The following is a 43,585-nucleotide window of genomic DNA, read 5'->3' on the forward strand; positions in this document are numbered from 1 at the left end:
ATGCGATCAAATGTGGGAGCCGGCGGTGCGACGATTCGACTTGCCCGCGATAGGGGCGCCCCAGTTTTTCAGATTAAACTCAGTAGCCATACCGCTTACTGGCCTCGATCGCCAACCCGCTGCCGATACTGCCAAAGATATTGCCTTCCACATGCCGCGCCTGCGGCAGCATCGCCGCCACGCTCTGGCGCAACGCCGGGATCCCGCTGGAACCGCCGGTAAAGAACACCGTGTCCACCTGCTCCACACCGACCGAAGCGTCGGTGAGCAACTGCGCCACGCTGCCGCGCACACGCTCCAGCAAGCTGTCGATGGATGACTCGAACAGTGCCCGGCTCAGGTCCACGCTCAGGCCGGCTTCGATACGATCCAGCGCCACATGGCGGCTGTCTGCGTGGGTCAACTGGATCTTGGTTTCTTCCACTTCCATGGCCAGCCAGTGGCCGGCACGCTGCTCGATGAGCTTGAACAGCCGGTCGATACCGCCGGTGTCCTCGATGTCGTAGCGCATGCTGCCCAGGGCCAGCTGGGATTTCTGCGAGTACACCGAGTTGATGGTGTGCCAGGTGGCCAGGTTCATGTGGTGGCTGGTGGGCATGTAGGCGCCGCTTTTCATGCGGCTGCCGTAACCGAACAGCGGCATCAGGCCCGACAGCGACAGCTGTTTGTCGAAGTCGGTCCCGCCGATGTGCACGCCGCCGGTGGCGAGGATGTCTTCGTGGCGGTTGTCGTGCTGGCGACGCTCCGGAGACAGGCGCACCAGGGAGAAGTCGGAGGTGCCCCCGCCGATGTCGACGATCAGTACCAGTTCTTCCTTGTCGATGGTGGACTCGTAGTCGAACGCCGCAGCAATCGGCTCGTACTGGAACGACACTTCCTTGAAACCCAGCTTGCGTGCGACCTGGGCCAGGGTGTCTTCGGCTTCCTGGTCGGCCAAAGGGTCGTCGTCGACGAAAAATACCGGGCGGCCCAGCACCACCTCTTCGAACTCACGGCTGGCGGCGGCCTCGGCGCGGCTCTTGAGCTGGCCGATGAACAAGCCCAGCAAGTCTTTGAACGGCATCGCGGTGCCCAGCACGCTGGTGTCGTGCTTGATCAACTTGGAACCCAGCAGGCTCTTGAGCGAGCGCATCAGCCGGCCTTCGTAGCCTTCGAGGTATTCGTGCAGCGCCAGGCGACCGTACACCGGACGGCGCTCCTCGATATTGAAGAACACCACCGACGGCAGGGTGATCTTGTCGTCCTCCAACGCGATCAGCGTTTCCATGCCGGGGCGGATCCAGCCGACAGTGGAGTTGGACGTGCCAAAGTCGATACCGCAGGCACGGGCCGGGGATGGGTTGTTCATGTCTATCGGGTTCCGGTCGAAAAACGGCCGCGCAGTGTATGTCAGTCGAAGGCGGATGCGTAGGCCGACCATCCGTTAAATCACGCTTGAAAGTACAGAGTTCGCCCCCACATCAGGTGCATACGGCCAGTGCCGATAACAGGTTGACGTACCCCCCAGGCCACAAGACTCAACAGGTGCAATCCAGCGCACGTTGTGCCTCGGGCTGTGCGATCTCGATTGAGGAAGGTGAACCACCGATGGATTTCAAAGACTACTACAAGATTCTGGGTGTCGAGCCGACGGCTGACGACAAGGCAATCAAGGCCGCGTACCGCAAGCTCGCGCGCAAATACCACCCGGACGTGAGCAAGGAAAAAGACGCGGAAGCCAAGTTCAAGGACGCGTCCGAAGCCTACGAGGCGCTCAAGAGCGCCGACAAGCGTGCCGAGTACGACGAACTGCGCAAGTACGGCCAGCATGGCCAACCGTTCCAGGGACCACCGGGCTGGCAGAGCCGTGGCGGTTTTGGCGGCGGCGGTGGCGAGGACTTTTCGGACTTCTTCAGCTCGATCTTCGGCTCCCGTGGCGACGGCTTCGGTGGCGGCCAGCGCCGTAGCGCCGCGCGCAAGGGCCAGGACGTGGAAATGCAACTGCTGGTGTCGCTCGAAGAGACGCTGTCCACCGAGTCCAAGCAGATCAGTTTCCAGGTGCCGCAATATGACGCCTCGGGCCGGCACGTCACCAACACCACCAAGAGCCTGAACGTGAAGATCCCCGCCGGCGTGGCCGATGGCGAGCGCATCCGCCTCAAGGCCCAGGGCGCGCCCGGCGTGGGCGGTGGCGCCAATGGCGATCTTTACCTGATCATCAAGTTCGCCGCCCATTCGAAGTTCGAAGTGGAAGGCGAAAACCTGGTGATCACCCTGCCGCTGGCCCCCTGGGAATTGGCGCTGGGCGCGGAAGTGGCGGTGCCGACCCTGACCGGCAAGATCAACCTCAAGGTGCCCGCCGGCAGCCAGAACGGCCAGCGCATGCGCGCCAAGGGCCATGGTTTGATGAACAAGGCCGGGGAGCGCGGTTTCCTCTACGTGCAACTCAAGGCCGTCATGCCCAAGCACGCCGATGACGCGACGATTGCGCTGTGGCAGGAACTGGCGAAAAAAGCCGCGTTCAATCCCCGGGAAAATTTCTGATCCCGCGGCCGAGTAACTAACTACCGCTGAACGCAATCACGGGCATGGTGTGCTGACTCTCCATTTCACAGGAGAGGCACCATGCCCGTTAACCCTGAACTTCCCCCCGCGTCCCTCGGCCAGCATGCTCCGCTGATCGAACAATCCCTGCCCGGCTGGGTCACCCAGGCCACGCCGCAACGACGTGAGGCGCTCAAGCAAAGTCCAGCATCCGTTCCCGACTGGTATCGCCAAGCCTCCCCGGCGCAACGTCAGGCCCTCAATGATGCCGCCGTCGCCAGTTTCACTGCCCAGACCCAACTGGATCAGGCCGTGGCGACCCTGCAAGACATCGACAGCTTCGCCGAGCCCCTGCTGGTCAAGGCATTGCAAGACCAGTTCAACGTGCAGCTGGATGTGCACAAGACGCTGCTGCGGCTGGTCAAACCGGTGGCGCTCGGCGTATTGAACATCGAGATTTCCAGCTTTGAGGCACTGCGCCTTCCTTTGCTGCAAGCGGCACTGCATAACTTCGAAGCCGCCGAAGCCGAATCGGGGGCCTTCCATCATACCTCCGGGTTTATCGGCCAGGACTCACAAGGACAGCAGGCCGCTATCAGTACGTCGTTGAGCGTGGCGCAGTTCATCGAGCTGTGTCGCTCGTTGGATATTGGCGCGAAGTACCAGGCATACCTGAAAGCGTTTTTCTATTCGGACGACGCCGAGGCGCTGGCAACACTGCGCTCGACCTTCACGAGCGCACAAAAGGGAGCCCTGGGTGCCGCCGCTCAGTTGGCGCTGCTGAACAAAGATATTGAGCAGGCCGACTACCGCATGATCCGATCAGTCATCGACGGTGAGACCGCCCCCCGGATTGGCGGCAAGCCGGTCTGGTTTCGCGACCTCGCGTTGATGAACCACCGCATGACCGGCTGCATTGCGTTTGTTATCTGCGAGGCATACGGTTACAGCGACGAGGTGATTCTCTACATTCCCAACGATCCCTTTGCGCCTCTCAAACGCCATACCTGGGCCAGCCTGCGAAGACTGTTCAAACAGCGTTTTACCGCGCGCGACGCGTCATCACCCGGTGATGGCCGCCCCAGCACTTACCAGCGTTTTTTCAGTCAATTCGTTGCCTATGCCGACCGACCGGATTACTTCAGCCAGTTCACGCAAGATGTCTCCGGTACGGTAGTCGACGATCTGCTGATGCCCTTTGCCACTTTGCTTAAACAGATCAGCGAAGGCGGTAACCCGTTCAGGCTGTTCACCGAGATCAAGGGGGCTCCTCCCGCCAGGCAACCCCCCCAGGAGCCTAACGACGATCCCTACCTTGATCCCAAAGCGCTGTCGCGCCCCGGCAACCGACTGTGGGCGGAAAATACCGACCTATGGGACTACCTGTTCGATCGCCATCGTGAGCAACTGATCGCCGACGCACGCAGCCACGCGGTTCCTACCGCCGATGTGGATGCCAGGGTGCGTTCGGAAAAGTTCTCACGCCTTCTCAATATCGGCATGCTGGTGCTCAATGCAGTGGCGATGCTGGTGCCCGTGTTGGGCGAAGTCATGATGGTGGTGATGGTCGGCCAACTGCTGTACGAAACGGTTGAGGGCGCCATTGAGTGGAGTGAAGGCAACCGCAAGGCCGCCAAGGCGCATTTGCTCGATGTGGCAGAAAATATCGCACTGCTCGCGGTCATGACGGGGGCGGGAAAAGGCCTGGCCAAACTGACGGCGGTCAAGCCCGAGCCGGTGATCGAAGCGCTGGAGCCCGTGGTGTCGGCAGACGGCAAAACCCGGTTGTGGAAACCCGACCTCAGCACCTATGAAAGCCCCGTTACTTTGCCTGAAGGTGCACGGCCCAATGCCTCGGGGCAATTTCAGGTCAATGGTAAAACCTACATACGCCAAGCCGGCAAAGTCTATGAAAAAACCTTTGATGAAGCAGCGCAGCGTTGGCGTATCCAGCATCCTACCGATGGCCGCGCGTACGCACCGCCTCTCAGTCACAACGGTGCCGGTGCCTGGCGACACACACTTGAGCGTCCGCAAACCTGGGACCGTCTCACCTTGTTGCGGCGCATGGGGCATGTCACTGAGGCTTTTAACGACGAGCAATTGCTAAGCATCGCCGACATCAGCGGTGTCGGTGATGCGCAATTGCGCAAGATGCACCTGGACAACGCGCCGCCACCAGCGGTCCTCGCAGACACCCTGCGCCTGTTCGAAGCGGATCAGAGGGTGGCGCGGGTGATCGAACAGGTCGAGACCGGCCAGGCCGTGGACGAGCATTACCTCTACGTATTGCCCTTGGTGACCGAGATGCCGCGCTGGCCCCGGGGCCGCGTGCTGCAAGTGTTTGACGGGCCGCAGCTGACAGGGGCATCGATCAAGTATGGTGCTGAGCGGCTTTATCCGGGAGCCCCGTACAAACCGCCTATCCGCATAACCCGTGCAGACGTACTGGGCAGTCAATTGCCGGATCGGATCCTGGCGGCGCTGGATGAATCTGAAGTCACCCAACTGCTGGGCGGCGAGCCGGCCCGGGTGAGGGAAAATCGTGTCCAGGAATTCAGAAAGCAGATCGCCGACCATGCGCGCACGCGTCAGCCGGCGTTGTTTGAAAGTCTTTACCGTGGCAATGCCAGCAAAGACCCGCAGGTGACAAAGCTGCAGCGGTTGTATCCAGGGCTTGGCGAGTCGGGCGCCGAGGCGGTGCTGGCCGACGCTGACGCGCAGCAACTGGCTGACCTGCGTGCCACCGGTCGCGTACCGCTGCGCCTGCAGGAGCAGGCACGCTGGCATGTGCAACAGAATCAGCTGGGTCATGCCATTGCCGGGTTACATATGGAAAATCTGGCCTCAGCCGCCAGCAAGCGCCTGGCCCTGCACACCCTGGCCAGGCTGCCGGGTTGGTCCGACGCTGTGCGTCTGGAGCTGCGCGAGGGGCACATCGGTGGGCGGTTGCTGGAGGCCATCGGCAGCGACTCCGCCACCCAGCGCAAATATGTGGTCAAGAGTGGCCCGATGTTCCAGGCATTCAACGAGCGTGGCGAGGCGCTCAACAGCCTGCCGCGCCAGGGTGACAACTTCTACGCGTCGATCATGCACGCGTTGCCCGATGGTTCACGCCAGGCCCTCGGTGTTCCGCAGGTGGCGCAGAGCGCGCAATTGCGCCGGGCAATCATTGACCAGGCGGTACGCCAGCGGCCCGAATCCCGAGCCATTGTCGACGGTGGTACGAGGAAAAAGCGCTGGTTCAAGCCCCCGCAACGCATTTCTGCACAGTTGATCGGTTACCCCGCCAGTGGCGGCGGCCAATTTCACGCACCTCTGCTGGAAAGCCGGGTGCGTGACGTTTACCCGCAACTCACCGACGGTCAGGTCAATGGTTTTATCTTGCAGCGGATGGTGGCCGGTGACAGCGAGCAGCAGATTTTCAACTTGCTCAACAACCGTCTGCGCGAGTGGCAAAGCCTTGAGGCAACCCTCGGTCAATGGGTGCTTGAGCAGCCCCCGCAGCCACGCCGTGATGCGTTATCAGAAATCAACGGACGACGGCAAGCGGCGCAGGCCATCAAAGATTGCTGGAGGGCATCGCCCCTGGCGGAATTGCCACGTTTGGGGGACCTGAATCTTTTCCTGGACGAGCCACTGCCGCCCCTGGACGCGGACTTTTCCCATGTGCGCAGCCTGAGTATCGGCGGGCGCGGCATCAGCGACACCAATATCGAGCAGGTGCTCGGGTATTTCGCCGAGGTGCAGGAGCTGACAGTCATCGTCACCCACCCGCAGTTGCGCACCGTGCCTGCGGCGCTTGCCAAGGTGCCGAAGGTGTCACGGCTGCATATCGCTTCGAACTTCGCCTTCGACGCCGAGCAAACTGCACGACTGTCAACGCTCACCGGGCTGACTGAGCTGCACTTGGATGGCGCCGTGCCCCCTGGGCATGTATTGGATGTCAGCCAGATGCAGCAACTGCGCGATTTGAAGATAAGCCGAAGCTATCAGGCAGGACTGCCCACCGGGGTTCTGGACCTGCCGCTGCTGGAGCGTTTGGACCTTAAAGGTACCGCCATCAGCAGTTTGCCAGCGCGTCTATACGAACCGGGGCACGAGCGCCTGTGGTCAGGCTTGTCCCTGGACTGGTCATGGTTTGCACGGGAAGACTTCCGCCAAGCCTATGACTATGTCCGCAGTCAGCCTGTGCATCTGCTGGACCAGGAAGAAATGGTCAGTGGCTATTGCAAGGGCCAGTTGCAGCGCCTGGCCCGGCTGGACAGCGGTGGTACTTATTTCCCGCCGCTGCTCGGCCAGGCCGGAGAGTTGCAGCCGCTGTTCCTCCAGCTTTGGCCCGATGCCGCGGCGCGCTGGTCGGCTATTGAGGCGTTGACGGCGCAGCACGATCTTTTTGTGCAACCCCTGGAAGCCTGGGTTACCAACGGCGTATCCATGGAAGTCATACAGCGCAATAACATGGCAGGCGATCTCAAACGCAGTTGGTACCAGGGTTTGCTCAAGCGCTATGGCGCGCGGCAGTATTCGGCAGACCTGGAGTTGCCCCGCGTGCGAATCAGCGAGTTCCCCCCGATGCCCCAACAGGGTTTCGAGCATGTGCAATCGCTGAACTTCAAAGGTGCCCGTTTGCCCGCGCAGACTTTGCCGGGTTTTGTGAGTGGCTTCAGCGGCCTGCGCGCTCTGAACCTGGGGGATTGCAGCCTCGCCGACCTGCCTTTGGATGCAGGTGATTGGGCGGGGCTGGAACATCTGGACCTGAGCCACAATCCGCTTGAAGGTCTGGATGTCGGCGCGATGGTCCACCTGCGTACGCTGGGGTTGAGCCACACCAGCCTGTCGGCTTGGCCCTTGGGTTGGGAGAATTTGCCTGCACTGGAATGGCTTGATTTGCGCGGCAGCCACATCACCCAAGTGCCGCAGGGGGTGCTGGCCGATGACGCGGCCGTCCTGAGCACCAACCTGCTTGGCACACCGTTGACCGAGGCGGCCAGCTCGCACTGGGCTGCGGCCATGCAGCGGGTGGAACTGAACCAGGGGCTGCCGGCAGGCACCCTGGAGCGTTTTGGCCTGGAGCCCGTTCCCGAGCGGTTTCCACCTCAGGAAACCGGCGGTTCATTGACCCATCACTTATTGCCCTTGCCCGCTCCGCAAGCGGCGAGCAGCTCGCCGCAGCAACGCGTGTTGCGCCTATGGCCTGAACTTCAGGCTGACGAGCTGCAGCGCTGGGCCACACGGATGGCCGACGAAGGGGTGAGCGAGCAACAGTTGCATACCCGGCTCGATGGGTGGAGTGGCCAGTTCGAGGCACTGGTGCGCCAGCTCAATGGCTGGCTGTTCACCCGTGAAGCCCGTGGCTCAACGTGGGTGGTGAACGCCCAGATCCGCCGGCAGGCGGCTCTGCGGATCGTTGGCGCCTGGCGCGAGGGGTTGTGCGTGCGCGCTGTCGAACCGCTACGAAGCCTCGAACTGGAAGGCTTGCAATTGGGCGATCTGCCCCGGCTTCCCGACGCATTCGGGCACATTGAAACCTTGAACGCCGCGGGTGTGCTGCTTTCCGAGACTGGCTCCGAAGGTTTCTTCGAAGCGTTTCCCCGTGTTCGGACGCTGGTACTCAATAACAATGCGTTGAGCGAATTGCCCCGAGGGGTTGCAGGCATGGCGCACCTGGAACGCCTGGAGCTGGCGGGGAACCTGCTCGCCGAGGGTGACGGGTTGTGTGCCACCCTGGCGCGATACCCCAACCTGCAGTGGCTGGACGTGAGCCAGAATCAGCTGGATGTTTTCAGCGTCGACGGTCTATCGCGCCTGCAAACCCTGGATATCAGCAGCAACCGCTTGGAGGAGTGGCCCGACGCAGTGTTGCAGTCGAGCGCCCTGCGTACCCTGGACCTGCGCAACAACAACATCGAGTCCATACCCTCCGAGGCTCTCGACGGAACTCATGATCAATTGATGGAGGGCGTCGACCTGTCCGACAACATTGAATTGTCACGCGACAGCCTGGAGCGCTTACAGGCGTACGCTGCTGATACAGAGCGTCCCGCGACTCTAGGACTGAGCCGTCGTGAGATCGAGGAGTTGCTGGACGACAGCCCGCAAAGCGACGCAGAGGCCGTGGAGTCCGATGAGGAACTGCCCGAACCGCCGCCGGTGGATGAACAGGTGGGTGGTTGGTTGGGTAGCGTGCCGGTCGACGAGCAGAATCTTCGTCGTGAACGGTGGGCGCAATTGCTGAGAGAACCGGGCAATGCGGCATTCTTCCACCTGCTCGAACGCCTGCAAGACACCGAGGAATACCGACTGGCGCGTGCCGATCTGACTCACCGGGTCTGGAGGGTGATGGACGCCGTCAACGATGATGCCGAGTTGCGCGGCACCGTGTTTGCCATGTCCAGCACCCACGGCACCTGCGTTGACGGGCGCATGCTCACCTTCAGCAACCTGGAGATCAAGGTTTTCGAACATGATGCCTTACAACGCATCGACCCCACGCGCTTGGATCAGAAAGGCCCGGCCCTGTTGAAGCTGGCGCGTCAGCTGTTCCGCCTCGACAAGGTTGAAGCCTTGGCCAGCCAGGAAGCCAGTCCGGGCATGGACGCGGCCGAAGTGCGCCTGGAATACCGTATCGGCCTGCGTGATGCGTTGGACTTGCCGGGGCAGCCGGCGTACATGAAGTTCGGCAGGCCCCTGCGCGGCGCAGAGCAGAGCCAGGCGCTGGAGGCCGTGCGTGCGGCGGAAAGCTCCGAGGCGTTTTATGAGTACTTGATTAACGTCGATTACTGGGCTGCTTATCTTGAGGAAAAGTACCCCGCCGAGTTCGCCGAGCTGGAACGCGTCAAATCGCAAAAGCGCGAGGCGTTGGAAATCGCCCATCCGCAGATCGACCAGCAATACGCCGAAGCTGCGACCATGCTGGATATCGAGTTGTCCACGGCGCGCAATGAAAAACTGATCGCCCTGTCACGTCGGGAAGTCGCCGAGCAGCCCCCCAACGCCAGATGATCTTGTGCCCGTTTAATCGCCCCGCAGGGCTCAGAACAGGAAATACCGCTGGGCCATCGGCAACACCTCCGCCGGCTCGCACCACAGCAACACCCCGTCGGCCTTGACCTGATAGGTCTGCGGGTCGACCTCGATATCCGGCAGGTAATCGTTGTGGATCAGGTCGGTTTTCTGCACTGCGCGGCAACCCTTGACCACGGCGATCTGTTTTTTCAACCCCAGGGCTTCGGGCACTCCGGCGTCCTGGGCGGCCTGGCTGATAAAGGTCAGGCTGGTGGCGTGCAATGAACTGCCGAAGCTGGCGAACATGGGACGGTAGTGCACCGGTTGCGGCGTGGGGATCGAGCCGTTGATGTCGCCCATCAGGCTGGAGGCAATCGCGCCGCCCTTGAGGATCAGTGTCGGCTTGATACCAAAGAAGGCCGGGCGCCACAGCACCAGGTCGGCCCATTTGCCGACTTCGATGGAGCCGACGATATGGCTCACGCCGTGGGTGATCGCCGGGTTGATGGTGTACTTGGCGATGTAGCGCTTGACGCGGAAGTTGTCGTTGCCTGCGCCGTCACCGGGCAGGGCGCCGCGCTGTTTTTTCATTTTGTCGGCGGTTTGCCAGGTGCGGGTGATCACTTCGCCTACGCGGCCCATGGCCTGGCTGTCGGAACTGATCATGGAGAACGCGCCGAGGTCGTGCAGGATATCTTCGGCGGCAATGGTCTCGCGGCGGATGCGGCTTTCGGCGAAGGCCACGTCTTCGGCGATGCTCGGATCGAGGTGGTGGCAGACCATCAGCATGTCGAGGTGTTCGTCGATGGTGTTGCGGGTAAACGGGCGCGTCGGGTTGGTCGAACTCGGCAAGACGTTGGGGAAACCGCAGGCCTTGATGATGTCCGGCGCGTGACCGCCACCGGCCCCTTCGGTGTGGTAGGTGTGGATGGTACGGCCCTTGAGCGCGGCCAGGGTGGCTTCGACAAAACCGGACTCGTTGAGGGTGTCGCTGTGGATCGCCACCTGCACGTCGTACTCGTCGGCCACGCCCAGGCAGTTGTCGATGCTGGCCGGCGTGGTGCCCCAGTCTTCGTGCAGCTTCAAACCGATGGCGCCGGCCTTGACCTGTTCGATCAGCGGCTCCGGCAAGCTGGCGTTGCCCTTGCCGGTGAAACCGATGTTCATCGGGAACGAATCGCTGGCCTGGAGCATGCGCGCCAGGTGCCAGGGCCCTGAGGTGCAGGTGGTGGCATTGGTACCGGTGGCCGGCCCGGTGCCGCCGCCGATCATGGTGGTGACGCCGCTGGTCAGCGCTTCTTCGATCTGTTGTGGGCAGATGAAATGCACATGGGTGTCGATACCGCCTGCGGTGAGGATCATGCCCTCGCCGGCAATTACCTCGGTGCTGGCGCCGATGGCCATGGTCACGCCGGGCTGCACATCCGGGTTGCCGGCCTTGCCGATGGCGTGGATGCGACCGTTCTTCAGGCCGACGTCGGCCTTGACGATGCCCCAGTGGTCGATGATCAGCGCGTTGGTGATCAGGGTGTCGACCACTTCATGGGCGAGTAACTGGCTTTGGCCCTGGCCATCGCGGATGACCTTGCCGCCGCCGAATTTCACTTCTTCGCCGTAGATCGTGAAGTCTTTTTCCACTTCGACGAACAGCTCGGTGTCGGCCAGGCGGACCTTGTCACCGACGGTGGGGCCGTACATGTCGGCGTAGGCTTGGCGGCTGATTTTCATGTGGTTGCCCTGAAGATGTTTGTTGAATGTGAGATCGCTATCGCGGGCAAGTCGAATCGTCGCACCGCCGCTCCCACAGGTTGAATTGTGAATACATTCCCAATGTGGGAGCTGGCTTGCCTGCGAAGAGGCCCTAAAGGTCGCCCATGATCCGCCCGGCAAAGCCGAACACCCGGCGCCCGCCGCTCAAATCCACCAACTCCACCTCGCGACTCTGCCCCGGCTCGAAGCGCACCGCCGTCCCCGCCGGGATATTCAGGCGCATGCCCCGGCTGGCTGTACGGTCAAAGGTCAGCGCGTCGTTGGTCTCGAAAAAATGATAATGCGAGCCCACCTGGATCGGTCGGTCGCCGCTGTTGGCCACGCTCAGGGTGACGGTGCGGCGGCCCGCGTTGAGTTCGATCTCGCCAGGCTGGATCTGATATTCGCCAGGAATCATGCAGGTTGCCCCAGGGTCTTGAAGTAGATGGCGGTCGGGCTGTAGCGCCCGTCCGGGCTTTGGCAGTAGTCGGGCAGTTCACCGACCTTGATATAGCGCAACGACTGGTAGAAGGCTTCGGCCGGTGAGCCGGCCTCGGTGTCCAGGTACAGCAGGCCGCGCTGGTGCTGGCGCGCGGCGAGTTCCAGGGTGTTCATCAATTGCTGGCCCAGCCCATGGCGACGTGCGCTGCTGTGCACCAGCAGCTTTTGCACCTCGGCGCGGTTAAGGCCATTGGCTTTCTGGCACAGCGCCAATTGCACGCTGGCGATCACCTGTTCATCGCGCACCACCACCCATAGCAACAGGCTGGCGTCTTTGATGCTTGCCTGTACGCCGTGCAAATACTCGCGGGCCTGGGCGTCGTCGAAGTCGGCCATGAAACCGACGGAGGCGCCGTGCCTGACTGCGTCCAGCAGCAGCTCGATCAAGCCCGACCGATAGTGGGCAAAGCTTTCAGCATTGACCCGACGCAGTTGCGCAGCACTCATCGACGTCACTCCTTGGGCGGTTCGGCGCCCGGGTTCAAGGCCAATTGCATAAAGGTCAGGTCCAGCCAGCGGCCGAACTTGATACCCACTTGGGGCATTTGCCCGGTGGTGATGAACCCCAGGCGCTCGTGCAGGCGGATCGAGGCCAGGTTGCCGCTTTCGATGGCGGCGACCATCACATGTTTACCGCCGCTGCGCGCGCGTTCGATCAACGCCTCCATCAGGCGCGGGCCCAGGCCCTTGCCGCGCTGGTTGCTGCGCACGTACACCGAGTGTTCGACGCTGTAGCGAAAACCTTCGAAAGGCCGCCAGTCACCAAAAGAGGCGTAGCCGGTGACTTCATCGTTTTCCACCGAGACCAGGATCGGATAGCCCTGGGCATGGCGCGCACTGAACCAGGCTTGGCGGTTGCCCAGGTCGACGGGTTGTTCGTTCCAGATCGCCGTGGTGTTGAGCACCGCGTCGTTGTAGATGTCGCGGATCGCCGGCAGATCGCTTTGGGTTGCGTCACGAATCATGCTCGGGCCTCACGCGATCGGTTGGTGGACGGTGACCAGCTTGGTGCCATCGGGAAACGTGGCTTCCACCTGGATGTCCGGGATCATTTCCGGAATGCCTTCCATCACCTGCTCGCGACTGAGCAGGGTGGTGCCGTAGTGCATCAGGTCGGCCACGGTGCGGCCATCGCGTGCGCCTTCCATCAAGGCCGCGGAGATGTAGGCGATGGTTTCCGGGTAGTTGAGCTTCACACCGCGTGCCAGGCGGCGTTCGGCGACGAGGCCGGCGGTGAAGATCAGCAGTTTGTCTTTTTCCCGTGGGGTCAGGTCCATGGTTCAAGGTCCTTCATAAATACATTCTCAAATACACCAGAGATTCAATGTGAAAGCCGCTTTGTGTGGGGGGCAGATTCCACATTTAGATCTTCATGTGCTCCAGATTCGGGGTGGAACAGCTTCTCGGCCCAGTACGGCAGGGCGTAGCAACTTCCATAAATCAATCAACCAGGCCCGTGCATGCAGCGCTTCACTGGCCAGGCAACGGGCAACCAGCAGGCCGGGCAGTTGGGTCAGGTCACCGCGCACTCCATGGGGCAGGGCGCGGCAGTCTTCCAGTAATTCAGGGGCAATCTCGGCGGTCAGCAGCAGCGTGGCAAACACCGGGTGCCCGTCCAGGCCGATGGGCGAGTCGAGCAAACCGTCGGCGCCTGCAATGCGCTGGCGCTCATGCCAGAGCAACTGGCCGTCACGGCGAATATCCAGATGCGATTGAAAGTGGCCGAGGTCGAAGCGCTCGTCACTGGCGGGCCGACCCAGGGCGACGACATCCCAGTAGAACAGGCGCGCATCCCCCTTGAGCTCGATGCGCGTGGTGAGCTCGGCCTGTGCGGCACTGAACACGATGGTTTCCTGGGGCAGCCATTCCAGGGTGGCACCGGCTTCAACGGTGAGCTCCACCTGTTGGAACGCAGGGCTCTTGGCGCGGTACCACTTGGCCGCGCCGGGGCTGGTCAATTGCGCCCAGGCACCTTCGGCGACATGGGCGCTGATGTCCAGGCGGTCCCCGCCGGCAATCCCGCCAGGCGGGTGCACGATGATGTGCTGACACACCTCGGGGCCTTCGGCGTACAGGTGTTTTTGCACCCGCAGGGGGCCGAGGTGGCGACGCATGACCGGGCGTGTGGTGTCGCCGAAGCGCGCATAACCCAGTTCCAGCTCGGCATGCCAGCTGGGGGTGAACAGGGCAGGGGTAACGGGCAGGTTCATGGCAAGGTGCTTATCGTCAGGACGCTACAGATTAGATGGTAACGAGGCCTCTGACACCCTCGCTTTCCATATTTTCACCTTTGCCCTGCTGCACGATTTCACCCCGTGACATCACCAGGTACTGGTCCGCCAGTTCGGCGGCGAAATCATAGAATTGCTCCACCAGCAAAATGGCCATATCGCCCCGGGCAGCGAGCTTCTTGATCACCGCGCCGATCTCCTTGATCACAGACGGTTGGATCCCTTCGGTGGGCTCATCGAGAATCAACAGCCGCGGGCGGCTGGCCAGGGCGCGGCCAATTGCCAACTGCTGTTGCTGGCCGCCGGACAGGTCGCCGCCACGGCGATGTTTCATTTGCAGCAACACCGGGAACAGCTCGTAGATAAACGCCGGCACTTCTTTGGCCTCGGAACCGGGGAAGCGTGAAAGGCCCATCAGCAGGTTTTCTTCCACCGTCAGCCGCCCGAAAATCTCCCGGCCCTGGGGCACGTAGGCGATGCCGGCGTGCACGCGCTGGTGCGGCTTGAGCGCGGTGATGGTCTTGCCTTCCCAGTTCACCGCGCCTTCTTTGGCCGGCAGCAAACCCATCAAGCACTTGAGCAGGGTAGTCTTGCCCACGCCATTACGGCCAAGCAAACAGGTGACTTCGCCGACCTTCACGTCAAAGCTCAGCCCGCGCAGGATGTGGCTCCCGCCGTAGTACTGGTGCAGTTTGTCGACTTGCAGCATGTTCAAATTCTCCTCAATTCCCTGACTGGAACCGGATCAACTGTGGGAGCTGGCTGTGGCTGGGTTAGCGACCGAGGTACACCTCGATCACCCGCTCGTTTTCCTGCACCTGTTCCAGCGAACCCTCCGCCAGCACGCTGCCCTGGTGCAACACGGTCACGTGGTCGGCAATCGAGCCGACAAAGCCCATGTCGTGTTCCACCACCATCAGCGAATGCTTGCCCGCCAGGCGCTTGAACAGTTCAGCCGTAAACTCGGTTTCGGCGTCCGTCATGCCCGCCACCGGTTCGTCCAGCAGCAACAGTTGCGGGTCCTGCATCAGCAGCATGCCGATCTCCAGGAACTGCTTCTGGCCGTGGGACAGCAAACCCGCCTGGCGCTGTACCGACGTGGTCAGGCGGATGGTGTCGAGCACTTCGTCGATGCGGTCTTTCTGTTCGCCACTCAAGCGCGCACGCAGGCTGGCCCACACGGATTTGTCGGTTTTCTGCGCCAGCTCCAGGTTTTCGAACACGCTCAGCGCTTCGAACACCGTGGGCTTCTGGAACTTGCGGCCGATGCCGGCCTGGGCGATCTGCACTTCGCTCATGCTCGTCAAGTCGAGGGTTTCGCCAAACCAGGCCTTGCCGTGGCTGGGGCGGGTCTTGCCGGTGATCACGTCCATCAGCGTGGTCTTGCCTGCGCCGTTGGGGCCGATGATGCAACGCAGCTCGCCGACGCCGATATACAGGTTCAAGTCGTTGAGCGCCTTGAAACCGTCGAAGCTGACGCTGATGTCTTCCAGGGTCAAAATCGTGCCGTGACGGGTATTGAGGCCCTTGCCGGCGGCCTGGCCGATGCCGATGGCATCGCGGCCGCTGCCGGCGTCGAAAAGGGGTTCAAGCATGACGTTCCTCACTTCTTCAGCAGCCCGATGATGCCCTTGGGCAGGTACAGGGTGACGATGATGAACAGCGCTCCCAGGAAGAACAGCCAGTATTCCGGGAAGGCCACGGTGAACCAGCTCTTCATGCCGTTCACCACCCCCGCGCCGAGCAACGGGCCGATCAGCGTGCCGCGCCCGCCCAGGGCCACCCATACGGCGGCTTCGATGGAGTTGGTCGGGGACATTTCGCTGGGGTTGATGATGCCCACCTGCGGCACATACAACGCCCCGGCCAAGCCGCACAGCACCGCGCTCAATACCCACACGAACAACTTGAAACCGCGCGGATCGTAGCCGCAGAACATCAGGCGGTTCTCGGCATCGCGCAATGCGGTCAGCACGCGACCGAACTTGCTCTTCGCCAGGCGCCAGCCGATGTACAGGCTGGCCACCAGCAACAGCACCGTGGCCACGAACAACACCGCCCGCGTGCCGGGCTCGGTGATGCCGAAGCCGAGGATGCTGCGAAAGTTGGTGAAGCCGTTGTTACCGCCAAACCCCGTCTCGTTGCGAAAGAACAGCAACATTCCGGCGAAGGTCAGCGCCTGGGTCATGATCGAGAAATACACGCCCTTGATCCGTGAGCGAAACGCGAAGAAGCCGAACACCAGCGCCAGCACACCCGGGGCCAATACCACCAGGCACAGGGCCCAGAGGAAATGCTCGGTGCCCGCCCAATACCACGGCAATTCAGTCCATGAGAGGAAGGTCATGAACGCCGGCAGTTCATCGCCGGAAGCCTGGCGCATCAGGTACATGCCCATCGCATAACCACCCAGCGCGAAGAACAGGCCGTGGCCGAGGGACAACATGCCCGCATAACCCCACACCAGGTCCAGGGCCAGGGCGACGATGGCGTAGCAGAGGATCTTGCCCACCAGTGTCAGGGTGTAGGCCGAAACATGCAGGGCGCTGTCCGCCGGCAGCAGCGAAAGCAACGGCAACGTGAGCAGCACGACGAGGACCGCCACGCCCACGGCCATCGTTACCTTGGGGCCGGCCTTTTGCGTGGCCGTCAGCATCAATGGTTGGTTCATCAGTCGATCACCCGTCCTTTCAGTGCGAAGAGTCCTTGCGGGCGTTTCTGGATAAACAGAATGATCAGCGCGAGGATCAGGATCTTGCCGAGCACGGCACCGATCTGCGGTTCGAGAATCTTGTTGGCGATGCCCAGGCCGAACGCCGCCATGACGCTACCGGCCAACTGGCCGACACCGCCGAGCACCACCACCAGGAACGAGTCGATGATGTAGCTCTGGCCGAGGTCCGGGCCGACGTTGCCGATCTGGCTCAGCGCTACGCCGCCCAGTCCTGCGATGCCGGAGCCGAGGCCGAAGGCGAGCATGTCCACGCGCCCGGTGGGCACGCCGCAGCAGGCGGCCATGTTGCGGTTCTGGGTGACGGCGCGCACGTTGAGGCCCAGGCGGGTCTTGTTCAGCAGCAGCCAGGTCAGCACCACCACGCACAGCGCAAACGCGATGATCACGATGCGGTTGTACGGCAGCACCAGGTTGGGCAGCACCTGGATGCCGCCGGAAAGCCACGCGGGGTTCGACACTTCAACGTTCTGCGCACCGAACACCAGGCGCACCAACTGGATCAGCATCAGGCTGATGCCCCAGGTGGCCAACAGGGTTTCCAGGGGGCGGCCATACAGATGGCGAATCACCGTGCGCTCCAGTGCCATGCCGATGGCGGCGGTCACGAAGAACGCGACCGGCAGTGCGATCAACGGGTAGAACTCGATGGCCGCGGGCATGTAGCGCTGCATCAGCAACTGCACCGCATAGGTGGAATAGGCGCCGAGCATCAGCATCTCGCCGTGGGCCATGTTGATCACCCCGAGCAAGCCGAAGGTGATCGCCAGGCCCAGGGCCGCCAGCAACAGGATCGAGCCCAGGGACATGCCGCTGAAGGCCTGGCCGAGGATCTCGCCGAATATCAGTTTGCGCTTGACCTGGGCCAGGCTGGTTTCGGCGGCGGTGTGCACGGCGGTATCGGTCTCAACGCCAGGGGCCAGCAGCGCTTCAAGGCGCGTGCGGGCCAGCGGGTCGCCGGTATTGCCGAGCAGGCGCACGGCGGCGAGGCGCACCACGGGGTCGGGGTCGACCAGTTGCAGATTGGCCAGGGCCAGGCTGAGGGCGGTGTGCACGTCCTCGTTGGTTTCGCTGGCGACCTGCTGGTCGAGGAATTTGAGCTGCGCAGGTTGTGCGCTTTTTTGCAGAACTTGTGCAGCGGCCAGGCGAACTTTCGGGTCGGCGGCGAGCAGTTGCTGGCTGGCCCGTACGTTGTCGATCAGGCCGCGCAGGCGGTTGTTCAGGCGCACGGTTTTGGTTTCACCGTTGACCGTGAGTTGGCCTTGTTGCAGGGCGTCCACCAACTCGATGCGCGCAGGATCCGGCTGGGCGGCCCAGTCCTGGAGCAGCTTGGCTTGTTGGGCGGGGTTGGCGGACAGGAAGTCGTCGGCGTCGCTGGCGTGTGCGGCGAAGGGCAGCACAAGCAGGGCCGTGAGGATGAAGCGGTACAGGGCAGTGGGCATATTCTTGGGCCTTGCTCGAACTAATGTGGGAGCTGGCTTGCCTGCGATAGCGGTGTATCAGATACACCGAGTCGTCTGCATCGCAGGCAAGCCAGCTCCCACAGGGATTGTGTCGGCCTCAAGTGCCGGCACCCCTCGGATCAGTTGCTCTTGACGGCGTAATCCGGCTTCTTGTCGTTACCCGGGATGTACGGGCTCCACGGCTGGGCACGGATCGGCTCCTGGGTCTGCCACACCACCGAGAACTGCCCGTCGGCCTGGATCTCGCCGATCATCACCGGCTTGTGCAGGTGGTGGTTGGTCTTGTCCATGGTCAGGGTGAAGCCCGACGGCGCGGCGAAGGTCTGGCCGGCCAGGGCTTCACGTACTTTGTCGACGTCGGTGGACTTGGCTTTCTCCGCCGCCTGCGCCCACATGTGGATGCCCACGTAGGTGGCTTCCATCGGGTCGTTGGTCACGGCCTTGTCCGCGCCCGGCAGGTTGTGGGCCTTGGCATAGGCCTTCCAGTCGGCGACGAATTTCTTGTTCACCGGGTTCTCCACCGACTGGAAGTAGTTCCAGGCGGCGAGGTTGCCCACCAGCGGTTTGGTGTCGATACCGCGCAGTTCTTCTTCACCCACCGAGAACGCCACCACGGGTACTTCGGTCGCCTTCAGGCCCTGGTTGGCCAGCTCTTTGTAGAACGGCACGTTGGAGTCGCCGTTCACGGTGGAAATCACCGCGGTTTTGCCGCCGGCGGAGAACTTCTTGATGTTGGCGACGATGGTCTGGTAGTCGGAATGGCCGAACGGGGTGTAGACCTCTTCGATGTCTTTATCGGCGACGCCTTTGGAGTGCAGGAACGAACGCAGGATCTTGTTGGTGGTGCGCGGGTACACATAGTCGGTCCCCAGCAGGAAGAAGCGCTTGGCGCTGCCGCCTTCTTCGCTCATCAGGTATTCCACCGCCGGGATCGCTTGCTGGTTGGGCGCCGCGCCGGTGTAGAACACGTTCGGCGACATCTCTTCACCTTCGTACTGCACCGGGTAGAACAGCAGGCCGTTGAGCTCTTCGAACACCGGCAACACCGATTTGCGCGACACCGAGGTCCAGCAGCCGAACACCACAGCCACCTTGTCCTGGGTCAGCAGCTGGCGGCCCTTTTCAGCGAACAACGGCCAGTTGGACGCCGGGTCCACCACCACAGGTTCCAGCATCTTGCCGTTCACACCGCCCTTGGCGTTGATCTCGTCGATGGTCATCAGCGCCATGTCTTTGAGCGACGTTTCGGAGATGGCCATGGTGCCGGACAGCGAGTGCAGGATGCCGACCTTGATGGTCTCGGCGGCCTGTACGGTCCAGGTCATGCCCATGGCGGCAATGGATGCCGAAAGAGTGAAAGCCTTGATCAAGCTGCGACGCTTCATGGTGCGATCTCCGAGAACCCAAGTGTTGTTGTTGGACAGATGGGAGGGCGATTGCAAGGGCTGTGCCTGCTTTGCCGAGGGCCGTATTCAAGGCGCGCACAGGCCGTGGATGCCGTCGGCGCGCACTGAATCGGCGCCGGATCGGTGGGCTGAAAAGGGTGGGGCACTGTCTTGGTGCGAGGAGCGGTTAACTATGTAGCGCCCTCTGAATCAGAGGGTGTTCAGGATGATGGAACATTCAAATATGTTCCAAGGAGTCATCATGGACGATCAACCCCTGCGCGAAAAACGCGCAACCCTGGCGCGCGGTCACGCCAAACTCGGCACGCTGAGTCCCGCCTTCAAAAGCGCGGATGAAGTGGCGCGCTACCTCCATGGTCGGGTAGGCCAGAATCTGCAGGTGGAGTACGGCAGCGTGATTCTGCGGCGTTCAGTCGACGGGCTTTTCGTCGGCACTGAGCCGATTTCGGACCGGCCGACCGTGTTCAACTTCAATCTTTTGCTCGACAACAATGCGGGCAATACGGCTTACCTTGAGCCGGAGGGGTATCAGATCGTTGCCAGCTGGCATACGCACCCCAATAGCGCTGCGCAGACTGCCCGCCGTAATCCCAAATGGACCGCGCACCAGGTCACGGCCTTCCTGGATTTTTATTCTTCAGAAGACGTGCTGTTCAGTTATCAGAACCGCCGTCAGTTCAACACCGCTTATCTGTCAGGCCCTGCCGGTACGCTGCTCGCGTTTCAGTTCGATGAGTCGCCTGCGGCCGCTAACTATTACCGATGGCTGGCGACCGATGGTAGCTTCGACTCCCCGGATGCCCACGATGGAACGCTGGAGGGTTTTTACAAGAAGCTGGCGTCGGTAGGGCGTCTGGTCTTTTTGCTCGGCAGCCCTTATTGGGGCGGATCCGTGGGCAAGGTTCCGGCTGATTGGGAACCCTACAAACCATGGCCGGTGTTCCCGGACGTACCGCGTGCACTGGCGCAGGCTGCGTCGCAGGTCCAGCGAACACCCAATGTGCGCCAGCAGGTATTGATTTTGGAGGCCGATACAGAGGTGGCCTATTTCGCGCGTGACCCCGACCCGCTCGATGACGCGGTGAAAGACTTGCCCAGGTTTCCCGTTGGCTACCACCTGTACGGTATTTACGTTCACTCTCGGCCACTGCCTGTTCAATACCCCACGCTGGAAAGCTGGCTGTATAAAAACTTCATCAGCCCGCTGGAGCTTGCTCAGCACATCGTGCGGTTTCGTCAGTACGGTCAGGGACCGCAATCCATTCTGGGCGCATCGTTGTATATCCGCCTGCGGGACGAGGCGGTATTGCGCTATCGCTTCTCCGGCTCGGCGCTAGAGTCCCAGCTCTTCACCCAGGCGCAAGATGGCCAGGTGTCCGACAACGGTCAACAAGCCGCGTTGCTCGATGGCTCGATGCTGACGCGCGACTTCGTGCGACAGGTAGCAGCTGCCGGCGAGCTGACGGTCGAAAAAACCAGTGCACTGTGGGATCGCATGGGCGTGGTCGATGAACATTGGTTGCCCTATTCCCGGTTTACCCTGCCGTCCTTGAGCAATGCGTTCTTGTCAGCCGACGACGCGGCGCGTTTTGTTCATGGAAATATCGGTAAGCGGCGCGAGCAGGTACTCGGCGGGATGATCCTCAAGCGTGCCGACGGACGCTTTGTCGTGACCGAGCCGGTCCTCGCCGGGCCTCGGCCCTTTGCTTTCAACGGGCTCTACCCGGTCGACCGCCAGGGCAATCCGATTATCCTGCACGCCGGACATAGCCTGCATGCGCGTTATGCATCGCGGGTGGCACTGTCGCTGACCGACCCGGCCTATATTGCTCGGTTCAAATGGACCCGACAGGAGGCAGAGCTGGGGGCGCAGATGTTTCATCCGCAGGATGTGGAGGACCTCTTGCGCACGGAGCTGGTGGGTTATCTGTCCGGTGCCGAGGATAGCCTGATTGCGTGCGCCCCGTCGTTCACCTCCTCGGATTGGCGCAAGCAATGGATGGTTGAGTCTGTTGATGGCGTGAGTGCACAGGCAAAAAGCTTGCGTGACGGTACGACCAAACCCGCCGATGTCGTCAGGACGCTGGCCGAATCGGGCAAGTTAAAGGTGGTCATCGGCAACGCGCTGTGGGGGCCAGCCGACTTTGTCGAGGTGGACTGGGGGCCCTGGGTGCGCGCACTTGAGTTCCAGCGCCCAATGACGGTCAGCCATGGACCCATTTTCAGGCGTGCGGACGACGCCGCCAACGACCTGCATCGACGCGACCCGTTGGATCACGCGCAGCATTTTGTCAGCCGTTACTTTGCTTTCATCCTCAAGCACGAAAGCCGGGAGGAATACGTTGCCAGTGAGCTGATCCCGGTGACGGCCAAATCACCCCTGCTGTCCCTCAAGAGTCTGTATGGCGCCCAATTGCCCGAAGGCTTCGAGTGCCACAGCCTGTATTACGCCAACCAGTTTGTCGGAAATGGCTCGGCCACTTGGTTGAAGCAGGTGTTCATCGAGCCTGAGGACTTGAGTGAGGCGATTACCCAGGCGCGGGCCGAGACCCTGCAGCCGCCGCGCGGTGCGCCGGTGTACATTGCCCCACCGGAGGGGGCCCTGTTGTGTTACCAGTCGCCGTCCACGCAAGGGATCTTTGAGCGAAGTACAGAGGCCGATGCACTGGACAGCATTCGGGCCAAGCTGGATATCGGCACATTGCAGCCCCTTCAGTTCGTGCGCAGGGTGGCTTCCGGCGGGCATTTGCGAGTGGTTCAGGCCAGCCGTTGCTGGGGCCTCACAGGCAACGTTGGGGGATTGTGGGTACCCTATGAAAACTTGCAGCGAGGTCGACTCAGCCCGGTGTTCCTGTCTGTGGATGATGCGGCGCAGTACATCCGTCGCCGTGTCACGCCTGACCTTGAGCAATCCTATGGTGGCGTGATTTTGCGCAGGGACGACGGGGGTTTTATCGCCAGCGAACCTGTGCGTGTGCCGGATGAAGTGTTCGATATCAAACGCATCTTTCCGGATGAAATGGTGACGCGTGGGCTTTATCCGACGCGCACAACGGTGGCAGGCACCTATCACTCCAGGCCTGCGATGCAATGGCCATTTCTGCTCTCACCGGTTCAATCGGCGGTGTACGGCAATATGTTTTCCACTCGCCTGTTGGCCCAGGCGCTCTCCGTTGATCATTCACGTTACGCCCACTACCTGTTGGCGCCCGACGGTGCATTGGTGCGGCTGAAGGCTCGCCCGGATTTGAAGCGCCCGCAGATTTCAACCGCTGAGCTCATCATGCGGCCTAGCAATCGTCGTGATTGGCTCAACGGGACGCTTGAGCGCCAGATACGCAAGGGGGAGCTGGCACCCGACGAGTATGTCAGGCGGGCAAGCAACACCTTTGAATTGCAAGTGGTAGCCGGCAGTAAGATGTGGGGCGCGCCTGGTCCTGTCGCGGGGTGGCGACCCTTTGCCACGCTCGCATTGAGGGGGCGACGCTACCTCCAGGCCACTGTCGACCCGGCGTTCAGCCCGCTGCATGCCCAGGCAGACGACGCTGCGCGTTATGCCCATGAGCTGGCGGGGGCAAGGGAGCAGGCTCAGTTTGGCTATGTGCTCCAGTCGACCGGTAACGGACGTTTTGTGGCGACGCTGCCGGTGACCGAAGGCGGATCAGAGCTGGCGCATCGACGCGTGTTTGCCGATGACGGCTACCCCGATCGTTATCAAATGGCGGGTATGTATTTGTGCGGGCTGCAATGGGGTGATATCCAACCTGGTGGCCATATCGTGACCCAGGACTCCATTTATCGCGGGCTGATTCTCCCGTCGCGCGTGATACAGGCGATGTATCAGGTGCATGCCACGGCGAACCGTGCGGCGATGCCACTTTATCTGTCGTGTGCCGACGGCGCGTTGCTGAAGTTCGTTGTGCGCAATAGCCGCTTTATCGAGTACAGGGATGACAACCGATTAAAGAGGCTTGAGCTCAGCCCGGGGGATTACATTCGGCGTATGGCGGCAGCCGGTGAGTTGAGCATCCTGGTGCCCAGCGAGAATTGGGCGGGCATTGGCGTGGTGGATACGCAGTGGCAGCCGGGGCGGTCTCGCGGCACATTGCCTGCGGGGCATAACCAATGGGCACTGGGGCCCGTGTTCGCGCATCGCGATGATGCCGCGGGATTCGTCCATGACCGAGCGGGTGTGTTTACAGGCCAACAGTCGATCAGTGCGCTGCTTGAAAAAAACCTGGATAACAGTCATGTGCCCGTCCTGGCGTTTGCCGACGACGGTTTCCCGTCGAGTGCCGCCGCGCGCCTGTTTACCACCGTATCGACGCAATGGCCCGCGGGCTATCAGGTCAGTGCTGCCCACCTGTTGTTTCACGCGGGGCTGGACCAGACGCAAAACGGTGTTGAGCGCTCCTATGCGGAGTATTTCGTGTCATGGCGCGAGTTGGGTTTTTACCTTTACACGCTGAAAAACCAGAAATTACCCATTACGGGTTTTTACCTGACAGCGCGGGACGGCGCCTTGTTGAGCTACACCCCGACCTTTGGCCAAGACGAGGCCAACCTGTTGACGGGCAGCGGCAGATGGACCGCCGAGGGGGGGTATACGCTCTTCGCACCGACGCCTTCGCATGTTCTCTCTGAGCTGGCGCGACTCGGTCAGTTCCGGGTACTGCGCCATGGAGCGTTCTGGACGATCCGTACACTGGTGAGCAGCGATCTGAAACTGCCAGGTCACACGACCTATCGGCCGGACAGAGATGAGCTGTGACCTGTTCGCTCTAGCGCTTGCGCATCAACCCGATAAAAAACAGCCCGCCAATCGCCGCCGTCGCCACGCCAATCGGCAAATCCTCGGGGGCGATCAGGGTGCGGGCGGCCACGTCCACCCACACCAGAAACAGGCTGCCGAGCAGCGCGCACACCGGCAATAAGCGCCGATGCTCGGCGCCCACCAGGCGCCGGGCAATGTGCGGCACCATCAGCCCGACAAAGCCGATGGAGCCGCTGATGGACACCAGCACGCCGGTCATCAAGGAGGCCACCAGGAACACTTTCAAGCGCACATTGCGCGCGTTCAGGCCCAGCGTCACGGCGGTCTGTTCGCCGGCCATCAGCGCATTCAACGGCCGGGCCATGCCCACCAGCACCAGCAAGCCCAGCAGTACGGTGGCGCTGGGAATGGCCAGCAGTTCCCAGCGGGCCAGACCGAGTCCGCCGAGCATCCAGAACATCACTGCCGACGCGGCGCGATGGTCGCCCATGAACAGCAGCAGGTTGGCCGCCGCCATCATCACGAACGACACCGCCACGCCGCACAGCAGCAGGCGATCACTCTCGAGCCGTCCGTTGCGGCTGGCCACCGCCAGCACCACCAGCATGCTCAGCAGCGCACCGACAAACGCGGCGATAGGCAAGGTCAGCAGGCCGACGATTTCACCCACATGCAGCACCACGATCACCGCGCCCAGAGTGGCGCCGGAGGTGACGCCCAGCAGGTGCGGGTCGGCCAGCGGGTTGCGCGTGACCGCCTGCAATACGGCGCCGATCAACGCCAGCCCGGCGCCGACCAGTGCACCGAGCAACATGCGCGGCACGCGAATCAGCCATACGATATGTTCCTGCCCGGCCGACCAATTCACCTCACCCACGCCAAAGGCTTTGAACAGCACGATGCGCCACACCACCTCCACCGGCACCCGCGCCGGGCCAAAGCCCAGGGAGAACACGCAAGAGACCAGCAGCACCGCCGCGAGGGTGGCGAGTAAAAAGGCGTAGCGACGGGTGATCATTCGCCGTGGAACCCCTTGGCCAGGGTTTCCACCGCCAGCACGTTGTCGATCCCTGGTGTGGCTTGCACATAAGGGACCACGATAAAGCGCTGGTTGCGGATGGCGTCCACCGCTTGCAGCGCCGGGTTGTTGAGCAGGAACTGTTGTTTCTGCTCGGCGGTGATTTCGCTGTAGTCGACGATCACGATCACTTGCGGGTTGCGCTCCACCACGGTCTCCCAGTTGACCCGGGTCCAGCTGGCGTCCACATCCTCCAGAATGTTGCGCCCGCCAGCCGCGTCGATCAGTGCCTGGGGCATGCCCAGGCGGCCGGAGGTCATGGCACGGTCTTCACCGCTGTCATACAGGAACACCCGTGGTTTGTCGGCGGGCAGGTCCTGGCGCACGTTGGCTACCTGCGCCTGCATCTGGGCGATCAAGGCATTGGCGCGGTCCTGCACGTCGAAGATCTTGCCCAGGTTGCGCAGGTCGTTATAGGTGTCGTCCAGCGTGGCGGCCGGGCGTTTCATCACGAACGCGCAAGACTCGGTCAGCTCGTACACGTTGATGCCCAGCGGTTGCAGGGTGGCGGGTGTGAGGTCACCGCCCACGCGCATGCCGTAGTCCCAGCCGGCGAAGAAGAAGTCCACATTGGCATTGAGCAGGGTTTCTACCGATGGGTACTTGCTGGCCAGCTCCGGCAGGCCGTCGAGGATTTCGGCCATTTCCGGGGTCACCGACTTCCAGCCGGTCACGCCGCTGTAGCCGGCCATGTGCGACTTGAGCCCCAGGGCGAGCATCATCTGGGTCATGTTGATGTCGTGGCTGACCGCGTGTTTCGGCGCTTCCTGAAAGGTCACGTTGCGGTTGCAGCTTTTGACGGTCACCGGGTAATGGGTGGCTTCGGCGAAGGCTTCGGCGCTGCCTGACAGCAGAGCGACAGCCAGGAGAGTGCGCAGGATCATGGTTGGATTATCCAGGTGATTCGGGGGTGGCCGGACAGGGGGTGGGTGTCGATCAGGGCTTCGACGCCGAACACCGTGCGCAGCAAATCGACGGTGAGTACTTCATGGGGCGTGCCGCTGGCGACGATGCGTCCGTGGTCGATCACGTACAGGCGGTCGCAAAAGGCGGCGGCGAGGTTCAGGTCATGGATGCTCGCCAGGGTACCGATGTTCAGGCGCTTGACCTGGCGCAGCAACTCCAGCTGATAGCGCGGGTCGAGGTGGTTGGTGGGTTCGTCGAGGATCAGCAGTTGTGGCTGCTGGGCCAGGGCGCGAGCCAGGATCACGCGTTGTTTTTCACCGCCCGAGAGCGTCGCGAAGGCGTGGTCCTCGAAGCCCTGCATGCCGACGGTTTCCAGCGCCTGCCGGATCAGTTGCCGGTCCTGGGGCGTGTCACTGTCGAACAGGCCTTTGTGCGGCGTGCGGCCCATGGCGACCACTTCATCCACCCGCAGGCCGAACGCATCCGGAAACTCCTGCAACACCACGGCAACGCGTTGCGCGCACCACTTGGCGCTTTGTTTCCACACGTTCTGGTGGGCGAGCGCCACGTCGCCCTGGTCAGGCCTGGTGAACCGATAGGCGCAGCGCAACAGGCTGGTCTTGCCGCTGCCATTGGGCCCGATCAGCCCGACGAACTCACCTTCACCGACCTGCAGGCTGGCGTCGCACAAGTGGAACGAGTGACGGCAGTGGCCGTGAACCCGGGGTGTCCAGGTGAGGCGGGTGAGGGTGAGTGCGGTCATCGTGTCTCTCGACTTAAACATCGATCAAAATGTGGGAGCTGGCTTGCCTGCGATAGCGGTGTCCCCAGCAACGATGTATTGCCTGACCTACCGCTATCGCAGGTAAGCCAGCTCCCACAGGGGATCTATGTAATGTTCCGTTAGAAGGTGTAATCCGCCGTGACGAAGAACGAGCGTGGTTCGCCCAGGATCCACTGTTGACCGTCGTTGTACTGGCTCACGGCGTAGGTGCGGTCGAACAGGTTGTTCAGTTGCAGGCCCAGGGTGGTGTTGCGCAGGGCTTTCCACGACAGGGTGGCGTCCACCACGGTGTAGCTCGGCAGTTCGTTCTGGTTGGCCATGTCGGCATAACGCGCGTCGACATAACGTACGCCGGCACCGGCGCGGATAGCGTCGGTCACCGCCTTGCTCAGCCACAGGTTGGCGGTGCGGCGCGGCACGTCCACCGGGCGGTTGCCGTCGCGGGACACGGGAGTGCCGTCGACTACCTGGGTGAAATCGTCGTATTGCGCATGCACGATCGCTGCGTTGGCTTGCAGTTGCCAGGCATCCGCCAGTTGCAGGTCGAGGCTGGCCTCCAGGCCGCGGGAAGATTGCTGGCCGACTTGCTGCTGATGGTCCGGGTCGCCCGGTGTGTCGGTGAGCAGTTTCTTTTTGACGATGTGATACGCCGCCAGCGTCCATTCGCCACGGTTGTTCCAGAACGCCTGTTTGATGCCGATCTCGGTCTGCTTGGCGGTGGACAGGTCGAACTGCTGCTGGCCCGGGCTCAGAGAAATCAAACCGCCGACCCCGTCGGTGCTGGTGGCGTACTGGCCGTAGACCGAGGTGTCCGGGGTGATTGCGTAAACCAGGCCGGCCTTCCAGTTATTGCCGGTGAGGGTCTTGTCGGCCTGGCTGCCGTCACGCAGGTTGTCACGGTCGATGTGGGCATAATCGCGACGGATGCCGGTGATCAGTGAGAGCTGGTCGGTGAGCTGCAAGCGGTTTTCGGCAAAGCCCGCGAGGGTTTTGGTGGTGGACGCGAACAGCGGCTTGAACGGGTCCCGGCTTTCGAACGGCGCAGGTTGTGGAGCGTTCACATCGATCGGCTGGCCGCCGCTCAACACGTCGTTGAACGGCGAGTTGCTGGCGAGGCGGAAGCGGATGCGGTTGTATTCCACGCCGGTCACGGTCTGGCTGTCGAGGCCGAACAACGTGTGCTTGAAGGTGAAGGTCTGGCGGTCGCCGACCTGTTCCTGATTGTGCTTGATGCCGAAGTAGCCGCTGCGGGTGAGCTGGCCATCGGTGAAGTTGTAGTTTTCGGCGTTTTGCCAGCGGCGCTGGTTTTTCAGGTAGTACAGCTCGTTGGTGGCGCTGACGCTGTCATTGATCTGCCATTCGCTGGTCAGGCGTGTCCACTGGTCGTTGTAGTGCTGGGTATCGTCGCTGACGTTGTAGTTCTTGTCCCGCAGGCCTTTATGCAACTGGCCGTTGATCAGCGGGGTGCCGAAGTAGTTTTGCGGGCGTTGGTCGCCATAGTCGCTGGCCAGGGTGAAGCTCAGGTTGTCGGCTGCTTGCCAGCGCAGGGCACCGCTGACGAAGTCGCTGGCCGAATCGCCTCGGTCGACGAAGCCGTTGCTGCGCAGGCGATTGAGGTTCAGGCGGTAGCTCAAGGTGTCGGTCAGCGAGCCGCCGCTGTCGAGGGCTTGCTGTTGACGATCATAGGAGCCATAGCCCAGGCGGATATGGTTTTCGATTTCGCCTTCGAACGGCTTTTTCGGCACCGTGTTGATCACCGCACCGGTGGCGCCTTCGCCGTACAGCACAGAGGCCGGGCCGCGCAGCACGTCCACGCGTTCCACCGACCAGGTGTCCACCGGGAAGGTCGAGGTGCCCATGCCCATGTACATGCGGTTGCCGTCGTACAGCTGCATCACCGAGCCCTGGCCGGTAAAGCCTCGGGCCGACAACGAGGTGCCGCCGTCGCCTGGCGAGCCGGTGCGGCTGATGCCGGTGGCGCGGGAAATCGCGTCCTGCACGCTGGCGTCGCCTCGTTCGCGGATCTGCGTGCCGGTCTGGCTTTCCACGCTGCCCGGAGTTTGCAGGGCCGTGAGGTTCAGGCGCGAACCGGCGGTGGTGGGGGTGTTCAGGTCGACGTGTTCGTCGTCCACGGCGGGTGCGGTCACGGGGCTGGCGGGCAGGGTCAACGCGTGGGCGCTGCTGTGCAGGGCGAGCAGGCAGAGGCCGGACGCAAGGTACTTGTTCATCGGTCGATCAGTCTTCTTGAAAGGGGCTCGCCGCCTGGGCGCGGCGAGCAACGATAACGCAGAAAGTGTTATAAGTTAACACTTATTGGCTGCGGGACAAAAGTCGCGCAAGGCTACAGAAGCCCTCTGCCATGGGCATCTCGCTGGGTTCATGCTGAACCTGAGGCAGATTCATGTTGGCCAAAAAAGCGCGACAGCACCAGCCGATCCAGTGCCCACACCGCGATCAATGAGGCACCCACCAGCGGGAAAATGATCGCCAGCGCCAGCATGATCGCCATCGCGGTTTTCCACTTCGGCAGGTCGTGTCGCAACGGCGGAACGCCCAATCCGCCTTGCGGGCGACGCTTCCACCAGATCACCACACCGCTGACGGCGCTGAGCAGAATCATCAGGCAGATCAGCAGCACGATCAGTTGATTGACCCAGCCGAACATCTTGCCTTCGTGCAGCATCACGCCGGCCTCCGTTGCGCGGGCGACGGTGTTGTAATGTTCCCAGCGCACATCGGCGAGCACCTTGCCGGTGTACTGGTCCACGTGCAGGGTGGCGTCATTGCGCGGGTCGTTGGCGAACACCGCGATGGTGAACACGCCTTCGGCGGTGGTGGGCAGGGTGATGCTGTAGCCGGGCTCGACCTTGCGTGTATTGGCCAAGTCGACGACCTGTTGCAGACCCAGCGCCGGCGCGGCAGGCCCTGAATGCGCGGCGCCGTGGTTCATGTGTTCGGCGTGGTCGCCGGACATCGGCATCGGTGTGTTTTCCATCGCCCAGGGTACGGTCTGCTGGCTGGCGGTATTGAGGACGCGGGCCTGTTGGTCGGACTGCGGCACGTTGTTCCACATCGCCGCCGGGAACCTGTTCCACAGGTCGGCGTACTGCTTGCCCCAGAAACCGGTCCAGGTCATGCCGCTGAGCAGCATCACCAGCAACAGCGCCGCGCCCCAGAAACCGGTGACCGCGTGCATGTCGCGCCAGAACACCCGGCCCCGGGTGCTGAACCGCGGCCACAGCACCCCCGCCGACGTCTTGCCGCGCGGCCACCACAGGTACAGGCCCGACACCACCAGCATCACGCCCCAACCGGCGGCAAGCTCCACCAGACGATCGCCGACGGTGCCGATCATCAACTCACCGTGCAATGCGCGGGCGATGGCTTGCAGGTTGTATTTCGAGTCCTGCTCGCCGAGGACGGTGCCGCGATAGGGATCGACGAACAGCGTGACCTCACGCCCGTCCTTGCGCATGACGAATTGCGCGCTGCCGTTGGCATCGGCGGGCGGCAGGTATTTGCTGATCGCAGCTTGAGGGTAGGCCGCCCGGGCGCGTTGCAGTTGTTCGTCGGCACTCAGCACGTGCCCGGCGGGTTGGACCTTGAGCAGGTCGCCGTACATCAGCGGATCGAGCTGGGGTTTGAACAGGTAGATGATGCCGGTCAGGGCCAGCAGCACCATGAAGGGGGCGACGAAGAGCCCGGCGTAGAAATGCCAGCGCCAGGCCAGGTTGTAGAAGGAAACTTTTTGGGTGGTCATCAGGGATGCTCCGCAAAGGCTTGAGATTTTTTTGTCAGTTATGCAGCCATCGCGGGCAAGCCCGCTCCCACAGGGGAATGCATTTCAAGTGTGGGAGCTGGCTTGCCTGCGATGCTTTTAGAAGCTCATGTCCACCTTGGTCCAGAGCGTTCGCCCCGGTTCCTTGATGGCCTGTGGGTCACTGGCCGGGTAGCCGAACCCGGCGTTGCCGGCCAGGTTCAGGTGCTCGGCGTAGGCCTTGCCGAACAGGTTGTCGACACCGGTGCTGACCTTGAAGTGTTTGTTGATGCGGTACGCCGCGTTCAGCGAGAACACGCCAAACCCCGCACTCTTGTCGAAGTCCTTGCCGACCACGTTGCCCTTGTTCGGGTCGATGCGGTTTTGCGCGGCGACTACACGCCATAGCGCACCGGCGCTCCAGTCGTCCTCGCTGTAGGTGAGGCCCAGACGCGCATCCAGCGGCGGGATCTGCGGCAGGGCCTTGCCGTCGCTGCTGTTCTTGCCCCAGGCGTAGGCGAGGGTGGCGTCGGCTTTCCAGTGGCGTGTCAGCTTGTACGCCGTGCCCAGTTCGCCGCCCATGATGCGCGCGTCGACGTTGCGCGCCTGGGAGGTGGTGCCCATCATCCCCGGCTGGTAATCGAAGAGGATGAAATCGCGCACCTGGCCCAGATAAGCCGAGGCCCAGGCTTCCAGTTCAGCGGTCTTGTATTGGGCACCCACATCGAGCTGGGTGGTTTTCTCGGGCTTCACGCCGTCGAAGGCATTCACCGAACCGACCGCGCCCGTGTTGGGCGAGAACAGCTCCCAGTAGTCCGGGAAGCGCTCCGAGTGGCCCAGGCCGGCATAGACGGTTGTGGGGCTGTCGGCCAGGTCGTGTTCATAGCGCATGAAGCCCGAGGGCAAGGTATCGGCACGGGTGTCGTCGGCGGTGGGGTTGACGCGGGTGCTCATGCCCGAACCCAGGGTCTGGCGAAAGTCCTTGGCCGAGGCGCGGTCCAGGCGCGCGCCGGTGATCAGGCGGTCACGGTCGGCGGCGTACCAGGTGAGTTCGCCGAACACGCCGTAGTTGTGGAAGTTGGCGTCCTTTTCCCGGGGCAGGTCCTTGTAGGTGTCGATGCCCATGCTGCTGCGCTGGCGGTGTTCGTTGGTCTGTGCATCCAGGCCGCCGATCAGTTGCACGTCGGCCCAGCGCCAGGTGGCCTTGATGCGCGCGCCGAGGGTGCGGCGGTCGACGTTGGACGCCATGGGCCCGGCCATCATGCCGGTGCCGGACGGGACGCGCAGGCTGTAGTTGTCCATCACATGGTCGGCGTAGTTGTAGTAGACCTGGGCTTCGACCTTATCCAGCACCTCGCCGATGTTCGACTTCTCAAAGCGCAACCCCAGGCTTTCGCGCAGGAATTGCGAGCCATCCATGCCGCGCCCGGCGTAGCGCGCTTCGCCATCGCCACGGCCTGCGGTGAGCTCCAGCAACGTATCGGCATCGGGGGTGAAACCCACGGCCACATCGCCGTTCCATTTGTCATAGCGCGAGGCGACGGTGTCATTGTTGCCGTCCTTATAGTCGTCGGCGTGGGCCTGGTTGCCGATCACGCGCACGTAGCCCAGCGGCCCGCCGGCAGCGGCGTCGATGACCTTGTCGAAGCGCCCATTGGAACCGGCCAGCACACTGGCGTTGAGGCGCGTACCCAGCTCGCCGAACTGCTCCGGCTCGCGCTCGAACAGAATCGTGCCGGCTGACGCGCCAGGGCCCCACAGCACGGTTTGCGGGCCTTTGATCACGGTGAGCTTGTCGTAGGTTTCCGGGGAAATGTACGAGGTGGGCGCGTCCATCCGGCCCGGGCAGGCGCCCAGCATCATGCTGCCGTTGGTGAGGATGTTCAGGCGCGAGCCGAACATGCCGCGCAGCACCGGGTCACCATTGGTGCCGCCGTTGCGTACCAATGCGAAGCCGGGGATGGTCTTGAGGTAGTCGCCGCCATCGCTGGCGGGCACCGGTTGGCGTGGGTCTTTCGGGTTGGTGATCACGGTGAGCGGTGAGCTGGGGGCGATCGCGGTGATCACGGTGGGGCTCAGTTCGTGTTCAGCGTGTTCGTCGGCGTGGGCCTGTGGAACCATAAGCGCGCCGCAGAGAACGGCGAGCACGGGAGAACTTCCCAAACGGGTGTCAGCAGAAAACCTGGACATGACAAATTCCATCAATCAATCGTAAACAACACGGCCAGCAGCCTGAGGCGGTCTGTCTGAAGTCGGCCGGGATGGAGTAACGCTGTGAAGCGCTTACGCGTCGATGGGCGGCGCGCGGCTGCGGGCGCCGGGGAAGATGCCCTGCCGGGCATGGCCCAGGCGTGTGGCGGGGGTGAGGGCGTTGGCGGGCGGCGGGCTGCCCAGGGTGAATATTGACGTGCCGCCGGGCAGGGCGGGGCAACTGTAGAGCAGGTCGCAATAGCCGCACTTGGACCAGAGGGCGTGGTGTTCGTCAGGTGCCTTTTTGTGATGGGAATCGCCGTGGTCCATCGGCATGTCCATGGACATGCTCATCGACATACCGGCGTGATGGTCCATCGGCATCGCCTGGGAAATCAGCGGTCCGATAAAGATCATCAGCATGGCGAACAGGCTGATCCAACTGCCGCGTCTTACGCGGGCGTGTGGAGAAAACCTGGCGCGAGGGGCGCCCATCGACTGTCAGCCTATTGCGGGTGCTTGTGCCCGTGGCCGGCCATCGGCGGGACTTTCTGTACCGACACTTGCACCTCGACCTTGCCGGCGTTTTTGAAGTTGAGCGTAAGCGGGAATTGCTTGCCGTCGGTCAACAGGCTGCGGTCTTTGATGCCCAGCAGCATTACGTGATAGGCCATGGGGGCGAAGGTCAGGTCACCCTTGGCCGGCACCGCCACGCTGGGCACCAGTTGCATCTTCATCAGGTCGCCCTGCATCACATGCTCATGCAACTCGGCCTTGTCTGCCACCGGCGTCTCGACGCTATCCAGACGGTCCGGGGTTTCGCCCTGGTTATGAATCACGAAGTAGGCCGCGACCGTCGGCGCGTTCGGCGGCAACTCCTGTGACCAGGGTTCGCTGACTACCAGTTCGCCGACCTTGTAGTCATCGGCATTGGCAGCGACACACACCGGCAGCAACAACGCCGCCAGAAGCAGGGAAGATTTGAGCATGGCAGTTCTCCAGAACGGTTCTAAACGCAGTTCACTTGCGAAGAAATCAGACCGTTGGAGAGGCGCGCGGGTTGAGGCTCGGCCATTGCTGGCGCGGGGTCGGGCCTTGCAGCCGGGGCGACGGCAAGCGCTGTGAGGTATTGAATTGGGTGAGGTACAACTGCGGCACATGCCCCGGCAGCGCCACCAGCGGCGCCGAGCCTGAGCAACACCAGCAATGCTGCATGGTGGAATGATCGTCCTGCTGCGGCGCCGGAATCTCCAGCTTGCCCAGGGCAATCGTCTTGAAACTCGCCCCGTTGGAGGAGCAGAAACTGCCCCACAGCAATTGTTGCACCGGGTCCTGGGACTGCTGCATCGCCCCGGTCATCGGCATGGCAAAGGCGTTGAACAGCACTGCAAAGCAGGCGATCCACACAATTGCAAAGCGTTGACGGGCCATGGCGGACAATCCGTAGGGTTAAACGATCAGGCGGGTATTTAGCCTGATCGTAGGGGATAAGTAAAAAGGGGCGGTGTGGTTTGGTGTCGCATCTGCTGGTTTCAGGATAGACGGGAACTGAGAGGTTGCCGATCTCAAAGGCAACGCAGCTCTAAATGTGGGAGCGGGCTTGCTCGCGAAAGCGGAGTGTCAGCCAATACATGTGGTGGCTGACACACAGTCTTCGCGAGCAAGCCCGCTCCCACATTTAGGACTGCACTCGGCTCGAATTGATTGTTTCCACGCTCTGGGAATGCAGCCCTGGACGCTCCGGGTCTGCCTTTGAAGTCGTGACGCGGAGCGTCACAGGATGCGTTTCCATGCAGAGCGTGGGAACGATCGGTCAACAGAAATATCCGACAAGCCTTTAAGGTTGCCCCTAGGAAACTCAATCCCTAGTCTCCGTGCACCGCTGCAAACTCAGCGGCCGGGCGTCGCGGCCCGGGTTCCTATGGACGCTAAGCGTCATCGTCTGCTTTCAGTTGGCGCTTTTTTAGCGTCTACTGTGCGGCGCTATGGCGGCTGTGCGCGGGATACCTTCGGGTATGCCGGGTTTCCTTAGGACCGGTCCGCGAACCTGCGTACAGCTGCCACCCTCTATCGCGTCGCGGCGAATCAGTGGCAGCTCCACTTTCCTGAGGAGCTTCACAATGATCAAACCCACCCCCAATCCCCCCATCCGGCTATTCACCGTAGCCGACGGCATCAGCACCGAAGACCTGCTGGTCAACCTCAGCGAAACCCTCGCCTCGGCCAATGCCCTGAGCTGCGATCTTGCGTTTAACCTGGAAGGCTCGAAGCGAGAGGAATTGTTGGGCGTTGCGCAGTTGATTGAGCTGGCGCAGTTGCTCGCGGATCGTGTGCACACGGGCTGCGGCCCAGCGCCAACTGCAGCCTGACAACACCGCCGCTCCCACAGGAGATTTGTGGTGTTTAGAGCGTGGTGATTGCCTGTAGTACCGCAGGCACAGTAGTGAACTCCCGATCCACCGCCGCCAACACCGGTCGCTTCAATACCAGCACCGGCACCCCACGCTCGCGCGCCACTTCCAGCTTCGGCTCGGTGGCCGTACTGCCGCTGTTCTTGCTGATCAGCACATCAATGCCGCGTCGCTCAAACAACACACGCTCGTCTTCAATCAAAAACGGCCCGCGCGCGCCGATCACTTCACACCGCTCGTTCCCCGGGTACACATCCAGCGCGCGCAGCGTCCAAAACTGTTCGGCGGGAATTTCGTCGAGGTGCTGCAACGGCTCACGGCCCAGCGTGAACAGCGGACGTTTGAAGGGTTTGAGCGCTTCGATCAAAGAGGCCCAATCGCTGACCTCACGCCAATCATCTCCCGGTTGCGGCTGCCACGCCGGTCGTCGCAATGCCCAGCAAGGAACGCCACATACCTGCGCAGCCTCGGCAGCATTGCGGCTGATCTGCGCCGCATACGGATGGGTCGCGTCGAGAATCAGGCCAATCCCCTCATCGCGAACAAACCGCGCCAACCCCTCGGCGCCGCCGTAACCACCGACTCGCACCTGGCAGGTCAGGTCGTTCGGCACACGACCAACACCGGCCAGACTGTAGATATGTTCCGGCCCCAAGGTGCGAGCAATGGCCAGCGCCTCAGTCACGCCGCCCAGCAGCAGGACGCGCTTCATAACGGCTTGACCACGTCCAGCAAGGTGATCGGCAACGCCTGGCGCCACGTATCGAATTCCCCCAGCGGCTGCGCCTGGGCCACATGAATGCGCGTCAGCTCGCCGCCATGTCGCGCACGCCAGTCCATCAAGGTCATTTCACTTTGCAGGGTCACGGCATTGGCGACCAGGCGCCCGCCTGGCCGCAGCTGTTGCCAGCAGGTGTCGAGCACGCCGTCGCGAGTGACGCCGCCGCCGATGAAGATGGCGTCCGGCGCTTCCAGGCCGCTTAACGCCTCGGGCGCCTTGCCGCGAATCAGTTGCAGGCCGGGCACTCCGAGGGCGTCGCGGTTGTGTTCGATCAAAACCTGGCGGCCTTCATCCGCTTCAATTGCCAGTGCGCGACAGCTCGGATGGGCGCGCATCCATTCAATGCCGATAGAGCCGCAGCCCGCGCCCACGTCCCACAGCAGTTCGCCGGGCATCGGTGCGAGGCGGGCGAGGGTCATGGCGCGGACATCGCGTTTGGTCAGTTGGCCGTCGTGCTTGAAGGCTGAATCCGGCAGGCCCGCCAGACGCGACAGGCGCACAGCCTTCGGGTCAGATGCGCAGTCGATGGCAACCAGATTCAAATCGGCGACCGAAGCGTGTTGCCAATCCGCAGCCAGCTCGTCGATGCGCCGCTCGTCCGCGCCGCCGAGGTGTTCAAACACAGAGATGCGGCTCGGCCCAAACCCGCACGAAGCCAACAACGAGGCAATCAACGCCGGGCTGCGACCATCATTGCTCAACACCAACAACCGCACGCCACTGGCCAGATGCGCATTCAACGCTGTCAAAGGCCGGGCCACTACGGATAGCGTCACCACGTCCTGCAACGGCCAGCCCAACCGCGCCGCTGCCAGGGACACCGACGACGGTGCGGGCAAGATCAGCAACTCATCCGCCGCCACCTGCCGCGCCAGACTCGCGCCCACGCCATAAAACATCGGATCGCCGCTGGCCAGCACGCACACCGGTTCGCCGCGCCGCGCCAGCACCGGGTCCAACGAGAACGGGCTCGGCCACAACTCACGCTCGCCGCGAATACACACCGGCAACAGGTCCAACTGGCGCCGAGCACCTATAATCCGTGTGGCGCGCAACAGGGCATGCCGGGCATTCCTGCCCAGCCCCTTGAAGCCGTCTTCACCGATGCCTACAACCGTCAGCCAGGGCGACATATGAATTCCTTGAACGACATCCGACGGGCAGGCTTTTCATGCCGTCGGACAAAGCAGGCATAATACCGCGCCTTTACCCGTCAACCGGTAGCCCCGTGAAACCAACGCCCGCTGTGAATACCTTGCGCCCCTCGGCTTGTCCGGGGTTGCTGCGTATTGTCCAGGCGCTGGACGGCGGCATTTGTCGGGTCAAACTGGCCGGTGGCTGCATCACCGCAGAACAGGCCCACGCGGTGGCGGATGCAGCGCAGACCTATGCGGGTGGGGTGATCGAGGCCACCAACCGCGCCAACCTGCAGATCCGCGGGATCGGCGCCGAAGAGGGCGCTCTGATCGACAGGCTGCTGGCCGCAGGCTTGGGCCCCAGCAACGCCGCCGGCGACGACGTGCGCAACCTGATGCTCAGCCCCAGCGCCGGCATCGACCCGCAGATGCTGTTCGACACGCGCCCGCTGGCCGGAGCGATCCTGAATACCCTGCAACACCATCCGCGTTTCCATGAGCTGTCGGCCAAGTTCGCCGTACAACTGGATGGCGGTGAGGCGCTGGCGATGCTCGAACATCACCATGACCTGTGGCTGTCGGCGTTCGTGCGCGATGGCCAGACGCTGCTCGCGTTCGGTCTGGCCGGTTGCCCGGGGCTGGATGCGCCGGTGGCCGCCGTGCCATTGAACCAGGGCCATGCGTTGGTGGTGGCCGTGCTGGAAGCGTTTCTCGACCTCGCCACGCCCGAGCAAACCCGCATGCGTCATCTGGCTGTGGATAAGTTATTGAGCCGCCTCAGCCTGCCATTACTGGCGCCGGACGGCTTCAAACGCCCGCCCAGCAGCGCTTTGCTGCACCTCGGCACTTATCCACAAGCGCAAAAAAATCTGTTCTACGTTGCGGCCATTGCGCCTTTGGGGCGCCTGGATTCGGCGATGCTCAAAGGCGCGGCACAACTGGCCAGCGAGTACGGCGACGGCACCCTGCGCTTCACCCCTTGGCAAGGCTTGCTGCTGCCCAACGTCGAGAAACCGCAGGCCGTGACCGAGCGCCTGGCGCAGCTTGGCTTTCTTTGTTCGGTCGACCAGCCCCTGTCCCACATGACCGCCTGCACCGGCTCCAGCGGTTGTGGCAAAGCACTGGCCGATACCAAGGCTGACGCGGTGCAACTGGCCGAGCTGCAATCTGACCACGATGTGCACCTGTCCGGCTGCCCCCGTTCCTGCGCCGCCGCGCACACTACGCCGGTGACCTTGCTGGCGGTGAGCCCCGGTCGCTATGACCTCTATTTTCGCGATGCCGCCTACCCAGGCTTTGGCCGGCTGCACGCGCGCAACCTTTCCATAGAAGCGACGGGCGCCCTGCTGCGCGCCCGCCCACGGAGCAACACCGATGATTGATTACATCCGCGACGGTCAGGAGATCTATCGCAACTCCTTCGCCATTATTCGCGCGGAAGCCAAATTGGACCGTATCCCGGCTGATCTGGAAAAACTCGCGGTGCGCGTGATCCATGCCTGCGGCATGGTCGAGGCCATCGACGGCCTGCAGTTCTCCGAAGGCGCAGGCAAGGCCGGGCGCGATGCGCTGGCGGCCGGCGCGCCGATCCTGTGCGATGCGCGGATGGTCTCCGAAGGCGTGACCCGCGCGCGCCTGCCGGCCAACAATCCAGTGATCTGCACCCTGCGCGACGACAGCGTGCCGGAGCTGGCGCGTGAGCTGGGCAACACCCGCTCCGCTGCCGCGCTGGAGTTGTGGCGCCCGCACCTGGAAGGCAGTGTGGTGGTGATCGGCAACGCGCCGACCGCGTTGTTCTACCTGCTGGAAATGCTCGATGCCGGCGCTCCCAAGCCGGCGTTGATCCTCGGTTTTCCGGTCGGGTTTGTCGGCGCCGCCGAATCCAAGGCCATGCTCGCTGCCGACAGCCGGGGCGTGCCGTTTGTGATCATGCAGGGTCGCCTGGGCGGTAGCGCCATGGCCGCCGCAGCGGTGAATGCCTTGGCCACGGAGGTCGAATGATGCAGGCACGCGGACGTTTGATCGGCCTGGGCGTGGGCCCTGGCGACCCGGAACTGATCACCCTCAAGGCTTTGCGCCTGCTGCGCGAGTCGCCGGTGGTGGCGTACTTCGTGGCCAAGGGCAAGAAGGGCAACGCCTTCGGCATCATCGAGCAGCACCTGGTGCCCCAGCAGACCCTGATGCCGCTGGTGTACCCGGTGACCACCGAGGTGCTGCCGGCGCCGATGTCCTATGAGCAGGTGATCAGCGATTTCTACGACCTGGCCAGCCTCGACGTGGCCGCGCACCTGGACGCGGGCCGCGATGTGGCGGTGATCTGCGAGGGCGACCCGTTCTTCTACGGTTCCTACATGTACCTGCACGACCGCCTCGCCGAGCGCTACGAAGCGCAGGTCATCCCCGGTGTCTGCTCCATGCTCGGCGGCGCCTCGGTGCTGGGCGCGCCGTTGGTGTACCGCAATCAGAGCCTGTCGGTGCTTTCGGGTGTGCTGCCCCATGACGATCTCAAACGCCGCCTGGCGGACGCCGACGCGGCGGTGATCATGAAGCTGGGCCGCAACTTTCCCAAGGTGCGTCAGGTGCTGGAGGAACTCGGCCTGGCCGGGCGGGCGCTGTATGTGGAGCGCGCCACCATGGCCAACCAGAAGATTGTGCCGCTGGACGAGGTGGAGCCGATGTCGTCGCCGTATTTTTCGCTGATCATCGTGCCCGGTGAACGGTGGCAAGGTTGATGCGGCCGGCGATTGTGATTCTGGGCCAGGGCAGCCTGGCCACTGCGCGCAAAATCCAGCAGGTGTATCCCGGCGCGGTGATCCACGGCCTGACCGGACGCGTCGAGGGCGCGGACCAGTTCTATAGCGAATTCGGCGCTACCCTGCGCCAGTTGTATCAGCAAGGCACGCCGTTGATTGCGCTGTGCGCGGCGGGCATCGTGATCCGCACCCTGGCGCCGCTGTTGCTGGAAAAAGGCGAGGAGCCTGCGGTGCTGGCCGTGGCCGAAGACGGCAGTGCGGTGGTGCCGTTGCTCGGTGGCCTGGGCGGTGTGAATGTCATGGCGCGGGAAATCGCTGCTGCGTTGGAGGTCGCCGCTGCGATTACCACCAGTGGCGAGCTGCGCTTCGGCACCTGCCTGCTCAACCCGCCGCGCGGCTATGAATTGGCCGACCTGGAGCTGGGCAAGCGGTTCGTTTCGGATTTGCTGGCCGGCGAAAGCGTGCGTATCGAAGGCGCGGCGCCGTGGCTGGATCAAGCCCACTTGCCGCAGGACCAACAGGCGCGCCTGGCGATCCATGTAAGCAGTGCCGAGCGCCCGCCCGCGCCCCATGAATTGCGGATCTACCCGAAGAATGTGAGCGTCACCTGCAAGCCTGGCGCGCAACTGGCCGAGCGTGTGCGCACCGCATTGCATGAAGCGGGTATCGCCGTGCAATCCCTGGCGTGCCTGTTGGCCAGTGACACGCAGATGGCCGAGGCGTCGCTGCATGAAGCGGCACTGGCGCTGAACGTGCCGCTGCGTTTCACCAACATTGGCCAGGAGGCCGATATCGTGATCAGCGTTGCCGAGCAGCCGCTGGATCTCTCGCAAGTCGGTCGCGTGCGTGGCCGTCTTGCGGTGATCGGCCTGGGACCCGGCGCCGCCGAGTTGATGGTGCCGGCGGTCAAGGCTGAACTGGCGCGTTGCACCGATGTGCTGGGCTATGAAACCTATGTGCGCATGGCCGGGCCGTTCCGCGAGGATCAGGTGCAGCACTGCACCGATAACCGTGAAGAAATGCAGCGCGCGCGCCATGCCTTCGAATTGGCGGCGCAAGGCCGTTCGGTGGTGGTGGTGTCGTCCGGTGATCCGGGCGTCTTCGCCATGGCCGCGGCGGTAATCGAGGCATTGCACGAGTCCAGCGACCCGGCATGGCATCAGGTCGACCTGGAAATTCTGCCGGGTGTTTCGGCCAGCCTGGCCACGGCCGCCCAGGCCGGTGCGCCGCTGGGCCATGACTTTTGCGTGATGTCGCTGTCGGACAACCTCAAGCCGTGGTCGATCATCGAAAAGCGCCTGGACCTGGCTTCCCAGGCCGACCTGGCGCTGGCGTTCTACAACCCGATCTCGCGGTCGCGTCCCTGGCAGTTGGGACGCGCGCTGGAAATCGTCGCGCTGCATCGCGCGCCCGAGACGCCGGTGGTGCTGGGCCGTGATATCGGCCGCCCGGGGCAGACCTTGCGTGTGACCACGCTGGGCCGGTTGACCCCGGACCAGGTCGACATGCGGACCATGGTGCTGATCGGTTCGTCCACCACCTGCGTGTTCCCACGGGCCGGTGGCGGAGAATGGGTGTATACGCCGCGCTGGTATGGCGAAAAACCAGCCTCCTGAAAACGCACCGCCGTACGCCGGAAAGCTCCGAATACCCCAGGGATTCTCCTGCGGTCGTTCGGGGCTTTTTCTTTTTTACCCGACGAAAACCGGAAGGCCCACGGGTGTCCCGCAGGAATGCTGGACGCCGGGTTTGGAGCGTGGGCACTGAGGGATGTTTGTCGTCTGGAAAGCCTGTCAATCACTGGACTAGTGTGAGGGCAAGCCCCGTGTGGGGTGTTTGTGGAGAAGGTAAATGGAGCGACATCACAAAAGGATCAACAGTACAAAGCGGCGCAAGCTGATTGCGGCCTACAAGCTGCCGGGGGCGCCCGGTGCCATTGCGCCGCTGCCGGTCAACGTCGAGGACGACAGCAACGCGGCAGTGGTCAACAACGGGGTGATTTCGTTTGTCGAGGGGGTGTCCGGGCTGAACCGTGAGTACATCCGCAAGAGTTACCTGCTGGCCAGCAGTTACGTCAGCGACGTACTGAAGGTGCAGCGGGGTACGGAGGCGTGGTACGACGAATTCATCAAGGTGATGATCAGTCTGGGTTGGCTGCCGGTGCGCAGCCGCTTCGAGCGGGTCTCAAGCGCCGGCAAGGGGCTGAGTGTGCAGTTGGCGGCACTGAACATGATTGCGGCATTGACCGCCACATCACTGGCAGGTCCCTTGCTGGCGGCACTGCCGAAGCTGGCGGCGGATGCGTTGGAGGCAATGAAACAGCAGCCGGCGTCGTTCGAATTGTTCAAGCGCAACAGCAGCGTGCACCAGGGCGGCGATTTTGGCCTGGCGTCCTGCGCGCAAACGGAGGGCGAACTGATGATGATGCTGGTGACCTACAGCACACGCGGTGTGAGCAAACAGGTGGGGCTGCCCTTCCTGGAATGGGACAGTTCCTCGTTCGAGGCTTTCAGCGGCCAGACCTGCCTGGTGCTGAACACGTCGGTGGTCAACGAAAAAACGATCCAGTTGATGCGCGAAAGCGCGGGCGACAAGGTGCAACTGGCGATTGCCAAGTACCGGATCTAGGGCACCAGGTAGCCACGTACCCCGGTAAAGATGATTTGTGCGGCCAGGGCGCAGACGAACAACCCCATCAGGCGGCTGACGATCTGCAAACCCTGGTCGCCGAGGATGCGTTCGATACGGTTGGACAAATACAGCACCACGCCCACCGTGAGGCTGGCCAGGGCAATGCTGACGATGGCGGTGAGTTTGTCATCCCAGTGCGGCTGGCTGACGCCCATGACCAGCAGTGCACCGATGGTGCCGGGGCCGACAGTGAGGGGGATGGTCAACGGTACGATGGTCACGTCCTGCTGCACGTTGTCGGTCTGCACCGCCGACTTGCCCTGGGCCATGCCCAGGGCCGAGATGAACAGCACACTGCCGGCGCCGATGCGGAAGGCATCCACGGTGATGCCGAATACGTTGAAGATGACGCGGCCGAACAGGTAGAGCAACACGCTCGAGACCAGGGTGGCCAGTGCCACTTTCCACGCCAGGCGCCGCCGTTCCTTGCTCGAATAGCCTCGCGTCAGGCTGATGAAGCAGGACAGCACGAAGAAGGGGCTGTAGAGCACCAGCATTTTCAGGTAGACGCTGAATAACACGTGGAGCATGGGGGCGGCTCGCGGCAGGAAGGTCCGAGGGAGTCTATCAGGCGTACCCACTTTGGAGGAGTCAGCTTCTGTGGTGAGCAGGCTTGTCCTGCGCTGGGCTGCGAAGCGGCCCTGATCGGTCAATGTGGGAGCTGGCTTGCCTGCGATAGCGGTTTACCAGGCAACGAATAGGTGGCTGATAC

33 protein-coding genes are annotated in these 43,585 nt (G+C 62.7%); 9 read left to right on the forward strand and 24 right to left on the reverse strand.

Annotated features, from left to right (window positions below):
- Window positions 1–79: 79 nt before the first annotated feature.
- Window positions 80–1,348: an Hsp70 family protein gene (locus tag ACW9IB_RS22465; RefSeq protein WP_457415579.1), complete on the reverse strand. Its 1,269-nt coding sequence runs from the start codon at window positions 1,346–1,348 to the stop codon at window positions 80–82.
- 239 nt (window positions 1,349–1,587) lie between these two features.
- Here ACW9IB_RS22465 and ACW9IB_RS22470 point away from each other — a divergent pair, with 239 nt between their 5' ends.
- Both ACW9IB_RS22470 and ACW9IB_RS22475 read left to right on the forward strand, forming a co-directional pair.
- Window positions 1,588–2,523, forward strand: a complete 936-nt coding sequence (locus ACW9IB_RS22470) for a DnaJ C-terminal domain-containing protein (RefSeq protein ID WP_457368423.1) — start codon at window positions 1,588–1,590, stop codon at window positions 2,521–2,523.
- Window positions 2,524–2,604: 81 nt separating this feature from the next.
- Window positions 2,605–9,528, forward strand: a complete 6,924-nt coding sequence (locus ACW9IB_RS22475; RefSeq protein ID WP_457415580.1) for an NEL-type E3 ubiquitin ligase domain-containing protein — start codon at window positions 2,605–2,607, stop codon at window positions 9,526–9,528.
- 30 nt (window positions 9,529–9,558) lie between these two features.
- On the opposite strand, the gene ureC is transcribed toward ACW9IB_RS22475, so the two are convergent.
- The 11 genes from ureC to urtA all read right to left on the reverse strand — a co-directional run bounded on the left by ureC (window position 9,559) and on the right by urtA (window position 19,591).
- Window positions 9,559–11,259 carry an urease subunit alpha gene (ureC, locus tag ACW9IB_RS22480; protein WP_457415581.1) on the reverse strand — a complete coding sequence of 567 codons (1,701 nt, stop codon included), beginning with the start codon at window positions 11,257–11,259 and terminating at the stop codon, window positions 9,559–9,561.
- A 133-nt stretch (window positions 11,260–11,392) separates the two neighbouring features.
- Complete coding sequence (locus tag ACW9IB_RS22485) at window positions 11,393–11,698, reverse strand: urease subunit beta (RefSeq protein ID WP_457415582.1); 306 nt, start codon at window positions 11,696–11,698, stop codon at window positions 11,393–11,395.
- Window positions 11,695–12,228, reverse strand: coding sequence for a GNAT family N-acetyltransferase (locus tag ACW9IB_RS22490; RefSeq protein ID WP_457415583.1), 534 nt, complete (start codon window positions 12,226–12,228; stop codon window positions 11,695–11,697). Before ACW9IB_RS22490 ends, ACW9IB_RS22485 begins: the two co-directional genes overlap by 4 nt.
- 5 nt (window positions 12,229–12,233) lie before the next feature.
- Window positions 12,234–12,746 carry an N-acetyltransferase family protein gene (locus ACW9IB_RS22495; protein ID WP_457368418.1) on the reverse strand — a complete coding sequence of 171 codons (513 nt, stop codon included), beginning with the start codon at window positions 12,744–12,746 and terminating at the stop codon, window positions 12,234–12,236.
- Between the two features lie 9 nt (window positions 12,747–12,755).
- On the reverse strand, window positions 12,756–13,058 hold the full coding sequence (gene ureA, locus ACW9IB_RS22500) for an urease subunit gamma (RefSeq protein ID WP_003171437.1): 303 nt from the start codon (window positions 13,056–13,058) through the stop codon (window positions 12,756–12,758).
- Window positions 13,059–13,151: 93 nt separating this feature from the next.
- The gene (locus ACW9IB_RS22505; protein ID WP_457415584.1) at window positions 13,152–13,991 is read right to left on the reverse strand and encodes an urease accessory protein UreD; all 840 of its coding nucleotides are present in this window, start codon (window positions 13,989–13,991) and stop codon (window positions 13,152–13,154) included.
- A 31-nt stretch (window positions 13,992–14,022) separates the two neighbouring features.
- Window positions 14,023–14,721: an urea ABC transporter ATP-binding subunit UrtE gene (gene urtE, locus ACW9IB_RS22510; protein ID WP_457368416.1), complete on the reverse strand. Its 699-nt coding sequence runs from the start codon at window positions 14,719–14,721 to the stop codon at window positions 14,023–14,025.
- Window positions 14,722–14,785: 64 nt separating this feature from the next.
- Window positions 14,786–15,607 carry an urea ABC transporter ATP-binding protein UrtD gene (gene urtD, locus ACW9IB_RS22515; RefSeq protein WP_457368415.1) on the reverse strand — a complete coding sequence of 274 codons (822 nt, stop codon included), beginning with the start codon at window positions 15,605–15,607 and terminating at the stop codon, window positions 14,786–14,788.
- An 8-nt stretch (window positions 15,608–15,615) separates the two neighbouring features.
- Entirely contained in the window at window positions 15,616–16,629 is a 1,014-nt protein-coding gene (gene urtC, locus ACW9IB_RS22520; protein WP_457415603.1) for an urea ABC transporter permease subunit UrtC, read from the reverse strand.
- A 53-nt stretch (window positions 16,630–16,682) separates the two neighbouring features.
- The gene (gene urtB, locus ACW9IB_RS22525) at window positions 16,683–18,185 is read right to left on the reverse strand and encodes an urea ABC transporter permease subunit UrtB (protein WP_457415585.1); all 1,503 of its coding nucleotides are present in this window, start codon (window positions 18,183–18,185) and stop codon (window positions 16,683–16,685) included.
- 140 nt (window positions 18,186–18,325) lie between these two features.
- Window positions 18,326–19,591, reverse strand: a complete 1,266-nt coding sequence (gene urtA / locus ACW9IB_RS22530) for an urea ABC transporter substrate-binding protein (protein WP_457415586.1) — start codon at window positions 19,589–19,591, stop codon at window positions 18,326–18,328.
- Window positions 19,592–19,853: 262 nt separating this feature from the next.
- Between urtA and ACW9IB_RS22535 the strand changes: the two genes are divergently transcribed.
- Window positions 19,854–24,383 carry a DUF4329 domain-containing protein gene (locus ACW9IB_RS22535; RefSeq protein WP_457415587.1) on the forward strand — a complete coding sequence of 1,510 codons (4,530 nt, stop codon included), beginning with the start codon at window positions 19,854–19,856 and terminating at the stop codon, window positions 24,381–24,383.
- Window positions 24,384–24,393: 10 nt separating this feature from the next.
- Here the strand turns inward: ACW9IB_RS22535 and ACW9IB_RS22540 are convergent, their stop codons facing one another.
- The 9 genes from ACW9IB_RS22540 to ACW9IB_RS22580 form a co-directional block, all read right to left on the reverse strand.
- On the reverse strand, window positions 24,394–25,404 hold the full coding sequence (locus ACW9IB_RS22540; protein ID WP_457415588.1) for a FecCD family ABC transporter permease: 1,011 nt from the start codon (window positions 25,402–25,404) through the stop codon (window positions 24,394–24,396).
- Complete coding sequence (locus ACW9IB_RS22545; RefSeq protein ID WP_457368410.1) at window positions 25,401–26,348, reverse strand: ABC transporter substrate-binding protein; 948 nt, start codon at window positions 26,346–26,348, stop codon at window positions 25,401–25,403. The genes ACW9IB_RS22540 and ACW9IB_RS22545 overlap by 4 nt, the downstream gene beginning before the upstream one ends.
- Window positions 26,345–27,133 (reverse strand): ABC transporter ATP-binding protein, encoded by a 789-nt coding sequence (locus ACW9IB_RS22550; RefSeq protein WP_457415589.1) that lies wholly within the window; start codon window positions 27,131–27,133, stop codon window positions 26,345–26,347. Before ACW9IB_RS22550 ends, ACW9IB_RS22545 begins: the two co-directional genes overlap by 4 nt.
- Before the next feature lie 140 nt (window positions 27,134–27,273).
- Window positions 27,274–29,382 carry a TonB-dependent receptor gene (locus ACW9IB_RS22555; RefSeq protein ID WP_457415590.1) on the reverse strand — a complete coding sequence of 703 codons (2,109 nt, stop codon included), beginning with the start codon at window positions 29,380–29,382 and terminating at the stop codon, window positions 27,274–27,276.
- 149 nt (window positions 29,383–29,531) lie between these two features.
- Entirely contained in the window at window positions 29,532–30,914 is a 1,383-nt protein-coding gene (locus tag ACW9IB_RS22560) for a PepSY-associated TM helix domain-containing protein (RefSeq protein WP_457415591.1), read from the reverse strand.
- Between the two features lie 117 nt (window positions 30,915–31,031).
- Window positions 31,032–33,101, reverse strand: a complete 2,070-nt coding sequence (locus tag ACW9IB_RS22565) for a TonB-dependent copper receptor (protein ID WP_457415592.1) — start codon at window positions 33,099–33,101, stop codon at window positions 31,032–31,034.
- A 93-nt stretch (window positions 33,102–33,194) separates the two neighbouring features.
- Entirely contained in the window at window positions 33,195–33,596 is a 402-nt protein-coding gene (locus ACW9IB_RS22570) for a DUF2946 domain-containing protein (RefSeq protein WP_457415593.1), read from the reverse strand.
- An 11-nt stretch (window positions 33,597–33,607) separates the two neighbouring features.
- Window positions 33,608–34,090 carry a copper chaperone PCu(A)C gene (locus tag ACW9IB_RS22575; protein WP_457415594.1) on the reverse strand — a complete coding sequence of 161 codons (483 nt, stop codon included), beginning with the start codon at window positions 34,088–34,090 and terminating at the stop codon, window positions 33,608–33,610.
- A gap of 46 nt (window positions 34,091–34,136) precedes the next feature.
- Window positions 34,137–34,532, reverse strand: coding sequence for a DUF2946 domain-containing protein (locus ACW9IB_RS22580; RefSeq protein ID WP_457415595.1), 396 nt, complete (start codon window positions 34,530–34,532; stop codon window positions 34,137–34,139).
- Window positions 34,533–35,221: 689 nt separating this feature from the next.
- Between ACW9IB_RS22580 and ACW9IB_RS22585 the strand changes: the two genes are divergently transcribed.
- Window positions 35,222–35,470: a DUF6124 family protein gene (locus ACW9IB_RS22585; protein WP_457415596.1), complete on the forward strand. Its 249-nt coding sequence runs from the start codon at window positions 35,222–35,224 to the stop codon at window positions 35,468–35,470.
- A gap of 34 nt (window positions 35,471–35,504) precedes the next feature.
- On the opposite strand, the gene ACW9IB_RS22590 is transcribed toward ACW9IB_RS22585, so the two are convergent.
- Window positions 35,505–36,224 carry a cobalt-precorrin-6A reductase gene (locus tag ACW9IB_RS22590; protein ID WP_457415597.1) on the reverse strand — a complete coding sequence of 240 codons (720 nt, stop codon included), beginning with the start codon at window positions 36,222–36,224 and terminating at the stop codon, window positions 35,505–35,507.
- A complete protein-coding gene (gene cbiE, locus ACW9IB_RS22595) occupies window positions 36,221–37,426 on the reverse strand; it encodes a precorrin-6y C5,15-methyltransferase (decarboxylating) subunit CbiE (protein ID WP_457415598.1) in 1,206 nt (401 codons plus the stop codon). The genes ACW9IB_RS22590 and cbiE overlap by 4 nt, the downstream gene beginning before the upstream one ends.
- 38 nt (window positions 37,427–37,464) lie before the next feature.
- Here cbiE and cobG point away from each other — a divergent pair, with 38 nt between their 5' ends.
- The 5 genes from cobG (at window position 37,465) to ACW9IB_RS22620 (ending at window position 42,810) form a co-directional block, all read left to right on the forward strand.
- Window positions 37,465–38,811, forward strand: a complete 1,347-nt coding sequence (gene cobG / locus ACW9IB_RS22600) for a precorrin-3B synthase (protein ID WP_457415599.1) — start codon at window positions 37,465–37,467, stop codon at window positions 38,809–38,811.
- Window positions 38,804–39,430 (forward strand): precorrin-8X methylmutase, encoded by a 627-nt coding sequence (locus tag ACW9IB_RS22605; protein WP_034126410.1) that lies wholly within the window; start codon window positions 38,804–38,806, stop codon window positions 39,428–39,430. Before cobG ends, ACW9IB_RS22605 begins: the two co-directional genes overlap by 8 nt.
- Window positions 39,427–40,161, forward strand: coding sequence for a precorrin-2 C(20)-methyltransferase (locus ACW9IB_RS22610; protein ID WP_457415600.1), 735 nt, complete (start codon window positions 39,427–39,429; stop codon window positions 40,159–40,161). Before ACW9IB_RS22605 ends, ACW9IB_RS22610 begins: the two co-directional genes overlap by 4 nt.
- On the forward strand, window positions 40,161–41,798 hold the full coding sequence (gene cobJ, locus ACW9IB_RS22615; protein ID WP_457415601.1) for a precorrin-3B C(17)-methyltransferase: 1,638 nt from the start codon (window positions 40,161–40,163) through the stop codon (window positions 41,796–41,798). The genes ACW9IB_RS22610 and cobJ overlap by 1 nt, the downstream gene beginning before the upstream one ends.
- Before the next feature lie 235 nt (window positions 41,799–42,033).
- Window positions 42,034–42,810: a hypothetical protein gene (locus tag ACW9IB_RS22620; protein WP_457415602.1), complete on the forward strand. Its 777-nt coding sequence runs from the start codon at window positions 42,034–42,036 to the stop codon at window positions 42,808–42,810.
- Here the strand turns inward: ACW9IB_RS22620 and ACW9IB_RS22625 are convergent.
- Entirely contained in the window at window positions 42,807–43,403 is a 597-nt protein-coding gene (locus ACW9IB_RS22625) for a MarC family protein (RefSeq protein ID WP_457368395.1), read from the reverse strand. The two genes, ACW9IB_RS22620 and ACW9IB_RS22625, sit on opposite strands and share 4 nt — an antisense overlap.
- Between the last annotated feature and the right edge of the window lie 182 nt (window positions 43,404–43,585).

The sequence above is a fragment of the Pseudomonas sp. SDO524_S393 genome (genome assembly GCF_054071875.1).

Excerpts from the sequence above, each read along its gene's own strand:
- ACW9IB_RS22465 (WP_457415579.1), bottom strand. The coding sequence starts at position 1,348 with ATGAACAACCCATCCCCGGCCCGTGCCTGCGGTATCGACTTTGGCACG.
- ACW9IB_RS22470 (WP_457368423.1), top strand. The coding sequence starts at position 1,588 with ATGGATTTCAAAGACTACTACAAGATTCTGGGTGTCGAGCCGACGGCT.
- ACW9IB_RS22475 (WP_457415580.1), top strand. The coding sequence starts at position 2,605 with ATGCCCGTTAACCCTGAACTTCCCCCCGCGTCCCTCGGCCAGCATGCT.
- ureC (WP_457415581.1), bottom strand. The coding sequence starts at position 11,259 with ATGAAAATCAGCCGCCAAGCCTACGCCGACATGTACGGCCCCACCGTC.
- ACW9IB_RS22485 (WP_457415582.1), bottom strand. The coding sequence starts at position 11,698 with ATGATTCCTGGCGAATATCAGATCCAGCCTGGCGAGATCGAACTCAAC.
- ACW9IB_RS22490 (WP_457415583.1), bottom strand. The coding sequence starts at position 12,228 with ATGAGTGCTGCGCAACTGCGTCGGGTCAATGCTGAAAGCTTTGCCCAC.
- ACW9IB_RS22495 (WP_457368418.1), bottom strand. The coding sequence starts at position 12,746 with ATGATTCGTGACGCAACCCAAAGCGATCTGCCGGCGATCCGCGACATC.
- ureA (WP_003171437.1), bottom strand. The coding sequence starts at position 13,058 with ATGGACCTGACCCCACGGGAAAAAGACAAACTGCTGATCTTCACCGCC.
- ACW9IB_RS22505 (WP_457415584.1), bottom strand. The coding sequence starts at position 13,991 with ATGAACCTGCCCGTTACCCCTGCCCTGTTCACCCCCAGCTGGCATGCC.
- urtE (WP_457368416.1), bottom strand. The coding sequence starts at position 14,721 with ATGCTGCAAGTCGACAAACTGCACCAGTACTACGGCGGGAGCCACATC.
- urtD (WP_457368415.1), bottom strand. The coding sequence starts at position 15,607 with ATGCTTGAACCCCTTTTCGACGCCGGCAGCGGCCGCGATGCCATCGGC.
- urtC (WP_457415603.1), bottom strand. The coding sequence starts at position 16,629 with ATGGCCGTGGGCGTGGCGGTCCTCGTCGTGCTGCTCACGTTGCCGTTG.
- urtB (WP_457415585.1), bottom strand. The coding sequence starts at position 18,185 with ATGCCCACTGCCCTGTACCGCTTCATCCTCACGGCCCTGCTTGTGCTG.
- urtA (WP_457415586.1), bottom strand. The coding sequence starts at position 19,591 with ATGAAGCGTCGCAGCTTGATCAAGGCTTTCACTCTTTCGGCATCCATT.
- ACW9IB_RS22535 (WP_457415587.1), top strand. The coding sequence starts at position 19,854 with ATGGACGATCAACCCCTGCGCGAAAAACGCGCAACCCTGGCGCGCGGT.
- ACW9IB_RS22540 (WP_457415588.1), bottom strand. The coding sequence starts at position 25,404 with ATGATCACCCGTCGCTACGCCTTTTTACTCGCCACCCTCGCGGCGGTG.
- ACW9IB_RS22545 (WP_457368410.1), bottom strand. The coding sequence starts at position 26,348 with ATGATCCTGCGCACTCTCCTGGCTGTCGCTCTGCTGTCAGGCAGCGCC.
- ACW9IB_RS22550 (WP_457415589.1), bottom strand. The coding sequence starts at position 27,133 with ATGACCGCACTCACCCTCACCCGCCTCACCTGGACACCCCGGGTTCAC.
- ACW9IB_RS22555 (WP_457415590.1), bottom strand. The coding sequence starts at position 29,382 with ATGAACAAGTACCTTGCGTCCGGCCTCTGCCTGCTCGCCCTGCACAGC.
- ACW9IB_RS22560 (WP_457415591.1), bottom strand. The coding sequence starts at position 30,914 with ATGACCACCCAAAAAGTTTCCTTCTACAACCTGGCCTGGCGCTGGCAT.
- ACW9IB_RS22565 (WP_457415592.1), bottom strand. The coding sequence starts at position 33,101 with ATGTCCAGGTTTTCTGCTGACACCCGTTTGGGAAGTTCTCCCGTGCTC.
- ACW9IB_RS22570 (WP_457415593.1), bottom strand. The coding sequence starts at position 33,596 with ATGGGCGCCCCTCGCGCCAGGTTTTCTCCACACGCCCGCGTAAGACGC.
- ACW9IB_RS22575 (WP_457415594.1), bottom strand. The coding sequence starts at position 34,090 with ATGCTCAAATCTTCCCTGCTTCTGGCGGCGTTGTTGCTGCCGGTGTGT.
- ACW9IB_RS22580 (WP_457415595.1), bottom strand. The coding sequence starts at position 34,532 with ATGGCCCGTCAACGCTTTGCAATTGTGTGGATCGCCTGCTTTGCAGTG.
- ACW9IB_RS22585 (WP_457415596.1), top strand. The coding sequence starts at position 35,222 with ATGATCAAACCCACCCCCAATCCCCCCATCCGGCTATTCACCGTAGCC.
- ACW9IB_RS22590 (WP_457415597.1), bottom strand. The coding sequence starts at position 36,224 with ATGAAGCGCGTCCTGCTGCTGGGCGGCGTGACTGAGGCGCTGGCCATT.
- cbiE (WP_457415598.1), bottom strand. The coding sequence starts at position 37,426 with ATGTCGCCCTGGCTGACGGTTGTAGGCATCGGTGAAGACGGCTTCAAG.
- cobG (WP_457415599.1), top strand. The coding sequence starts at position 37,465 with ATGCCGTCGGACAAAGCAGGCATAATACCGCGCCTTTACCCGTCAACC.
- ACW9IB_RS22605 (WP_034126410.1), top strand. The coding sequence starts at position 38,804 with ATGATTGATTACATCCGCGACGGTCAGGAGATCTATCGCAACTCCTTC.
- ACW9IB_RS22610 (WP_457415600.1), top strand. The coding sequence starts at position 39,427 with ATGATGCAGGCACGCGGACGTTTGATCGGCCTGGGCGTGGGCCCTGGC.
- cobJ (WP_457415601.1), top strand. The coding sequence starts at position 40,161 with ATGCGGCCGGCGATTGTGATTCTGGGCCAGGGCAGCCTGGCCACTGCG.
- ACW9IB_RS22620 (WP_457415602.1), top strand. The coding sequence starts at position 42,034 with ATGGAGCGACATCACAAAAGGATCAACAGTACAAAGCGGCGCAAGCTG.
- ACW9IB_RS22625 (WP_457368395.1), bottom strand. The coding sequence starts at position 43,403 with ATGCTCCACGTGTTATTCAGCGTCTACCTGAAAATGCTGGTGCTCTAC.